Below are 57,671 nucleotides of genomic sequence, written 5' to 3' on the forward strand. Positions count from 1 at the left end.
TGCCAACCACAACTGCAGTTAAACCTGTACGTCCACCCTCTGCTACACCCGCTGTACTCTCTACATAAGAAGTCGTGTTTGAAGTACCCAGTAGAGCACCAATAGATGTTGCTGTTGAGTCTGCTAGCAATGCTTTGTTCAAGCGAGGGATCTTGCCATCTTTACCGATAAGATTTGCTTTAGTCGCAACGCCCACCAATGTACCTGCTGTATCAAACAGATCAACGAATAGGAAGGCAAAAATCACTGAAATCATGCCGATTTCAAATACACCAGAGAAATCTAATTGTAGGAAAGTAGGTGCAATACTTGGTGGAGCAGACATAACGCCATGCCATTGAACATCACCAAAAATCAAACCTAAACCTGTAGTAAGTAGAATTGCAATCATTACCGCGCCTTTTACGCCACGGTTAACCAGACCAATTGTCAGGAAGAAGCTTACTGCTGCTAATACTGGAGAAAGACTAGTGAAATCGCCAACAGAGACAAGGGTCGCTGGGTTGTCTACTACGATTTTTGCATTTTGCAGTGCAATAAAAGCAAGAAACAAACCGATACCAGCAGAGATGCCTGTTCTCAGTGCCATTGGGATTGAGTTGATGATCCACTCACGAATCTTAAATAGGCTCAATAGAATGAAAAGCACACCAGAGCAGAATACTGCTGCTAGAGCAACTTGCCATGTGTAACCCATACCGAGAACAACGGAATAGGTAAAGAAAGCGTTCAAACCCATACCAGGAGCTTGCGCGATTGGGTAGTTAGCAACTAAGCCCATAATGAAACAGCCAATAGCCGCAGCTAAACAGGTCGCCACAAATACAGCGCCCTTATCCATACCTGTCGAAGATAAAATGGCAGGGTTCACAAAAATAATGTAAGCCATTGTCAGGAACGTAGTTACCCCTGCAATGATCTCAGTACGCACGTTTGTGCGGTTTTCACTGAGTTTAAATAGCCTTTCCAGCATGATCGAGTCCTAATAAAGGTAAAAAGTAAACGGTTGCGTAAACGATTGGGCGCAAATTATAAAGACATCAGATCACAAATTCCAGACCGAATTTATTTTGATTTCAAAACAACTGATGAAAGATTATGCAAGGAAAATCATAGGTAGGCGGGCTATTTTACTCATGAACCCCGTTTTCGTTAATATAATGTAGCGTTTTTGCAAATGCTCTACCTATGAATATTCATCTTAGGTAGAGCATGAAAACTTGATTAATGTGGCGTTATCAAGCCATCACTTTATTGGGTAACCAGGTGACAATGTCTGGAAATACCATACAGATGATAAGCACCAACAACTGAACCAATATAAACGGTGTAACTGACTTATACAGGTCCATCATTGTTACGCCTTTTGGTGCTATCCCTTTCAAATAGAACAGCGCAAATCCATAAGGTGGTGTCTGCACAGCAATAACAATATTTAAAATCATCAATACGCCAAACCAAATAGGATCATAGCCAAGAGCAACCGCTACTGGTGTGAATATAGGTGCACACATCAGTACGATGATAAACTCATCGATAATGAACCCCAAAAGCAGCATGATAACTTGAAACATCATGATGATAACGATGGGTGGTAAATCAAGATCACGAGTAAACCCTGACACCATTCCCTGTATTCCCATCAGCAAATGGAAGTTACTGAATACAGAAGCGCCTAATATTATCCACATAGCAACGCTGACTAACATCGCCGTTTGCATACCAGACTTCATTAGAATTTCAGGTTTAAAACGCTTAAACAGAATAGAGAGCAGAATAGCACCAGCCACGCCTAACGCACCGGACTCTGTAGGTGTCGCAATGCCAGCAATAATACTCCCCAGCACCACAACAATCAGAGCAAACGAAGAGGCTCCATCACGAATAGTTTTAAATAATTGGTAGCCTTTTGGAATTTCAATGTCATTGTCAGAATCAAATGGGGCACGTTCCGGCTTAATTTTACAGCTGATAACGACATAAGAGATCAATAAAACAATCGTAATTAATGCAGGCACCATAGCACCAAGAAACATTTTACCCACTGAGTTTTGAGTCGCTGAGGCAAACATGATCATTGGAATACTTGGGGGAATCAATATCCCCAAAGAGCCACCAGCCATAATGACTCCGAGAGCCAGTTTCTTATCATAACCACGGTCAAGCATAGGTTTTAAAGCAATACTGCTCGAAGTCATAATACCCGCACCAATAATACCGACCATAGCGCCAATCATTGAACATACACCGATAACACTAATGGCAAGAGAACCTCTCACACGGCCGATCATCAGTTGACTGGCATTAAACATTGCGTCGCCAATTCCCGAACGGGTAAGAATTTGTCCCATATAGATATAGAGAGGGATAGCAAGAAGTATGAAGTTAAAAAAGGTACTCTCAACAGTAGTCGGGATAATATTAAACAGTGCCTCCCCCCAAACTAAGTAGCCGACCCCCATAGCGATCCCGCCTAGAGCTAGACCGACCTGAGCTCCGAGAGCAAATGAAGCTAAAATACAGCCCAAAAGGACTAGGGTTAACATCTCAATTCCCATTTGTGCTCTCCTTGTCAAAAACGGAATTCAATTGGTCGCTATCAACCTTAAAAGGCTGCTCTTCCAACGCTATATGTTGGTGAACTTCACCATTCAGTTCGCGGCCTTTGATCAAAAAGAACAAGTTAGAAATTAACTCTGTTGAATACTGGAGAATAAAAATCACAGCTGAAACGCTAATCATCAACCAGAAATGATGCATTGCTGGCGCCCATTCACTCTGTGTTTTATAGCCGAATTGCAAACTCTCAAAAAACATCTCAAGACATACTTTTGCCATGACAGTCAGAAAACCTATCGCAATCATTCCGGTAAACAGGTCAAAAATACGACGCGTTTTTTCAGAGACTTTAGCGTAAAGAATATCCACGTTGATATGCGCTTCTTTCTGTTGGGCGTATGCTCCACCTAACGCAGAAATATAGCCAAATAAGAACAATGACGTGTCATAGCTCCAGATTGTCGGTTTACCTAAGATGTAGCGGGCAAAAACTTCGTAAAAAACAATCGCCGCCAACACAGGAAGTAAATAAGAGACCGAGCGTCCAATTAAGCCGACAATGTACTTTATGAACTGACAATACTTCAGTAAAAGGACTTCCATCATACAAATTATCCCTAAAAAAACAGGTGAACCTCTCTCGAAGTCCACCTGATTGAATCCATTACTCTTGCTCTAAAATCTCAACAAGTTGTTTTGAGTATTTATCTTCACTTGCATACTCTTTTGCTAATGTCAGACCTGCATTTTTCCAAGCAGCAACGTCTTCATCTGACGGTTTAGGACTCCATTTCAAACCTTTTGCTTCCATTTCAGCAACCGCTTTAGATTCCCACAGCTTAGATTTCGACATTTGCTCTTGAGCATGTACAGCTGTTGCCGCTTTCACAATCGCTTGTAAATCAGCAGGAAGTTTCTTCCACTCTTTTTGATTGACGACAATAGGCAGAACCTGAGCACCAGCAAGCGGTGTTGGGTACATATATTTCGCTACTTCTACGTGGTTACCATCGCGGTGATCAATCATGTTTGAACCGATAGATCCATCGATAACCCCCGTAGCTAGTGAAGTGTAGATTTCACTCCATGCAAGAGACACAGGCGATGCGCCAAGATTACGCAAGAATTTGCCATAAGCACCCGGCGCACGGATTTTTAAACCCTTAAAATCTTCAAGAGAATTGATAGGTTCTTTAGTAATGATATAGACAGGAGGCTGAATGTAAGGGTCCAACCATGTTAAACCTTGTGAAGCGTATGCTTCTTCCATCACTTTACCGAAGCCTTTATCGTGAAACAGTGTTGTTAGCTCTGCTACATCAGAAGTACCACCTGGTAAGCCAACTTCTACAACACCAGCAGGGAACTCTCCAGCATGCATGGGTTGAAATGGTGCACCCATCGTAATAAGCCCCGACTTCACAGCGCTTAGAATGCCGCTGGTCCCTACTCCCTCTCCAGAATAAAGCACCTGTACCGCTATTCGACCATTTGACATGGTTTCAATGTTTTTAGCCAAGTCTTCATAGACCTCACCAAATGCAGTACCACGGCCATAAAGGTTAGCAAAACGCCAATTATATTCAGCAGCCATGCTAGCTGTTGAGATAACCAAAGCACTGACACCAATAGCTGCAGCCAATACTGCTTTGGTAAATTTGTTTCCTTTCATTCCTAGCATAAGAAATTCCTCTTTCTCACATTGTTACACTTTTGTTAGCGATTTATTTCTTAGCTAAATATGAAGAACGGATTTCGAATGCGACAGTGCCAGAGGTGAAGTTGTTATGGTACCAGCAAGTAAGTCTTAGCTGGTACCACAGTTTTGACACAACTGGTACTTAGATTACGCAGAGTTTTGAGACTAACATGCATACAACAGACTACAAAAGAGACACAAACATGGACCAAATCATTAACAAATCACTCCTTAATGCGACCTGTCCTCAGAGTGACGATGCGATTGCTGTCATTAACCCAGCGACTGATGAAGTTCTTGCTTATATCCCGTCAGTAGATACACAAACCATTCACTCGTTGATACAAGCTTCGAAACAAGCTCAAATCTTCTGGCAGCAAAAAACGGCGGCTGAGCGTTCAGTGATTCTGAAGCGTTGGTACGATTTAATGGTACAGAATGCTGATGATTTGGCTCGTATCATGACTCTTGAACAAGGCAAGCCTCTGGCAGAGGCGAAAGGGGAAGTGATGTATGGCGCTTCATTTATCCAATGGTTTGCTGAAGAAGGTAAACGCGTTTACGGCGAGACGATTCCTTCACCAACTGGTGATAAACGCCTGATGACGATAAAGCAACCTATTGGTATCGCGGCAGCCATTACACCGTGGAATTTCCCAATTGCAATGATTACCCGCAAAGCCGCCCCAGCTTTAGCTGCTGGTTGTAGCTTCATTGTAAAACCAGCAAATCAAACGCCACTTTCTGCCTACGCAACAGCAGAACTCGCTTATCAGGCTGGTTTACCAAAAGACTTGCTGGTCATAGTGAACAACCACTCTTCTGTGGCAGTGGGTGAAATTCTTTGTACTCACGAAGATATCAAAAAACTGTCATTTACAGGCTCAACCGAAGTAGGTCGAAATCTGATAAATCAATGTGCGGATACTATTAAGCGTACGTCAATGGAACTGGGTGGTAATGCGCCATTCATCGTATTTGACGATGCAAATGTTGAGCAGGCGGTAAAAGGGGCAATCGCTTCTAAATTCCGCAACGCAGGACAGACCTGTGTGTGTGCTAATCGCTTCTATGTACAAGATGGCATTTACGATCAGTTCGTCGAGAAATTCACCGCGGCGGTTGCTGAATTAAAAATGGGCAACGGCCTTGAACCGGGCGTTAACATTGGACCGCTAGTGGATATCAAAGCGAAGAAGAGTGTCCTTGGCTATATCGATAATGCAGTTAAACAAGGTGCAAAAATCGCTCTGGGCGGTAAAGCAGAACAAGGGCTGTTTGTTCAGCCAACAATTCTGACTGAAGTGACTCAAGACATGGATATTACCCAAACCGAACTTTTTGGTCCCGTAGCTCCAATCATTCGCTTCTATGACGATCAGGAATTGGTAGAAAAAGCTAATGACACTATCTACGGACTCGCAAGTTATTTTTACACCGAAAACATTAAACGAGCCTTCAACATCGCGGAAAAACTTGAATATGGCATGGTTGGAATCAATGAAGGGTTAATTTCAAATGAAGTAGCTCCTTTTGGCGGCGTAAAACAATCCGGCTTTGGCCGTGAAGGTGCAAAACAAGGCATCGATGAATATCTAAACATTAAGTATCTCTGTTTCGGCGGCTTTTAATCTTCGTTAGCAACTGACCGATAACCACTGAATAAGGACTATCAAACATGACCAATATGGAATGGCAAAGCCGTAAGGAAAAAGTTGTCGCAAAGGGAATGGCAAACCTTGCACCGATTTATGCGGCGAAAGCTGAAAACGCTCTAATTACCGATATCGAAGGTAAAGAGTATATTGACTTCGCGGCTGGTATTGCAGTTAACAACACTGGCCACTCAAATCCACGAATCGTGGCAGCAGTAAAAGAGCAACTAGAGTTGTTCAGTCATACCTGTTCAATGGTTACCCCATACACCAGCTTTGTTGAACTGGCCGAGAAAGTTGTAGAAATCGCACCGGGCGACTTTGATAAAAAAGCGGCATTTCTTACAACGGGAGCTGAAGCTGTTGAAAATGCAATAAAATTCGCTCGTGCGCATACTGGTCGCAGTGGTGTAATTGCATTTAAAGGCGGGTTTCATGGTCGTACCAACTTATGTATGGGGCTGACAGGTAAAGTTGCTCCATATAAAGCGGGCTTTGGTCCTTTCCCCAATGAAATTTACCACCTGCCTTATCCCAACCAATACCACGGTGTTAGCGAAGCACAAAGCTTGTCTGCGTTAGCAGATTTATTTGCCTGTGATATTGAACCGTCTCGTGTTGCTGCGATCATTTTTGAGCCAATTCAGGGCGAAGGTGGCTTCTATCAAGCACCAAACGCATGGGTAAGCGAATTGCGTAACATCTGTGACAAGCACGGAATAGTGCTTATCTGTGATGAAATTCAAACCGGCTTTGCGCGTACAGGTAAACTTTTTGCGTGTGAATATTTCGATGCAAAACCAGATTTAATCACTATGGCAAAAGGCATTGCTGGCGGCTTTCCTCTATCTGGGGTTGTTGGTAAAGCTGAAATTATGGACTCAGCAAATCCTGGTGGTATCGGCGGAACTTACGCAGGCTCGCCGTTGGCGTGTCGCGCCGCACTTGAAGTTATCAACATTATTAAAGAAGATAACTTATGCGGACGAGCTCAGCATGTGGGTCAGCAATTCAAAGAGATACTGACTGTACTGCAAAAAGAAATTCCTCATATCGGAGATATTCGTCAGGTTGGCGCAATGATCGCGATTGAGCTTAATGATCCAACCACAGGACAACCGCTTGCAGATCTGACTAAACAACTGGTATTAAAGAGTAACCAGCAAGGCCTCATTCTTCTTTCTTGTGGTGTAAAAGGTAACGTTATTCGCTTCCTTCCACCGTTAACAATTGAGCCAGAATTAGTCTCAAGAGGGCTGGAAATAGTTAAAACGCAACTACAGTCGCTTATATAAAATGTGTATAGAGAAAGTGAGCCTCATTTCACTTTCTCTGCTTTTTGGACTTTAGATGCGGCGGTTACATAAGCGGGGAAGCTATGCTGTATCAATTTATTCATATCGACTCGCAAGATTCGAGAACACTGCAAGATCAAATCAAAAGCGACATCGCTAAAGCCATATTCGCAGGTTTTGTTCCAAAGCAAACCAGCATCACTTCCTCACGCCAATTAGCCGAAAAACTCAAAGTTTCCCGCAATACGATTTTACGTGTTTACGAACAATTAGCCGAAGAAGGGGTACTTATACCCATTGAAAGAAAAGGCTACTACGTTAATCCTCAGCTTGAACTGAATAATGCATCGCCCGATCAGCAAAGCGCACAACCAGTCTCAACTCTCAATTGGGACGATTACCTAAACAGTGAACAATCGCTTTCAGATGCCTCAGTAAAAGATCTTTCCAACTACCCTTATTTGTTCGTCAATGGCATGGTCGATGAAGATCTCTTTCCTGTTAGTGAGTGGCGTAAGTGCAGTATTCAATCTTTAAATAAAAGTAATCATCGTAGTTGGACATCAAACCATAATGACTATGAAGAGTTAATTGAACAGATACGTACTCGTGTTCTGACTAAACGTGGAATATTCGTTAACAAAGAAAATATCGCCATTACACTGGGTTGCCAAAATAGCCTTTACTACCTCACTCGGTTACTGGTTTCTAAACAAACGTCAGTAGGAATGGAAAACCCTGGTTACCCAGAAGCACTTGTTCAGTTTCAAGCTCGTCGAGCAAATGTAGTCCCCATTGATGTCGATGCAAAAGGGTTAGTCATCGATTCTCGTCTCAACAATTGCAATTTGGTTTATACAACCCCCAGTAATCAGTTCCCAACCACCGTTCGTATGTCACCAGAAAGGCGCAAGGCACTCATTGACTCAGCGAATGAACATGACTTTTTGATTATCGAAGATGATTTTGAACACGATGTTAACTTCATTGAAGATAGCTGCCCTCCGCTGAGGTGTGAGTATCCAACAGAGCGAATCATCTACATATCGAGCTTCACCTCTACAATTGCACCCGGGTTACGTATTGGATTTATCGTTGCGGCATCGCCGTTAATCGATCAAATCAAAGCACTGCAAGTACGTACGCACAGTCTGCCACCCAAAAGTAACTGTCAGACCTTAGCTCTGTTTCTCAGTCTAGGCTACTACGACATGCTGACTCAGAAGCTACTTAAGCGCTATAGAGAAAAATGGTTAACGATGGAAAAAGCAATGAACTATTACTTTCCGCAATCTGGAGTTACTCCATCGCTAGCCGGAACCGCTTTTTGGGTTGATTATAAGGAAAGTTTTGATGCCACTCGTTTTGAGCGACTTGCAGAAGAGAATGGTATTTTGATTAATAACGGGCAGAAGTATTACTGCTGCAACCACAAGAACAATAGCTTTAGACTGAGTTTCCAATCGATTCGCACAGAGAATATACGTGAAGGTATTGCTCAACTGGCGCGCATAGCTAAAGAAGTATTACCCAATATTAGCTTGGCCGAATGCTCCGAACCGCCATTAACAGGGCAACAGATTAGAGCTATGGTGACCAACAAAACGCTACTATCTAAAGATTGCTTCAATATCCCCTACCGGATCACTCTTCAAGCAGATGGTAAAATGATCGGAATTTCCGATCGCCCGAATGATATTGATGAGGGCTACTGGTGGGTAGAAAATGACAAATTTGTTTACCAATGGCGTAACTGGCAATTTTCAGATATTCGACACATTACTATCGTTTATGAAAACAATGAGCTGAAACGCTTTGATGAAGAAGGCTACTTCATTGGAGAAGTCAGTATTATTGAAGAGTAATACGAAACAGCAGGCAAAAAAAAACGCCATCTGAGATACAGATGGCGGTGAATCATATTAACCACTCTTGGTTCACCAAGCTGTGGCTAAAAGCAAATTCCAATATATAGGGGTGAACATTACTGTTCAAATCACATGCATTTGGTCTCACTCACCAAAGCGTGTGGGGTGTAACATCGCTGATCGACATAACATCTTTCATCAATATTACGTGGGTAAACTAGCTTCGAAGTCATTACTTTCGAATTGGTTATTAATATACCACAAAGAAAATATATTACAAATATATAGTGAGTCAAATCACACATTTTCAATAAAACCTACAATCATCTCGGAATTATTGGTAATAAAATTACACAATCCGCGTTTTATTTTTGAAGTGGATTGCAAAATAAATGCAACTTATTGAGTAGTTCAATGATAACTTACGAGTTACTACTCATTTATGAATCTACTCTCACTGAAAAATCCCCTTCCGTGCTACTACTCGATTCAACGACTCAATGGTATGCTGTCACACAAATATTGCCCCGTAGACAGGTTATTTCTCTACATTATTAACCTTTATTCGCGATTTAATCGGGGTATAGATAAATAAAGGAGTCATCTATGTCTGAGTTCCATTCTGAAATTAGCACCCTATCACCAGCTCCAGTTTGGCAGTTTTTCGATAAAATCTGCTCAATTCCACATCCTTCAAAACATGAAGAAGCGCTCGCTCAAGCCATTATTGGTTGGGTAACAGAGCTTGGCTTGGACGTTCGCCGTGATGCAACGGGCAACGTGTTTATCAAAAAGCCAGCGACACCGGGAATGGAGAATAAAAAAGGTGTGGTGCTTCAGGCTCATATCGATATGGTTCCTCAGAAGAATGAAGATACCGACCATGACTTCACCAAAGATCCAATCCAACCTTATATTGATGGTGAATGGGTAACCGCAAAAGGCACCACATTAGGTGCTGATAACGGTATGGGCATGGCGGCATGTTTAGCTGTATTGGCTTCAACAGACATCAAACACGGTCCACTAGAAGTCTTGCTGACGATTGACGAAGAAGCGGGAATGACTGGCGCATTCGGTCTTGAAGCTGGTTGGTTAGAAGGTGAAATTCTTCTAAACACCGATTCAGAACAAGAAGGCGAAGTTTACATGGGCTGTGCTGGCGGCGTTGATGCTTCAATGAAGTTCAACATCAAGCGTGAAGCAATCCCAACCAATTTTGTCATTCGTCAACTTGTACTTAAAGGTCTGAAAGGCGGTCACTCAGGATGTGATATCCATACGGGTCGTGGCAACGCAAACAAGTTACTTGCTCGTTTCTTAGCGGGGCACGCAAATGAGTTGGATCTGCGCTTAGTCGAATTCCGTGGTGGTAGCTTACGTAACGCCATTCCACGTGAAGCATTTGTGACTGTGGCTCTTCCTGCGGAAAATGAAGCGAAGTTAGCGGAGCTATACAGCTTCTATACCAATCTAATAAAAGAAGAACTTGGTAAAGTTGAAACTAACATTGTCACATTCAACGAAGCTCAGCCAACCGCTGTTGATATGTTTACAGCTGAAACACAAAAACCTTTCATCGCTGCATTGAACGCTTGTCCTAATGGCGTTATCCGTATGAGTGATGACATTGAAGGTGTGGTAGAAACGTCATTAAACGTAGGCGTGATTAAAACGGAAGAGAACCAAGTCACCGTACTTTGCCTAATCCGCTCGTTGATCGATTCAGGTCGCAGTCAGGTTGAAGGAATGCTAGCGTCAGTCGCTGAACTTGCAGGTGCATCAATTCAATTTTCAGGCGCGTACCCCGGCTGGAAACCAGACGCAGATTCAGAAATCATGCATATCTTCCGCGACATGTATGAAGGCATCTATGGTAACAAACCAAACATAATGGTCATTCACGCAGGTCTTGAGTGTGGTCTGTTTAAGAAACCTTACCCAAATATGGACATGGTTTCTTTTGGTCCAACGATTAAATTCCCACACTCTCCAGATGAAAAAGTGAAAATCGATACTGTTGGATTATTCTGGGAACAAATGGTTACACTGCTGGAAAATATCCCAGCTAAATCTTAAGCTTTTTTAACAAAAAAGCCTGACACCGAGCCGAAGCTGACAGCTTCGGCTTTTTTGCTTATGAACAAATATTTTTGTCGATACGACCATTTTTTTTCATTAGCGAGAGAATAATCACTACTGTTAGAGTGCGCGTCCTTGAAGTTCCCAGAGAAGTTCACCACACTCTATTCAAGGTATTACCTCTTTTGTGGGCTGTACTTCATTTCAGCCTTAAGTAAATTCCAAACAAAACACTAAGATACTGCGATGAAAGAAAAAATGACTGTCGGATGGCGAGAGAGACTTAGCCTTCCAGGGTTAGGTATTGAAAAAATTAAAGCGAAAATCGATACCGGAGCCCGCACATCTTGCTTACACGCATTTAAGTTAGAGAGCTTTACTAAAGAAGATAAACTTTGGGTTCGCTTCTGGATCCACCCAAATCAACATGATGTGGATACTGTGGTAGTTTGTGAGGCTGAAGTAATAGAAGAGAGAACTGTACGAGACTCAGGTGGTCATGAAGAATCTCGTTACGTTATTAAGTCCGACATCAGTTTAGGCGGACAAACGTGGCCTGCGGAAATTACATTAACCAATAGAGAAAATATGGCATTCCGCATGCTTTTAGGTCGCACCGCGATGCACCATAGGATTGTTGTTGATCCAACAGCATCGTTTTTAATTCCTTTTGAGGCACCCAAGTTATGAAAATTGGTATTCTGTCACGCAACTCTTCGCTATATTCAACCAAGCGATTAATCGAAGCTTGTAAGCAACGAGGGCACGAAGTAAAAGTGATTGATGCTTTACGTTGTTACATGAATATCAATTCAGACAAACCTGAAATCCATTTTAAAGGTGAAGAGCTGGCAGGATTTGATGCGGTTATTCCTCGAATTGGCGCATCAGTTACCTTTTATGGTACAGCGGTATTACGTCAGTTCGAAATGATGGGTGTCTACCCAGCCAACGAATCTGTCGCGATCAGTCGCTCAAGAGATAAGTTACGCTCAATGCAACTGCTATCTCGTAAAGGCATTGGTATGCCAATTACAGGTTTCGCAAGCAAGCCAGATGATGTTAAAGACCTACTAGACATGGTTGGCGGCGCACCTGTGGTGATTAAACTACTTGAAGGGACTCAAGGGATCGGTGTTGTTCTTGCCGAAACTCGTAAAGCAGCAGAAAGTGTTATCGAAGCCTTTATGGGTCTGAAAGCGAACATCATGGTTCAAGAATATATTAAAGAAGCTGGCGGTGCGGATATTCGCTGTTTCGTCATTGGTGATAAAGTTATCGCAGCAATGAAGCGACAAGGGGCTGAAGGCGAGTTCCGTTCTAACCTTCACCGTGGTGGTTCAGCATCACTGATTAAGATCACACCACAAGAACGTAAAACAGCTATTGAAGCCGCTAAAATCATGGGACTCAATGTCGCTGGTGTTGATTTACTTCGTTCTGCAAGAGGACCTTTGGTCATGGAAGTAAACTCTTCGCCAGGCTTAGAAGGCATTGAAGCTGCAACCGGAAAAGATATCGCCGGTATGATTGTCGAATTTCTAGAAAAAAATGCGGCAAGTAAAAGGACAAGAACACGTGGTAAAGGCTAGAAAATATAAGAATACAGCATACGAATTTCTGGGGGAGAAAATTCCCCCAGCAACCAAACAAGTCATCGAACTGGAAGGTGCGAAACTCTATACTCATTCGCCCCTTTCCATTCCTATCGAAATCATTCATGGCGCTTCACCGGGCCCGGTGCTTATGGTTAACGCCGCCATCCATGGTGACGAACTCAATGGTGTTGAGATCGTAAGACAACTTATCAACTCCATCGATCCTACTAAGCTCAAAGGTACTCTTATTACCGTACCTATCGTGAACGTCTTCGGCTTTATTCATAAGTCACGTTACTTACCAGACAGACGCGACTTAAACCGCTGCTTCCCCGGCAGTGACAGCGGATCGCTGGCTTCAAGAATGGCACACATCTTCTTTTCTCAAGTCGCGTTGAAATGTGATTACATCATAGACCTGCATACTGGTGCGATTCACAGAACAAACCTCCCTCAGATTCGAGCAGACTTAAGCAATCCAGAAACACTGCGTATTGCACAAGCTTTCGCGACACCAGTAATTCTAGATTCCCCGCTCAGAATGGGCTCTCTACGTAGTGAAGCAGAAAAATCCGGTATCACAGTACTGACTTATGAAGCTGGTGAAGCGCTTCGTTTTGAGCCTATTGCGATCAGTGCTGGTGTCGTTGGTGTAAAACGCGTGATGCAAACTATTGGTATGCTGCGCGCCAGCCGCAAAAAACTGCCAAGCTCAGTGATCGCAAAATCGACCAGTTGGTTACGAGCCGAAGCAGACGGTATCTTACGTACCGTAGTGTCACTCGGCGATCGTGTAGAAAAAGGCCAAGTATTGGCTTACATCAACTCACCTTTGGGCAACGTCGAAGTTGAAGTCAAAGCCAACAAAGGCGGTATTGTAATCGGTCAGCAGACACTACCTTTAGTGAATGAAGGTGATGCAGTATTCCACCTCGCTTACTTCACTCAAAATGACGACATGGTTGAACAACTGGTTGGTGATTTCATTGAAGAGTTTATCGAAGTGGATTTAGAGCCACTCACCACGGGGCAAATAATGCCACCATCACCCTCGGAATAACGAGAAAATATAGACTCTCATTTTCATGCATAAAAAAACCTTGGTATCATTACCAAGGTTTTTTGTTTCGGCTTGGACTAACCAAACGACGCCCAGATAACTGTTGCCACTAAAATTGGGCAGACAAACTTCACATACCAAGGCCAGATTTTTCCAAACGTGCTTTGACGGAATTCCGGGAAGCCTTGCTCCAATTCTTTGAGCTTAGCATTACGATTCCATACCCAGCCACCAAACAAACAGAACATCAATGCGGCGGTCGGTTGCAAGTATTGCGTAGCCGTAGTGGCCACTAAGCCAAACAGTTGACCAAAGTTGTAAACAATCACCACACTAAACAGAGCAATCAGTCCACCTAATACCCAACTGGTTGGCGTACGTTTAGTGTTAAAGCGTTCTGAAACCAGAGCGACAGGACATTCCAACATAGAGATCGAAGAAGTTAGCGCAGCAATCGTCAATAACAAGAAGAACACGATTGCAAATAGCTGCCCTAATAAGCCTAGGCTATCAAACATTAATGGTAGAACCGTAAAGACTAAAGTATCTGAACTCAGTAGCGAACCATCTTCTGCGTATATCTGAACACCTTTGTTCATTGCAACAAACATGGCAGGAAGAACGACAAGACCAGCAATAAAAGCAACACCGGTATCCACTAACGTCACGTTCATCGCCATTTTCGGCAGATTCTCTTTCTTACTTAAGTAAGAGCCGTAAATTAGCATTGAGCAGCCACCAATGGTCAAAGAGAAGAATCCCTGCCCCATCGCCGCCAAGATCATTTTGCGATCAAAAACCTTGTCAAAATCCGGAACCAGATAATGTTGCAGGCCTTGCATAGCGCCTGGTTGTATCATGATGTAAATGAACAGAACACCAAATAAAACAAACAATGCAGGCATTAAACGAGTTGACCACTTTTCGATACCTTGTTTCACACCACCTTGAACAATCAAGATAGTAAGAACATAGAAAACCAAAGTGCCAAATAAGTTACGTTCAACACTAAAACCTTTAAACCAAGCAGTCGCACTTTCCATACCCAGCACATCGGTGATAGCGCCGAGCATAAAGCAAATTATCCACCCACCAACAATGCTATAAAACGCTAATACTGCGCTTGGAACGCTAAGACCTAACCAACCCACTAAGGCACCAGCTTTTTTAGCCGTAGGATTAGGCGTAAGTGAACGCATACTATCAACAGGGTTTGCTTGACCTGAACGTCCAATCGCCATTTCGACCACCAGCATAGGAAACGCAACCACTAAAATAAGAACCAAATAGACTAACAGGAATGCGCCACCGCCATTGCTGGCTGCCTGAGTGGGGAAACCCCAAATATTTCCAAGGCCAACTGCAGCACCTGCTGCGGCCAAAACAAACCCAAGGCGTGAGCCAAAAGTTTCGCGGGTATTACTCGATGCCATTACTACTCACAAATATCACCAAACTAGTTAGCTAGTACATTAAATGAAATTGACTAGTGACACAATAAACACCAGTACAGTTTGCTGCTTTAATAGACAAATATTTAGTATTTATTACGTAATAATTAATTTACACCGACTAAACGAACGGAATGTTTGTTAAATTGTTGTACAACGTACTGATCTCTACCTTTTCTCTTTGCTGAATACAGTTCTTGATCAGCCTGATGAAACATTTCTTGAAAATAAGCCATGCTAGGTTTATCTATTTGTACTCCACCAATGCTAATAGATAAGTATTCGCGCCCCGCTATAGGGATAAACGGATGAGGTATCTTCAAATTGGAAACCGCGTCTTTTAGCTTCTGTGCATGCTCACTTAGGTTAATTGGCCCATCACCGGCCAATACCACGCAAAACTCTTCACCACCAAAGCGAGCAACGATCTTGTCTCCGTTGTACTCAAGAGCATCCAGCGCCTTAGCAACAGCCTTCAAGGCATTGTCACCATCCATATGGCTAAGGTTATCGTTGTACAATTTGAAGTAATCGACATCCACCAAATAGAGCGAAATATGACTAAAGTGATAATCATTTATAAAAGCAGTCAGACGGCTGTTTAAATGGCGGCGGTTCGAAAGCTCAGTAAGAGGGTCGTGCTCAGACTGCCAGCGTAGCTCTCGCCGGCTTGCCTCTAAATCATTCATGATTTTATTGATAGTTCGAGCAAACCCTTTCATCTCTTTTGAAATGAAATAAGACTCATCGGGAATGAAACCACCTTGTGCTTGAAACTTCTCTAACACCAGATTGGCGTTTGTGATTGGCTTCACTAACGACTTAGCCAGCAAAAGATTAATGAAATAGAACATGATAGAGAATGCCAGCAAGGCAAACACTTCCTGCCAAACAATAAAGCTTGGAATTTTCACATGGTGAAACACCTTAATAACTACACTGGAGCCAGCGTCGTAATCTAACTTAGTGATGTAGGATATATTTTCAGAAGGCTCAAACGTCTGAGTATTACTCTCGTTAACTAGGATTTTGATCTGAATACCAGTGGCTTTATTTATCTGCTGAGAGAAGTGATCAGAGAGTTTTTTGAAAAAGATAATGTAACCTTTATCACAACCGGACGCGTCACTATTACAAACGCGGGAGGCGGCGGCAAAGTAAGGTTCATTATCAATCACAATGAAGTGCACAATCGCTTTTACAAAATTGGTATCAAGCAGCTCCGCCTGATGAAGAATTGTTGGGAAATACTGAGTATAACGCTCATCATCGACGAGATGGTTCGTCTCGATATCAAGTGTTTTTCCCCATACGAAGGTTTTATCTGCTGCAAAGACAAAAAAACCATTAATAAGTTGTGATGTATATGAGTGCGCACCAATGCCGCTTTCGACAAATTCTTCATTTGGAGAACGGATAAACTCAACCATATCGTCCCAAGCCGCATAATCCACTATCGAATCACCAAGTTTAATCTTAGTAATATCAATAACGGTTTCGACTCGTTCAATCTCTTCTCTCTGTAGTTCCTCAGCTTGTGTGACTTGACGATCATAAGTCCACAAATACTTAAACGCTAAGTAGCAGGCAACGAAGCAAACAACCACAGATACCGCGGTTAAGACACTTATCCAACGAACACTCACATTGTTAAAAATCATCTCACCTTCAAATAGAACAAAGTAAAAAAAAGAGCGCTTGATGCGCTCTCTTAGTTTAGATCGTAAAGACTTGGTAATTCTTTAGTTCAGGTATCTTTTTGTGCAATTCTTGCTCCTGCTCAACAATATCATCAAGAGATTCACACAGTTCTTTGCCTTCTTTTTCTACCGTAGCCTCATGCTCTCTCAAGCGGGCTTCGAACTTAGCAGTCAGTTCACTCATGGTGTTGCCCAGTTCGGTCAGGTTTATCCCACCATCCTGTTTCATCTTTTCAGATACGGCATCAAACGCACTCGAGAAAAACTCCTGACTAAACATCGCTTTTGCTTTTTCAAAATCTTGTTGCCATTGCTGAGTCATAGATTCAAAGGTATTAGCAGGTAAAACGAAATCTCCACCTTGGTAATAACGGCTTTCTACGTCAGCAAAAAAATCTTTCATAGACTGTTTAACACCTTCAAATGCATTAGGTGCATCAAGGCTTGCTGCTACATCGTCTAGTAGGTCACTGGCGACATCCATTCCTTTCTGAGCCAGCTCTTTCGCACGGGGAACAGCTGAACTGACACTTTCTCGATAAGATTGGATCGCTTGTTGTTGAGAACCGTCCAACTCAATTTGTTCGCCATGAAGATAGAGACGATTACTCTCGTCCATCACAGCAGTATCACCACGGGTTGTATGTATTTCAACACTGGAACCACTTAGATGAACTTCATTTTGCACGTCGATTTTACACTGAGCAGCCCAAACAGAAGAGCTACACAATAAAGAAGCGATTAAAATTGTCTTTTTCATACCTGTCTCTCAGGCCAGTTGACCTTTAAAAATTAAATTTTGCTTAACAATATCGGAGGTTGATTAGTGATACGTTAGTGCCGTGTCAGTTATTGTGCTCAAAGCGCTTAGAGTTGAGGATATAGAGTAAATGGAACGCTTAAATACTCGGGTATCTTAAGCTAAATCAGACTATAGAAAAAAGCTTAAAAGAAACTGAGCTGCTTAGATTGTTCTTCTGGTTTTAACATCACTGACAGTCCTAGCAAGCGGATCTCTCGCCCCTTTTGACGTTTGAGAACATCACTGAGCAACTGCCTGAAATCATCCAGCTCTAATTGTGGGTGGATATGTTCTATGGTCGTAAGCTGAAAGTCTGCAAATTTCACCTTAATACCCTGCTTAATGATCGCTTTATCCGGACTCGCTTTTGCTAAGCGGATATCCAGCTCAGGAAACAGTTTACCCTCGATGATTTGCCAACACTCTTCATAAGTCGAAATATTCTGGCTGAAAGTACGTTCTACACCGACAGACTTGCGCTCTCGTTCTACAATAACTTCGCGATTATCAATCCCGTGGCTCTTTTTCCATAACGACGCACCTAAACGGCCAAACTTTCTCAGTAACTCGCGGTAGTCACTATGCTTGATGTCTTCGCAAAGATAAAACCCAGCTTGATGTAGCTTTTCTAAACTCACCTTCCCGACTCCGGGAATTTTCTCTAGCGGCAGCTTATCAACGGTAGATTGTACCTCTTCCGGCGTAACCACAAACTGACCGTTAGGCTTATTGATATCAGAAGCGACTTTTGCCAAGAATTTTATCGGTGCGACTCCCGCTGATGCCGTCAACTCAAGCTCATTCCAAATGTCTCTGCGAATTGCCTGAGCGATCAACGTGGCACTTCCATGGCAGAGTTCGACATCGGTAACATCCAGAAAAGCTTCATCTAAGGATAGCGGTTCAATGATTGAGGTATAGCGCTGGAAAATAGCGTGAATTTTACGTGATACATCTTTATATACCGACATTCTACCGGGCACCACTAAGAGCTGAGGACACAACTTCAAAGCTTGAGCCGTTGGCATAGCAGAACGGACGCCAAATTTGCGCGCCTCATAATTACAGGTACTCAGCACCCCTCTTTGTTTCTCATGCCCACCGACAGCTAACGGCCTGCCGCGATATTGCGGGTTATCACGCATCTCTACTGCGGCATAAAAACAATCCATATCAATATGAATGATTTTTCTCGTCGATTCTTGTTCCACACGCCACCAAACAACTGTACATAAACACAGTTATTGTAAAACCAATTTAAGCAAAACGAAAACAACTTTCTTACCCTGACAAAATACCGACACAGTCTGTCGATTAATCATCTTATTCCTACATATGCCAATTCTGTTCTCATGTATAAAAGGCACCCTGTTAAAAAACCATCAATCGGCATCGATTTCAATCAAGGCAAAGCTATCGTGAATCGTTCAAGCAACTCTGTACTCGTTATAGATGGAAGTCGCATTTTTCGTAACTACCTTAGCACTCATCTTTCAGAGCTAGGGTTCGAGGTCACTGTGTGTGAGGATCTCGTACAAACCAAGCAAGTGCTTGAGCAGCGAACTGACTTCGCCTTTGTCGTGTCGTGTTACCACCTTATTGATGCTGAAGATGGAGTGATCATCGATCTCTTATTGAGCAGAAATCTAAAAGTCGTCGTACTTACCGCTAAATTCGAGCAAGAAACTCGACAAGAATTTCTGAAGAAAGGCGTCCTCGATTACATTCTTAAAGACAGCCTAAGCTCGGTGCAATACGTCATCCCGTTTGCTAAACGAATTAAGAACAACCAGTTTCATCATGCACTGGTCGTTGATTACAGCACCATGATTCGCCGTACCATTTGTCAGCTACTAGAATCGCAATACATTCGCACGACTCAAGCAGGCAATGGTGAGGAAGCACTGCAAAAACTGGCTGAAAATCCTGACATCAGCCTCATCATCAGTGACAACTATATGCCTGAAATGACTGGGCTTGAGATGATTCGCGAAATTCGCCGTCACTCTGCTCACGATGGCATTTCGATTCTTGGGTTATCTGGTTCAGACGATAAAACCATCACTGCTCAGTATTTGAAAGCAGGTGCTAATGACTTCTTGCATAAGCCGTTTAATCAGGAAGAACTGTTTTGTCGCGTAAACCAACTGCTTAACATGCAGGAAGCGACGAAGGAACTGTTTAAACTTGCCAACCAGGACGCGCTAACAGGCCTGTGGAATCGCCGTTACTTATTCGACACTGTTGGTAAAAATGAAGCCGAACGCTGCATTGCGATGCTTGATATCGACTTCTTTAAAAAGGTCAATGATAACTACGGTCACGATGGTGGCGACGCCGCTTTGACTCACATCTCAGGTATTCTCAAAGCCTTTTTCGGTGATCAAACCGTTGCTCGATTTGGTGGCGAAGAGTTCTGCATTCACTATGACGGTGAGTTCGAAAAATTCTGTAAGCAGCTTGAGCGAATGCGTCGATGTATTGAAGCAGATCAGGTTGAACATCAAGGCCAAGTAATCAAATACACCATCAGCATTGGTGCCACATCCATGAAAGGTACCCTTGACCAACAGATAAAAGTCGCGGATATGCGACTGTACAATGCCAAAGAAGGTGGACGAAACCAACTGGTTAACGCCTAGAATCTAACGCCTTAAATCTAGTTCCTTAAAGCCATACTCAAACAAAAAGGGTTCTATCTAACGATAGAACCCTTTTTAATCAAAACTGCTGACACGTGTTTACGCGATGCGGTCTTTTTCCCAAGCAGCCAATTTCTCAGCTCTTGCCGCTTCACGAGCTTCTCGCTTTTTGCGTGCGTCACATGGCTCAGGACAATTACACACTTTCTCAATGCCAACTGCACCTAATCCGCCACAACTGCCTTTGACGACTTTTTTCTGGAAAATATAGCCGACAGCCATTGCTGCGATAACAGCCAGAAAGACGCCGAAAGTAATCAGAAACGTACTCATAATGACAAACTCACTTCTGCTATTTGCGGTTTAAGAATGGTTTGAATGCGCTTGAGAAGACTTCTTCAAAACCGTCATTCGTTTTCACAATCATAAACACAGGAATGTTATTTTGCTCTGCGATGTCAATGCCTTTGACTTCGCCTAGCACCATTAACCCCGTTGCAAGACCATCCGCTGTCATACAGGATTTATCTAATACAGTTACCGAGACAACACGGTTGTTAATTGGGCGCCCTGTTTGGGGATTGATAATATGCGAGTAACGCACACCATCACGCTCAAAGTAGTTACGGTAATCACCAGAGGTAGCAATTGCATAGTCACCCGGTTCAATGACTTCTTGAATCGTGCGTTCATCCACTGTCGGTTTTTCTACCGCGATACGCCAGCCGACACCTTCACGATTGACTCCTTTCAAACGGATTTCACCACCCACTTCCACCATGTAGTTAGCAACGCCCTGAGATTCAATATAGTCAGCAACCACATCTACACCCCAACCTTTGGCAATCGTCGAAAGGTCTACGTACAAATGAGGAAGGTCTTTACTCAGCTTGTTGCCTTCAACACTCAAATGCTCAATACCTATGTTCGCTTTACGCTCTGCCAGCTCTTCGTCGGTAGGAACCACTTCTGGACGCGCTTCTGGGCCAAATCCCCACAAGTTAACCAAGGGGCCTACAGTGACATCAAGAGCTCCTAACGTCACTCCGTTAAGACGAATCGCTTCACGCACCACTGTTGCCGTCTGAGGTGAAACTTCAAATGGAGTGGTCTCTTGAAACTGGTTAAAACGGCTCAGCTCTGACGTTTTACGGTACGTTGACATCTGGTCGTTTACTTCTTCAAGTAAGCGATCGATCTCTTTGTGCAGATCTTCAGAAGACGGAATACCATCTTGTTTAAGATACTTAATGTTGTATGTGGTACCCATCGTTGGGCCGCTTAAATGAACTTGCTCGACTGGTTTTTCACAACCAGCTAAAAGCAATAAAGAAGCTAATGCAACAAGCCAAGTTTTCACTTGTTTACTCCTATAGAGATAAGTAGATATAGAGAATCCATGTGTTATTCAGCACATAAACCTTACGAGATTCTCTATACAAACTTCAAAAAATTATGGCTGACTCAAATGAGTCAGCCATTAAATCAGACGCTTAGCGGAGATTAACCACCGAAGTCATCCAACAAGATGTTTTCATCTTCTACACCAAGATCTTTCAGCATGCCGATAACAGCAGCGTTCATCATTGGTGGACCACACATGTAGTATTCACAATCTTCAGGAGCTTCGTGATCCTTCAGATAGTTTTCATACAATACGTTGTGGATGAAGCCTGTGTAACCATCCCAGTTATCTTCTGGTTGCGGGTCAGACAGCGCACAGTGCCATACGAAGTTGTCATTCTCAGCCGCTAGGCCGTCGAAGTCTTCCACGTAGAACATTTCACGCTTAGAACGAGCACCGTACCAGTAAGACATCTTACGCTTAGATTTCAGACGTTTTAGCTGATCGAAGATGTGTGAACGCATTGGAGCCATACCAGCACCACCACCCACAAATACCATTTCAGCATCTGTATCTTTCGCGAAGAACTCACCAAATGGACCTGAAATCGTACATTTATCACCAGCTTTTAGAGACCAAATGTACGAAGACATTTGACCCGGAGGTACGTTTGGATTGTTTGGCGGCGGAGTCGCGATACGTACGTTTAGCATAATAATACCGAACTCTTCAGGGTAGTTCGCCATAGAGTATGCACGAATGATATCTTCATCTACCTTAGACTCGTAGCGGAACAGGTTAAACTTGTCCCAGTCGCCACGATACTCTTCAGGTACATCGTAATCCGCGTATTTAACGTGGTGAGCAGGAGCTTCAATCTGGATGTAACCACCAGCACGGAAAGGTACTGATTCGCCATCTGGAATTTGTAGCTTAAGCTCTTTGATGAATGTCGCTTTGTTATCGTTAGAGATAACGGTACATTCCCACTTCTTAACACCGAAGATCTCTTCTGGAAGTTCGATCTCCATGTCAGCTTTCACTGCAACCTGACACGCTAGACGTTCACCTTCACGAGCTTCACCTTTAGTAATGTGGTCAAGCTCGGTCGGTAGAATATCACCACCGCCAGATTTAATTTTTACGCGACACTGACCACAAGAGCCACCGCCACCACATGCCGATGACACGAATACGCCAGAATTCGCCAATGCGCCAAGAAGCTTGCCGCCTGGAGAAGTAACGATCGATTTGTCTGCATCGCCATTGATTGAGATTGTAATGTCACCTGTTGGTACTAGCTTAGATTTAGCGAATAGAATCACTAGAACTAGCGCTAGAACAATCAGAGTAAACATCACTACACCAAGAATAATGTCCATTGACTATTCCTTAATTGTTGCGGTTTACCCGTCTTACAGTTGAACACCAGAGAATGACATAAAGCCAAGCGCCATTAGACCAGCAGTGATAAAGGTAATACCTAGACCACGTAGACCCGGAGGCACGTCTGAATACTTCATTTTCTCACGGATACCTGCAAGAGCGACGATAGCTAGCATCCAGCCCAAACCTGAACCGAAACCATAAACTACAGACTCTGCGAAATTGTAATCACGCTGAACCATGAAAGATACACCACCAAAGATTGCACAGTTAACTGTGATCAATGGAAGGAAGATACCTAACGCGTTGTACAGAGGCGGGAAGAAACGGTCTAAGATCATTTCTAGAATCTGTACTAATGCAGCGATTACACCGATAAAGGTAATGAAGTTAAGGAAACTTAAATCCACACCTTCAGCAAGCGCATCTGGTTTAAGAACTAGGTTGTAAACTAGGTTGTTCACAGGAACAGAGATGGTTAATACCACTGTTACCGCAATACCTAGACCAAATGATGTCTTAACTTTCTTCGATACCGCCAAGAAGGTACACATACCTAAGAAGAAAGACAGTGCCATGTTCTCGATGAAAATCGATTTCACCATCAAACTAATATAATGTTCCATGACAACCTTACTCCTTCGCTTCTACTTGTTCAGGCTTGAAGGTACGAATCGCCCAAATCATAAATCCGATCAGGAAGAAAGCCGAAGGTGCTAATAGCATTAAACCATTTGGCTGGTACCAACCACCATCTCTAACTAACGGTAGAACTTCCATACCAAACAACTTGCCAGAGCCAAACAACTCGCGGAAGAAGCCAACAGTGATAAGAACGAAACCATAACCCAAACCGTTACCAATACCATCAATTAAAGAAGGAATCGGAGCAGACTTCATAGCGAACGCTTCAGCACGACCCATTACGATACAGTTGGTAATGATAAGACCAACGAAAACTGAAAGCTGTTTAGAGATATCGTATAGATACGCCTTCAAGATTTGGTCTACCACAATTACTAACGATGCAATGATCGCCATCTGTACGATGATACGTACACTACTAGGAATGTGGTTGCGAATAAGAGAAACGAAAAAGTTAGACAAAGCCGTTACAAACATTACCGCTAGAGTCATAACAAAAGCCGTTTCAAGCTTGGTCGTTACTGCAAGAGCAGAACAAACACCAAGAACTTGTAGCGCGATTGGGTTGTTATCCAATACAGGCGCTAACACACTCTTTTTAATATCTTTTGCGCTAGACATTAGTTCAGACCTCCGTCACGAACTTTTGCTAGGAATGGACCAAAGCCCATATCACCTAACCAGAAGTCGAATGTGTGTTGAACACCGTTACTGGTTAATGTTGCACCTGATAAGGCATCAACACCATGCTCAGAACCTTGTGGTGCGCCACCTTTTACAACTTTAATTGCAGGTTTGTGGTTCTCATCGAACAGTTTCTTACCTACGAATTGAGCACGCCAGTTAGGGTTTTCAACTTCACCACCCAATCCAGGAGTTTCGCCTTGTTCGTAGTATGTAATACCAGCAACTGTGTTACCGTCGGTTTCCACAGCTACAAATGCATACATCATAGACCATAGGCCGTTACCATGAACGGGTAAAATTACTTTAGATACTTTGTCACCATCTTTCACAAGGTAAACAACACTTGTGTTTGAGCGGCGAAGGATTTTTGCAACATCTTCCTCAGGAGACAGTTTTACTGATTCACTAGGAGTTTTTGCAGCTTTACGCTGATCAAAAGTTGTTGCATCACCTTTAACAAAGTCGCCACTGTCAAGGTCAATAAGACGAGGTTCAATGTACTTAGAGTACAACTCTGGAATCTTACCTTGTTCAGTGATACCTGCTACTTGAACGATTTTGCTTTGCTTATCAAGCAGAGCATTCGCTTTTTGCTTGTCTCGCAGGCCAACAGCCGCTGTCGATACAATGATTGAGCACACTAGGCTCAATGCGATAACAACAAACAGCGTTTTCTTAATGCTATCGTTATTACTTGCCATAGCGCGATAATCTCCGCTTGATGTTTTTCTCTACCACAATATGGTCGAACAGAGGAGCAAACAGGTTAGCGAATAGAATCGCTAGCATCATGCCTTCTGGGTATGCAGGGTTAACCACACGGATTAGTACACACATAGCACCAATCAAAATACCGTATGCCCACTTACCTTTATCTGTAAACGACGCAGATACTGGGTCCGTTGCCATGAAGAACATACCGAATGCGAAGCCACCTAGAACTAGGTGCCAATGCCAAGGCATGTTGAACATCATGTTGGTGTCAGAACCAATCACGTTGAACAACGTAGAAAGAGCAATCATACCGATCATCACACCAGCGATAATGCGCCATGAAGCAATACCCATGTAAACAATGAATGCCGCACCGATTGCTAGAGCAAGCGTAGACACTTCACCAATTGAACCTGGAATATTACCAATGAATGCATCCATCCAAGTGATTGCTTGACCTGTTGCAGCATTCATCAGAGCACCGCTACCACCTTGAGTCCATTGACTAAGAGCAGTTGCGCCTGAGAAACCGTCCGCAGCGGTCCAAACTAAATCACCAGAGATTTGCGCTGGGTATGCAAAGAATAAGAATGCACGACCTGCTAGAGCTGGGTTTAGGAAGTTACGACCAGTACCACCAAAGATTTCTTTCGCCACAACAACACCGAAGGTGATACCTAGCGCTGCTTGCCATAGAGGAAGCGTTGGTGGAACGATCAATGCGAAAAGAATCGAAGTTACAAAGAAACCTTCGTTTACTTCGTGCTTACGCACCATACAGAACAATACTTCCCAGAAACCACCAACAATAAATACTGTTGCATAAATTGGAAGGAAGTAAGTTGCACCTAACAAAATTTTACTGCCCCAACCTGCATCAGACGACATAGTGCCGCCTAGCATTTCAGTCAGCCAGTAATGCCAGTTGCCATCAACGATGGTTGCAAGTTGATCACTTGCGTACAAGTGATGAAGTGCAGAGATAGCCTGGCCACCTGCGTTATACATACCCCAGAACATTGCTGGGAACACAGCTAACCAAACCATGATCATGATACGTTTTAAATCAACGCTATCACGGACATGAGCGCCTCGCTTTGTCACAAGACCTGGCGTGTAAAACAGAGTCGCAGCAGCTTCATACAAAGCAAACCATTTCTCGTGTTTACCACCTGGTTCAAAGTGATGCTCGATGTCTTCAAGAAACTTTTTAAGGCCCATGAAAATTACCCTTCTTTCTCAATCTTATCGAGGCATTCACGAAGTAACGGACCGTACTCGTATTTACCAGGACATACAAAGGTACACAATGCTAGATCTTCTTCATCAAGTTCCAATGCGCCAAGGCGTACTGCACTATCAGTGTCACCAGCACACAGATCACGAAGCAACAGAGTTGGCTCCATATCTAGCGGCATAACTTTTTCATAGTTACCAATTGGCACCATTGCGCGATCACTACCGTTAGTCGTCGTTGTCATGTTGAACAACTGACCTTTGAATAAGTGACCTAAGAATGAGCGAGTAACAGAGAACTTGTTCTTACCAGGCATTGCCCAACCAAACAGTTCTTTCTCACGACCTTCGCGAAGAACAGAAACCTGTAAGTGGTAACGACCTAAGTAAGCGTGTGGACCTGAAGCTTTAGTACCTGTTAGTACTGAACCAGAGATCACGCGAACTTCGCCAGGCATCATTTCGCTATCCGTCAATTGCTCTAGGCTTGCACCTATTACAGTACGGATTAATCGAGGATTATTTACGACAGGGCCAGCAAGAGAAATAACACGCTCGCTGTATAACTCACCAGTAAGGAACAATTTACCGACAGCGATAACGTCCTGGTAGTTAATGTACCATGCCACATTTTCTGCATTTACAGGATGCAGGAAATGCATGTGTGTACCAGCTAAACCTGCTGGGTGAGGGCCGTCAAAGACATGTTCTTCAACATTAGACTGAGTTGAGCGTGGTAAGCTGGTACCTTTTTTACAAACGTACACCTTACCTTCAGTCAAAGCTGAAAGTACATCAAGACCAGCAACGAAGGCTTCCGAATTGTCGTTGATGATAACCGTCGGCTCTGCTGCTAATGGATTAGTATCCATGGCAGAAACAAAAATAGCCTTAGTCGTCGAATCAACTGCAGGAACCTTGCTGAACGGACGAGTACGCAGCGATGTCCAAAGACCAGAATCGACCAGTTGAGTTTTCACCGCTTCGCGGTCAAGACTTCCTAATTGATTCGCTTCAAACTTGTCGAACGTCACTTGGTCATCACCTGCAACTTCAATCACTACAGACTGAAGTACACGTTTTGCACCACGATTAATTTCAACAACTTTACCGCTGACCGGTGAAGTAAATTTCACTCCCGGATTCTTCTTATCTTCAAAAAGAACTTGAGCTTTCTTTACTTCATCACCTACGCGAACATGCATAGTAGGACGCATGCCGACGTACTCTTCGCCAAGCAAGGCGACTTTGTTGATGGCTTTGCCATCATTAATCACCTGGGAAGGAGTTCCTGCGATAGGAAGGTCCAAACCCTTTTTTATTGTAATCATACGCACTTGCACTACTTTATCGGGAAAAAGATTCATTCATTGCGCAAATTGGAGGCGGTGGTCATCCGTACTTCTACTGGAAGTGTGTAATGACAAAACTAAACCGTCTCTAGACACGACATTATTATATCTGCCCGCCTTGGTTATTTAATCACCAAAAGCGCAACATACTTTTAAAAATCACATTACAGATTTGAGATGAGATTTATCAAGGGCGGTAGTTTAGCACCTTTTACGAATACGATGCCATTCAAGATCTCTAGATTCGTGATTTTATTTGGGCACAAATTCGTTTAAAAGGCGCATTAATAATCATTATTTTGATATGTCGCACAATTATTTTCACCACCTCAATATCAGGGTTATTTTTTGCGTTTTTTTTTGAAAAAAATGGTTTTACGCCACTTTACAGAATGGTAGCTGTATTAAAATTGTTAAACAATCACCCAAAAAAGAGCAAAAAATGATCACCCAGCTCATCACTATCCACCCAAACACATCGGGCTATCTGGCGCTTTTTTCTTCAATTCATTCCACTCTTGTGGTGTGTAAGTATGTATAGCCAGAGCATGAATATGGTTGCTTAACTCTTCCGACAAAGTCTGATTCACTTGGCGGTGACGCATAATCAAACGTTGCCCCTCAAAGCTCGAAGTAACAATCACAACTTTAAAGTGACTCTCTGAGCCGGGTGCCACATTATGCATATAGCTTTCATTCACAACCTGCAGATATTCGGGTTGAAATTTATCTTGCAGCTTAGTCTCAATGACTTGTTGAATCATAATGCTCCCTTCTTTTACACACTGATATAACAAAACCAACAAACAGTTTACTTTGGCGAGCTTTGCTTTGACAAACACAAACCATAGGTTCGACCAACAAATTGCCAGCGAAAGGTTTATGTTTCTTGATCATCGAGCATCTGAGACAATAATAGTGTCTTTAAAACTATCAATTAAACCGAATATGAAAACTGAGCTTTCGCTATTTGAACGCACGCTAACACTTCATCGCTTCCCGATTCGTAACAATGAGCTTCTGCAAGCTTGGGATGCGGGTGATGAGTATCTGATTTCGCATATTGAAGAGCTAGCGCTAACCTCATCAAAACGCATTTTGATTTTAAACGATTCATTCGGCGCACTCAGTTGCTGGTTTTCAGCGCAACACCAAGTGTTCATGATGAGTGATTCGTTCATTGCTCACAAAGCAACACTGGAAAACTTAAAACGTAACTCTTGCAATGACGTGACACTTCTCAACACCATGGATGAGATACCTAACGACATCGATCTGGTGTTGATGCAAATCCCTCGAAATAACCGTCATTTGGTATGGGTTCTGAGTAAACTTCGTCAATCCCTAGACGAAAAGTGCCCCATTATTTCAGTCAACAAAGCAAAAGAAATTCATTCTTCAACACTGCAGTTGTTTGAGAAGTATTTGGGTGACACTAAGACATCTCTGGCATGGAAAAAACACCGTTTAGTGTTTTCTTTTGCCAATTGCACACCAGTACCAAATGTGGATGAAGAAGTTCGATGGGAAGTCGAAAACGAGCAAATGAGTTTAGTGAATCTTCCCAACGTGTATTCTGGAGAGAGCCTTGACCAAGGCGCGCGCTTGCTGCTTGAACATTTGCCGAGTGAAGATCTCACAGACTTTATCGACCTAGGCTGTGGAAATGGCGTGCTATCGATAAAACTGGCGCGGTTAAATCCTAATGCCTCGATTACCTGTGTTGACGAGAGCTTTATGGCGGTGGAAGCAGCCAGACGTAACCTGAATAACAATTTGCTCACGCAACCCGAGATAACCTGTACCGCGAACAATTGCTTAGATGATTTTGAAACTGAGAGCGCTTCGTTTATCGTATGCAATCCCCCTTTCCACCAACAACAAGCGATCACAGACCATATCGCATGGCAGATGTTCTGTGATTCAAAGCAAGTTCTTAAAAAAGGGGGCAAATTATTGGTTATCGGCAATCGCCACCTCGGATACGATATAAAACTTGCTCGCCTTTTCGGTCACACACAAGTAAAGACTGTCGCTAGCAACAATAAATTTGTTATCTTACAAGCTACTAAGTATTAGGGTCTGGTGACCTTAAGCATGTTCCTGACATGCCAAAACAAACGAAAGGAATTGACCATGAAAAAACTGGTTCTCGCAGCTTCTATTGCTTTATTGGCCGCTTGCTCTGCACCTCAACAACAGCAGATAAGCTTAAACCCTACAGCTGTTTTAAGTAACAGTGATATTGTGACAAACAGCAAGTTCACTTTGGTTAGTAAAGACGTTCGCTCTGCGCAATATGTTGCTTTAGTCGATAGCGGCCGCAACAACATCGAACCTGTTCATGCACGCCAAAACGTTCGTATCGCTTTGGAGAATGCACTTTCAAGCCAATTTGATTCTCAAGGCTTCACTATCACAGTTAACAGCGAAAACATGCTGACGCTTGAAATCCAAGAAGCCTTGGTGACTGTGACTCATACCATCATGGAAAATGAGATGAACGGTAAAGTTCTGCTACAACTGACCGCAGAAACACCAAAAGGTAAATTAGTGAAGAGCTATACAGGTACAGCAAAACGCACAGGTGCTCTAAGCGCTTCAAATGAAGATATTGAACAAGTTCTGAACGATGTTGTGAATCTCGTCCTAAAAGAAATCGCTGCGGACACAGAACTGCAAAACTACATGAAGGAGCGTTTCAATGGTTAAACCCCTATCCATGGTGAAAGGCTCTTTGGCAGCGCTCGCTATCACTGCGAGCAGCTATGTTTGGGCAGGGCCTCAAGTTGAAGTTGAAACTACTTTAGGCACTTTCACCATTGAACTAAACGAAGAACAGGCACCAATCAGTGTTGCCAACTTCCTTCGCTACGTTGAAGACGGCAGTTATGTCGGTACTATCTTCCACCGCATAATCCCAGGCTTTATGGCACAAGGTGGCGGTTTTGATACCGATATGAAGCAAGTCAGCACCTATGCGCCAATTCAAAATGAAGCGAGCAACGGTTTACGCAATGACACCGCGACAATTGCTATGGCTCGTACCAACGACCCAAATTCAGCCACGCGTCAGTTCTATATCAACCTCGTTGATAACGATTTTCTGAACTACGGTCAACGCCCACCGGGCTACGCTGTGTTTGGTCAAGTCACTAAAGGTTTTGAAGTCGTTCAAAAGATGGCTCAACAACCTACTCGATCAATTGGCTACATGAAGGATGTTCCTGTAACACCTATCATCATCACCAACGCCACTCTGATTAAATAACACCTAAAGCTCCGATTTATTCGGAGCTCTTTTTCCGACAAGGAAAGGTCCATGCAACAAGAAAATCAATCTCTCACTTGGATTGAGACTATCCGTAGCTACTTCGATAAACGTCTGCTTTGGGTATTGATGCTCGGATGCTCCAGCGGTTTCCCTTGGGTGTTGATTGGCTCAAACATGTCTGGCTGGTTAAAAGATGCAGGACTGACTCGAAGTGCCATTGGCTATTTCGGTAGTGTGTTTGCGGTTTACGCGATTAACTTTCTATGGGCACCCGCGGTTGACCGAGTCCGCTTACCAGTTCTGCACTCTCTGCTTGGGCAGCGTCGAAGCTGGATACTCCTTTGTCAGGTTCTGATTTTAATTTGTACTCTGTTTATTGCTGGCGTAAACCCAGCGACAAACCTGATGCTGACATCCATGCTCGCCCTAGGTATTGCGATTGCTTCTGCAACTCAGGATATTGCCGTTGATGCGTTTCGTATCGATACTTTTCCGAAATCGGAATCCAGTAAACTGCCACAAGCTTCTGCTATGGCAGTGATTGGTTGGTGGACAGGCTATTCGGTTCCCGGCTATCTGGCATTTATCAATGCTGATTCAATGGGCTGGAATGGTGTGTACTACGGTATGGCTGCAATCGTGGGCGTGTTGATTCTATTTACCCTGCTGGTTGGCGAACCTAACACCAACCGTGAAGCGCTACAGAAACAGGCTGAGCAACGACACAACAAAGTGGTCAATTCAAAGATATTGGCCTGGTTGAGTGTAACAGTACTGGAACCATTCATTGATTTCTTCCGCCGCAACGGCACTTCGGTAGCTATCACACTGCTGTTGTTCGTTTTCCTATTTAAGATTGGTGAAGCGTTCCTCGGCCGAATGTCTATCGCGTTTTACAAAGAAATCGGCTTCAGCAACGAGCAGATTGGTTACTACTCCAAACTGATTGGCTGGGGTATTACTATGCTGTTTACCCTGCTTGGCAGCATGGTAAACGTGCGCTTTGGTATTGTCCGCGGGTTGATGATTGGTGGTATCGCCATGTCAGCAAGTAACTTAATGTTCTCTTGGATTGCTCAGGTTGGTCCAAATGAACATCTTTTCCTTGCCACTATTATTGTCGATAACTTCACCACGGCATTTTCTACAGTCGCCTTCGTCTCCTTCTTAACAGTGATGACGGGGCAAGCCTTCTCTGCAACTCAATATGCTTTGCTAGCCTCATTAGGCAACTTCGGCCGCACTACACTGGCCTCCTTCAGTGGCGAGCTGGCAGACTACTTAAATGACTGGTCGCTGTTCTTTATTCTGACCGCTTTGATGGTTATTCCAAGTTTGATCATGCTGTATACGCTGCGTCATTACTTTACTGACCTGTTAAATAAAGCAAGAGATCACAAAGAAGAACTGGTAGAAGAAAAAATAGTGAAGTAAAAACAAGAGGGAACCTAAGGTTCCCTCTTGTTTACTCACTGAGTTATTCGTAGTCATCTAAATGAATGCGCGGTGCTCTTGCGGCATTCACCGCGCAGATAAGAGCAAGAGTCCCTGCGAGCAAAAAACCCGTCTGGAAAGCATTAGAAATCACAGGCTGCGGTGTATTGAGTAACTCACTGAGTGAGCCTTCTGCACTGAAATTCGGAATCAGTGAGTAAATTAATGTACCAAACACCGCTGTCCCTACAGAAGCACCGACAGAACGGCTTAGCGATCCCATTGATGTGATTCGGCCTAAATTTTCTTTTCCAGCAATGGTCTGAATTTGCAGTTGAGTCGACGGCATAACCGTTCCGAATCCCAATCCACATAAGCAACCAAATAAACTCACAACATAAGGCCCGAAATCAAACATCGCCAATGAGAAAAATGCCAGACAGCTTAACGACATGCCCATCACCGGCATCCATTTAGGGATAGCCGTTTTGGCGATAACCTTACCTGTAATATAAGAACCACTAATCATTCCCGCAGACAACGGCATCAACAGTAGTCCAGCAGTCGCAGCCGAAGTGTTAAGGCCCACCTGAAGATAAATTGGTAAGAAGAACACTAATGAAAACAAGCACGCTGCAAATAAGAAGGTGGAAGTCAGTGGAATATAGATTTCTTTTTGCACTAATAGCCGCAAAGGAAGAAACGAGTGAGAAACCCTTTTCTGCTGCACGACAAACACAACTAGCAAGACAGCGAAAGTGGCCAACAACGTTATGCTGGTTGAGGAACTCCACGAAAAGTAATGCCCACCAGCAGACAACCAATAAATAATTGCAGTCATCATGCTTGGAAATAGTATTAATCCAAAGAAATCTATTGGCTTTTTCTCGGCTTTACGGCTGACTTGCTCCAGTTTTGCTAAACGATACAGTGCAAATCCAATTAGGGGTAAGTTAAACCAAAACAACCAATGCCAAGTTAAATAGGTCACCACAACGCCGCCAAGCACGGGGCCACAGATACTGGATAAAGCAAACAAAGAGGCAAAATAACCTTGGAACTTTGCTCTTTGTCTGGGCGGAACATATTCACTAATCAAAGCTTGAGACAGGCTCATTAAGCCGCCACTCCCTAGCCCCTGAACAATTCGGCCAAACACTAAACCGTGCATACTCACTGCTAACGCGCAAACAACAGAACCAACGGCAAAAATGCAGAGCGCAATCATCAGCATCTTTTTACGACCATACTGATCACCAAGCCAACCATACACAGGTACGGAAGCCGCACCCGCAAGCATATAACCAATTGCAATCCAAGATGAAAGCTGAATATTACCCAGATCTCTGACCATAACGGGTGTTGCTGTTGCTAGCAGTGTTTGATCGATAGCCGCCAAAAACATCGGCAAAAAGACTGTGGTAAAGATGGTAAGAAAGGTTTTCTTATCTATCGGCTCCGCCATGGTATTCCTTCATTGATAACCAGTGCCAACATCATACACTGAAATAGCGTTTTATTAATCTGATAGCACGCAATGAGTTCATTTCGAACTTTGACATAAGCCACTGTATAAAAAGATTAAACCAACAAATTTAATAAAAATAACTTGCGAAAATTAATTTTAAATGAACAAAGAAACTCTTTCATTTCCTTCCTAGATTGATCACAAAAAATGCTTAATAAACTCGGTCAAAAAGACAAACGAAAAACGCCAACACTCATATAAAACAAGGCTTACAAAACAAGTTTAATACCAACCATAAACCAACTGAATATTTAGCAACACATCATCTTTCAAGCTTTATTAACAAAACATGTTGGTTAATCGATCTGCTTCAAAAACAACAATTGAAAAATTTAAGTGATAAAAATCACATTAAAAATGCAACAAAATGAAATACAAATTTAGTTCATTTTTTATTTAAATTAATTAGATCTAACTCACAATGTTTATCCACTTTTGCAACTTTTCTCACTTTCAATTGAGATTTAAATCGCTATTATGCACCCAAATTGGACAGGCGGTAATCAAGCCGCTCCTGAATTGATACAAAACATAGAGAGTTACCCTTATGCGTAAATCACTTCTTACTCTTGGCCTATTAGCAGCAACTTCTGCTCCAGTTATGGCTGCTGATTACTCAGATGGCGACATCCACAAAAACGATTACAAGTTCCTACAGTTCAACTTAATGGGTGCTTTTAACGAATTACCTCGCTCTTCTGATACAGGTCATGACTACTTAGAAATGGAGTTTGGTGGTCGTTCAGGAATCTTCGATCTTTACGGTTATGTTGATGTTTTCAACCTTACAAGTAACCCAGGTAGCGACAAAGACGGCGCTGATAAAATCTTTATGAAGTTCGCGCCTCGTATGTCTCTAGACGCAGTAACAGGAACAGACCTATCTTTTGGTCCAGTTCAAGAGCTATACCTAGCAACGCTAATGGAATGGGGCGGTGGCGGTGCGACAAACTGCAACGACGATAAAAGTGTTTGTCTAGAAGGTGAGACGACAAACTCTCAGAAAGTTGGTCTAGGTTCTGATGTTATGGTTCCTTGGTTCGGTAAAATGGGCTTGAACCTGTACGGTACTTACGACTCTAACAAGAAAGACTGGAACGGTTACCAAATCTCTGTGAACTGGTTTAAGCCTTTCTTCTTCTTTGAAAACGGTTCATTTATTTCTTACCAAGGTTACATTGATTACCAATTTGGTATGAATGACGATATTAAAGAACTTAACACGACAAATGGTGGTGCTATGTTCAACGGTATCTACTGGCACTCAGACCGCTTCGCTCTAGGTTACGGTCTTAAAGGCTACAAAGATGTCTACGGCCTAAAAGACGGCGGTTGGGCTGGTAAAACAACTGGCTTTGGTCACTACATCTCAGCAACTTACAAATTCTAATATTTGAAGTCTAAATTGCTCGAAAGGCGCCGATTGGCGCCTTTTTTATTGCTTTCCCAGTCCTGCTCATTATCCTTAGCCGCAGAGATTATCTAGCGGTGGTTTAGGGAAATATGAATATCGTCATTGTTGGTCCGGGTGCAATTGGCAGCCTATGGGCGTACAAGCTGCATCAGGCTGGACACAAGGTTTCCTTGTGGGGCACTAAACAAAACCAACAATGGATGTTGGCGGCGGATGATTCCCCTGAAATTCTATTTAGCTATAACCAACCACAGACTCTTATCAATGCGGATCTTTTACTGATCACAGTAAAAGCATGGCAGGTTGAAACCGCCATAACTCCACTCCTACCCCATGTGAACAAAGATGCCATTTTGCTTTTTATACACAATGGTATGGGTGCTGTAGATAACATCGTAGAGCTGATATTCGAATATCCGGTTGTCATCGCCACCACGACCCACGGCGCACTTAAAGTCGACGCTCATCATGTAAAACACACGGGAATTGGCCAAACTCAGCTTGGCGCTTTCAACGAAAAGGGCAGCCAGTGTACCTTTCTGGTTGATGTGTTGAACCACGCTTTACCGACAGTATCGTGGAACCCGAACATACAGTTTGCTCTGTGGAATAAATTAGCCATCAACTGCGCAATCAATCCCCTGACAGCCATTCACCAATGTCTGAATGGTGCACTAGAAGAAGACAGATTTCGACCGACACTGGACGCTGTCATTGACGAGTTAGTGTCTGTGATGCAAGCAGAAGAGATTCCCGTCGACAGGAACCAACTGACAACCAACATTGACAATGTCATTCGCGCCACAGCAGCGAATAAATCATCAATGCATCAAGATATTTTCTATCGTCGTCAAACCGAGATAGACTTCATTACAGGCTACCTTGTACGTAAAGCTCAACAACATGGCATAGAAGTGCCAGCCAATAGTGAGTTGTACAAGCAAATCCAATTATTAGAAAAAAACGGAAAACATCATGACTAAACGCATACTTGTTCCTATCGCTCCGGGTACGGAGGAAATGGAAGCGGTAACCATCATTGATATTCTGGTACGTGCTGGCTATCAGGTCGTGGTTGCGAGTGCCGATTTTGAAGGCAAACTCACCATGAAGGCGTCTCGTGGCGTGACTTTAACAGCCGATTGTAAGTTGGTTGATATCGCAGATGAAGAGTTCGACGCTGTTGTTCTACCGGGCGGCGTGCAAGGCTCCGAGAACTTCCGCGACAGCACCGTTTTGGTTGAAATCATCAAGCAACAAAAATACGACGGACGCCTAGTTGCTGCTATCTGCGCTGCGCCGGCAGTCGTTCTAATTCATCATGATCTTTTCCCTAGTGCGTTAATGACAGGCCACCCGAATTTTAAAGACCATATTCCTGAAGATTTATGGCGCAACCGTCGCGTCACTTACGATGTGAACAACAACCTTCTCACCAGCCAAGGTCCAGGTTCAGCGTTAGAGTTTTCTATTGAAATTATTGCCCTGCTTTCTGGCAAAGCGTTAGCTCGTGAAATTGCTCTTCCAATGGTTCCAGTGCCACAGCTGAACTATGAAAAATACGGTGAGGCATAAATGCTGGATATCAACGGCATTCGTGCGCAATTTCCAGCCCTGTCTCAGAACGTCAATAATGAACCCTTGGTGTATCTCGATAGCGCAGCAACCACTCAGAAACCTCAAGTCGTCATTGATGCGATTACTCATTACTACAGCGCGCAGAATGCCAATGTGCATCGTGGTAGTCACAGCTTAACTGCGCACGCCACCAGCCAATTTGAAGCAGCAAGAGATAATGTCGCTCAATTTATTGGGGCGAAGAGCAGTAAGAGTATTATCTGGACTCGCGGCGCGACTGAAGCGCTGAATCTCATCGCTCAAACCTACGCAAGAAATACGCTCAAGGTCGGTGATGAAATACTGATTAGTGAGATGGAACATCACGCGAACATCGTGCCTTGGCAAATCGTCGCCCAACAAACAGGTGCGACGATTGTAAAAGTACCAATGACGCAAGATGGCGAATTCGATTTGGCGGCGTTTCATCAGTTGCTGACCACTAACACCAAAATCGTCGCATTAGCTCATATCACTAATGTGACTGGCTGCCGTCAACCGATTGAGGAAGTGATTCAAGCGTCTCACGATAAAGGGGCGGTTGTCGTTGTCGATGGCGCTCAAGGCATAGTGCATGAAAAAGTGGACGTCTCTGCATTAGACGCGGATTTCTACGTATTCTCTGGTCACAAACTTTATGCTCCAGCGGGTATTGGAGTTCTTTACGGAAAATTAGCTCTGCTAGAGGCGATGCCACCTTGGCACGGTGGTGGAAAAATGGTCGAGAAAGTATCATTCTCTGGCACCACTTTCTCAGGCTTACCTGGCAAATTTGAAGCGGGTACTCCAAACGTAGCCGGAGCGATTGCTTTGAGCTGTGCAATTGACTGGTATGAGAGCTTTGATAGAAATGCCATCGAAGATCATATTCATCAGCTCCAACACAAAACTTATCAGGCGTTAAGTGCGATTGATGACATTCGTGTATTGGGCTACCAAAGTAACGCCAGCGTCTTAAGTATTGTTATGGATGGTGTTCATCATCAGGACTTAGCGACTTTGCTTGACCAACAAGGTATTGCGGTTCGCGCAGGACATCATTGCGCCCATCCTTTGATGGAAGCGTTTGGTGTAAAAGGAACCGTGAGAATTTCGTTTGGTATCTACAATACGGATGAGGATGTCGAACGCTTAATTGCAGCTATCGAAAAAGCTGTAGACATACTGTAAGTCCGCCGCTTTTAGCTGTTTCTTTGCCTTATTCCTCCATTCAATTGGAACTATGTTCAGCTATTGCCAGACAGGACGTCTGGCAAAGTGTTGACGGACACAGGATGTGGCCTTCAACACGGTAGCTCGAAACAGAGTGGAAATTGGATGAAAGAGAGGAATATCGGCAAACGGGCTTTTTGGTGACTTTTTTGCCTGTAGAAAAAAGTCACATAGCCACGACAGTGGCTATCAATAAATGAAACCTAAACAGCGATCTCTTTTACTTTATCGATGATAGCCTTCAACCCATTCCCTCTGGAAGGACTCAAATGCGTGATGAGCCCGAGCTGTTCGAAGTATCCATCCACATCGAAATCTTGGATCTGTTGTGACGTTTTGCCTTCAAAAGCAGCCATCACTAGGGCAATCAGTCCACGTACGATACGAGCATCGGAATCAGCGCAGAAATGCCAGATACCCTCTTCTTGCTGGCTAACCAACCAGACTAAGCTTTCACATCCCGAAACCGTTACTTGTTCACTTTTCAGTTCTTCTGGCATCACAGGTAGCTTTTTGCCCCACTGAATCACCTGACGGTAGCGGTCTTCCCAGCCGTTAAACTGTTGCATGGTCTGCACTATATCTTCGCTGGTGATTTTGCTACCAAATGGAGTGGTGGGAAAAGTCTGCATAATAAGCTCCGGTGTTACTTCAGTTACTTTTACGTAAGCTACTTACTGTGTTTCTGAATGATTTTTTCTACGATACGCGCAACGGCTACAAAGCCGAATGTTGCGGTAACGACGGTAGCAGCACCAAAACCAGACGCACAATCCATACGTTTAGGACCTTCTGCGGTCGATTTGGTCGCACATACTGAACCATCCGCTTGTGGATACTTGAGATGTTCTGTCGAGAAAACACAGTCGATACCAAACTTACGCGCCGGATTGGTCGGGAAATTATGGTGCTGACGCAGACGATCTTTAATCTTCTTCGCCAAAGGATCTTGAATGGTTTTGGTCAGATCAGCCACTTTGATTTGTGTAGGGTCGGTTTGACCACCCGCGCCGCCAATCGTAATGACTTTGATCTTGTTGCTACGACAATAAGCAAGCAAAGAGGCTTTTGCCTTCACACTGTCAATCGCATCCAACACATAGTCATAATCTTTGGTCAGATACTCATGCTGGTTGTCAGGCGTGATGAAATCATCAATCAAATTAACTTTGCACTCAGGGTTAATTAGCTTAACCCGTTCTGCCATCACTTCAATTTTGCTCTGACCAACAGTACCAGACATAGCATGAATTTGACGGTTAATGTTGGTCACACAAACATCATCCATATCAATCAGCGTCAGTTCACCAATACCTGTTCTTGCCAACGCTTCAACAGCCCATGAACCCACACCGCCAATACCAATAACACATACGTGCGCTGCACGCAGGATATCGACTTCGCTATTGCCATACAGTCGACGAGTACCGCCGAATCGTTGGTTAAAGCTATCTGAGGCTGGAGTATCGAGTTCACGCATGACAACAATCCAAATTAAAGAGGGTTCAAAAAGAAAGAGTGCGATTTATACGCACTCTTAATATAAATGTCCAGACCATCACATCCAAACTCCGCCAAACTTATTGGCGTTGCAGGGCAGACGATAAGTTGCTGGCTGAAAAGTTATTCCAATTTTTCGGGTGGTAATGCCCAAGGCGCCTGCAGTGGCGAGTTCTCAAGACCTAACTTCCAAACACGGCCAAAGTGTTTGTAGTGCCCTGCTTCAGTACCCGCTCTCGGTCCCATACCATGATAAAGGTCGAGATGGTTCTGTTTTACCGCGCCACCTGTGTCTAACACAATCAGCAAACGTAATTGGTGAGCGCCAGACCAAGTGCCATCTGCATTCAACAAAGGCACTTCCGCCAAAATAGGTGTTCCCATCGGAAACAGAGTGCGATCGCCCGCTACCGAAGCCATTGGTAATAAAGGAATACCTGCCGTCCCCGTTACAGGTGCAGCCGCTCTTGGTTGGAAAAAGACATAAGAAGGGTTCTGTTCCAGAAGCTCTTTCACTGTTGCTTCATCATTCGAGTGCGCCCACTCATTGATGGCTTTAAGCGACATCTTTTCCCGTTCAACCAATCCTCGCTCAATCAGCACTTTGCCAATGCTGATGTAAGCCTTGTTATTTTTACCTGCATAAGCGAAGTATTCTAAAGTGTCATCGTCACCAAAGTGCACAAAGCCACTGCCCTGCACTTCCATAATAAAAGGATCAATTCGGTTTGCCGCATATCCTAGCTCAAGCCCTTGTCCATCAAGTGCGCCATCGTAAATTTGCGCTCGTGTCGGACACTCAATCTCACACTTAGGCATGCTGTGAACAGGATACTTAAATGTTTCGTCTGGAGTATGACGCAGCTCTATCACCGGAGAAAAATACCCTGTGAACAACACATTACCTTTACTATCACCGCCGCCTAACTGAGCAGACTGGATACCAAACTGAGAGAGCTGAGTGGTATCGCCACTTTCTATTACCCACTCGTTGAGCTTTTCATAGAGAGGGCCAAAGGTTTTAGCCATAGAAGGAGAGTTAACAACCACTTGCTCACTTTGCTTGGCAAATTCAGTAAAGTCGCGCGGTTTATTGGATTCCACCACATCCACTTTATTCAGTGTTCTGGCAAAAGGTTCGTCTAAGTATTGTTGCGCTCGGTCGGTCGGTTGAGCACAACCAAACAGAAGCGCCAAGCTGGCAAGAGAAAGAAGGCGTTTGTTCACTGAAGGCATCCCATATTGAATTCGACCGAAAGGATGACAAACTAACTACCGAAGCGCAATTGCGAAATTGTTAAATTAGTTTTTTCCTGACATTCGGAAAATGGGTTTGTAATGAGCGCTGGTTACTTGCTTCATTTCCGTATTCTCAGGGTTCGTCATTTGAAACTTGTATTCCTGCCCCGCCACCTTGAAGGTTAAATAATGTCCGTCGAAATCATACCGCGTGGTATAAACACGCCCTTCCATCGTAATACCGTCAGGACCAATTTCCAGCCTACGAGTTGAGTAATAAGCCACATCTTGCTCCACCCAGACTCCGTAAATCTCTTGTTTCGGCGCAAGGGTGCTTTTTATTCGATCAATCACATTTCCGTAAAGAATTGCCGCTACAATACTTCCCAAAACCAAGAGTAAGATTAGGAAGAGTTCCAACCGTTTTCTGTTTTTCACACCACTACCATTCGCGGCAGCGTCTGCTTGTGAATTATTAAACATTTGGTCTCGATTTAATTTTGCTGCTTTAGGCATCGTATCTCTTACTTAGAACTTATTTAAATCAACACTGCCAATACAGCGTTACAAAAAATAGTCGCGTTAACCTACTAAAAACCGCTTGCTCACGGGTGAATAAAAAGTCATTATTCAGACATATTTAAACAACCATAAACATAAAGAGTGCCATCAGTGAAAATTCGTAGTACCGCTCTTGTTAAAGGCTTTAGACAGTCAGCTCCCTATGTTAACGCTCACCGTGGAAAAACCATGGTTGTTATGGTGGGCGGTGAAGCGATTGCCGATAAAAATTTCGCGAATATTATTAGTGATCTAGCACTGCTACATAGTCTTGGTGTCAAAGTAGTGCTTGTTCACGGCGCGCGCCCACAGATAAATCAGATTTTAGAGACAAATAATCACACCACTCCGTATCACAAAGGCATTCGAATCACTGATGAAGAAGCTTTAGGCTTGGTTATGCAAGCAGCTGGTCAACTTCAACACGCGATTACAGCCCGTCTTTCTATGAGCTTAAACAACACGCCAATGGCCGGTACTCAGCTCAATGTGGTCAGCGGAAATTTTGTGATCTCTCAACCACTAGGTATAGATGATGGTGTCGATTATTGCCACAGCGGGAAAATTCGTCGAATTGATATCGATGGCATTAACCGTATGCTCGACCAAGGATCTATTGTCCTGCTAGGCCCAATTGCTAGTTCAGTCACTGGCGAATGTTTTAACTTGCTCTCAGAAGAAGTTGCGACACAAGTTGCGATAAGATTAAAAGCTGAAAAGCTGATCGGCTTCTGTTCTGAACAAGGCATCATGGACAGCGAAGGTAATTCAATTGCAGAACTGTACCCTGCTGAAGTGAATAACCTGATTGAAAAAATGGAAGCTGGAGACGATTCCAACGGCGAGGAAAGATCGGGCGCACTGCGTTTCTTAAAAGCAGCCGTGGCTGCTTGCCGAGCAGGTGTTCCTCGTAGCCATCTGGTCAGTTACAAAGAAGACGGAGCGTTAATCCAAGAACTGTTTTCTTTTGATGGTATCGGTACGCAAATTGTAAAAGCGAGTACCGAGCAGCTTCGCCAGGCACAGATCGATGATATCGGCGGTATTTTTGATCTGATTCGCCCACTGGAAGAACAAGGCATATTGGTGCGTCGTTCACGTGAGCAATTAGAGCAAGAGGTTCACAAATTCACCATCATTGAAAAAGATGGTTTGATCATTGGTTGCGCGGCTCTTTACCCTTACCCGGAAGAGGATATGGCAGAGATGGCGTGTGTGGCTATTCACACCGAATACCGCGATGGTGACCGTGGTGCTTTACTGCTTCGCCATATGAAACAACAAGCTAAACTGATGAATATAAATAAGTTATTTGTATTAACCACCCACAGCTTGCACTGGTTCAGAGAACAGGGGTTCATTGAGTACGGTGTCGATGCACTGCCTATGTCAAAACGTCAACTTTACAACTATCAGCGCCGCTCCAAAATTCTAATCCTCAAACTTTAATTGCATATACATAGTCAATTGATCGCAGATGCAGTATTTACATCTGCTATTGATTGAGTAGTTAGTATTTTACTTCGTTTTAATATGCTCATTAATTAATCACTTTTCATACGGTGGCGAGCTGTGTAAAATCTCGCCACTCGTGACATAGATCACTTAATTGGATTGAGCTGGACTTCTACCTAAGGGCTTAACTTAGGAAGAGCATGGATTGCATCAATGAGACCCCAATCTATCAATGAGCGCAGTTAGACAAAGGTAAAAAAGCCCAGTCAACGCCAGTGCAACGTTAGATAGCAAGGGGAAAATAACTTTATTGAAGAGCAAACTATATTATATGAAAACCGTAATTTGTAATTCGCTACAAAGCTTCTGGGATATGGCAGACCATAACTTCCTTGAAGGTCTAGACGTACATTGCGTGTTTCCCGTCAGTGACTACCTAAAAAGCTTTATCTTAGGCTCACAAACACGCTATAAGATCCGCAATATCACTTTTTCAAAAGCTGTTTGCTAACACCTTTTGTCGATTCGCTAGGCAGCCAAGGAAGGTTGCCAGAATCTCTGCCTACGTACTTATTAACTAAACATTAGTAACGACTCATTGTCTCAACCAGAACCGTGAAGTTACCCTTTTAAGCGTTCAACCAATCCACTCGCTCGTTCAGTCTTAAACTGAATACCTCGTTTCAGCACACCGATATCACAATACAAAGCCAGACGCTCTTTCGCTCTAGTAATACCTGTATAGATCAGTTCACGCGTCACTATCGGACTGTACTCTGGCGGTAAAATCATCGCGGTGAATTCAAACTCACTACCCTGTGATTTATGAATCGTCATGGCAAACGCGGTTTCATGTTGAGGAACTCGGCTTGGCAATACAGCTTTTACGCTACCATCAGGAAGCTCGAAATAGACCTTCAATCTTTGCTCGGCATCCTCTTCATCTCGCATACATATGCCTATGTCACCGTTATACAAACCAAGGGCGTGATCGTTCAGTGTCACCATTACAGGGCGACCGTGATACCAAAGCTCCTGTTGAGTCTTGATCAAATTACGAGCCGCCAAAGCACGCTCAATACGATGATTCAGCCCCACCACACCAAAGTCGCCTTCTCGCACAGCACATAGCAAGCGGCTTTGACTGAACGCTTTTAACACCGATTTTGCCTTATTCGCCATAGATTCCGACTCACTACTTTCAGCTTCTTGCTGTTCAATAGTACGTTTACCTGCGCGATGCAGATAGACGGAATAAGCATCCACCAAAGATTTGATCATCTGGTTATAGTTGTCGCTGCTTAACGGGTAGTGGTTAATATCCGAGAAATCTTGATTCCAGATTTCATCCACCTTCGCGGCTCTGCCGCTGTTTATCGCTTTCGCCAATTGTCCAATACCGGATCGGGCATCAAAACGGTAGCTCTTTTGCAGCATACATAAGCTATCTGCAACGCTGCTGTGCGAAGTCTTGGTGTGAGTAGATGAAACTGGATTGCCCAAGGAGTGGAAACCAGTCAGTTCAGAGAGCAACTTGCCTTGCGCGGCGCTGTATCCGTTATCAATAAATGAGCAGATATCACCCAACACCGCCCCCGCTTCAACGGAAGCAAGCTGGTCTTTGTCACCAAGTAAAATCAAACGTGCATGGCTAGGCAGTGCATCAACCAGTTTGACCATCATGGACAGATCCACCATGGAAGCTTCATCCACCACCAGCACATCTAAGTGCAGCAGGTTTTTGCTGTGATGACGAAACTCAGCACTGCCCGGAATAGCGCCAAGCAAGCGATGAATGGTGCTGGATGTGGTTGGAATAGCGGACTTTAATTCCGGCTCTACAGCTAAACTTTCTACCGCTTTACCAATAGATTCGGTTAAGCGTGCTGCCGCCTTACCTGTTGGTGCGACCAACTTAATATTCGGTGTATGACCTTGCTGCTGCGATTGGCGAATTAAAGCCGCGAGCAATTTGGTGACCGTCGTAGTTTTACCGGTTCCCGGTCCTCCGGAAATGACCGCAAAGCGACGAGTCAAAGCCACTGCTGCTGCTACTTTCTGCCAGTTTAAACAGCAGCTCGCTGGAACAAGCGTATCCAGCGGTTGAAGATCTTCCATTCGCTGAACGCTGGTGAGCACGGCATCAATTGCAGTCCAGTCCAGTTGACCATCGTCGACCACATCAAGGAAATCACACACCATTCGCTGACGACTGACCTGAGAAGTCTCAATGCTTTTCAAAGCTTTAAAAAGAAAGCGGTAGTCGCGTTCAAATAACACATCGAGCAGCTCCCTGAGTTTTTGAGCTTGAATAGGCTTTTGTACATCAGTAGGCTTTAAGATCATCGGTGACCCAAAGCTCTGTAATCTGTGAGCAAGAGTGACTTCATAATGCCAGTAACGATGCAAATAGAGCCTCTGCCCATCAAACATCAGCGGAACCGCTTCCCCTTGCAAGCCAACCAGCTTTGAGTTTGGCAGAATTCGATTCCAATCCGCATTTACCCAAAGAGGATTCACCGCTAAAGCCGCTTCGCCATACAAACCCAGTTTGGCAGACAGATCAACGCTGCTGCCGTAACTGTCCCACAGAGCTAGACAAATATTGCCATTGCCCAGTTCCGCGCTGACGGCTGCCACCAATAAAAGAAAGGCACTTTTTTCCTCTGCACTCAACTCGTCGCTAGACAAAAGCGAAGCGACAAAACGAGCAAACTGGTAATCAAGCTGGCGAATACTGCCCTGCTTAGCCAAACGCGCTAACACTTCCAAAGCTTGTGTGCTCATAATCCTAGCTCCATTTGCCCAGCAGAGTTTGTGCGTTCATCCGGCTCTTTACCTTGTATTAATAAATCCAGTTCTTCTAACATTGCTTGGCTTGGTTTTGCATTGAAAATACCGTGCTGCGCTTTGCCATCCATACCGCGCAGGAACAGATAGTAAACACCACCGAAGTGTTTGTTGTAGTCATAGTCCGCTAAGCGACTTTGTAAAAAGCGGTGCAACGCTAATGCATACAACTGATATTGCAGATCGTATCTGTGTTCTGCCATTGCTGAAGCCAAGTGTTCACCGTGGTAAGCCTCGACTTCATTGCCTAAATGATTCGATTTCCAGTCCAGAACATAGTATTTGCCTTCATGCTCAAACACTAAGTCGATAAAGCCTTTCAGCATCCCCTGAACGGTGTAGAACCCCAGATCACCAGCTTTGGCAGAAAGAGGATCATGGCGTTGAACCACACGGTTTAAGGCCGGTGCGGTGAGCACTTCAATCGGCAACAAAAATTCCATCTCAACCAATCTCTGATGAGGCTGTTTTTGGTTAAGCAGTAACTTTTTACCATCTAGCGGAGTCGCCAACACATCGTTCACCAGCTTTTGGATCACAGGTAACCATTCCATCTCTAACTGTTCTAGTTCCAGCAGATGACTGATGATTTGCGTGTTGTGTTCGCTGGTTGCAGATTCAGTGAACTCAACCTCTTCAAACACGGTGTGCAAGAAAGTACCGGGGCGCGCGCCTCGCGGAAAAGTGAAAATGGTTCGTTCTATTTCCGTCTCTGTCAGGTCATCGTGTTCGTCCGCAGAATCCACATCGAAACCCGCAATCTCAATTGTTGCGTCATGTTCTTTTTGATGACTGCCCTGCTTCACCAAACCCGAGTAACTGGTAATACGCCAAAAACGGTCAATCTCACTTTGCAGCTCCTTGGCCTTAAGAGCTGGTAGTGTTTGTTCTGACGGCGTAAATACGGTGTCATGTGCTTCTGGAGGCGAAGTAACAGAGACAGAAGATAAGTGTTTTGCATGGTTTTGAACGGACTGGGTCAGGAGATCAATCCCCCCTTCCTGCCCGTTTTGCAGCAGATAGCCGATAGCGCTGTGATGAACACCTGTTGGCTCTTTGGTTGAGCGCCCATTACGTAGAGGGGCAACACCGATAAAACAGCCATAAACCGAGCGGGTTAATGCCACATAAATCAAACGCAAATCTTCCGCTAAACGTTCTTTGTCTGCCTGTTGCAGAGCCTGTTTATCACCAGTGATATCCAGCAGAGTTTCACCGCTGGCAGTGTCGTAAAACTTACCTTCGCTCGCTTCTCGATAGCTGACCACAAACGGCAAAAACACCAACTCATATTCCAAACCTTTGGATTTGTGGATGGTAACGATCTGCACCAGATTTCTTTCTGACTCCAAACGTTGAATCGCTTCGTCATTGCCCCCCATGCCTTGCTCGGCATCGGTGATCGTTTGAGCCAACCAACGTAACAAGCCGTGGTCACTATCGATATCTTGAGTGGCTTGTTGCAACAGTTCGCTGATGTGCATGAAATCGGTAAGATTTCGCTCTCCATCTGGCTCTTCCAGCCAACGTTCTGCAATATGACGAAGGCTTAAAACAGATCGAAGCATTGGCAGCACGCCACGCTCAAGCCAAAGCTGTCGATACTGCTTAAACTCGTTAACGGCTTTTTCCCACTCGTTTTCATCGTTATTGAGTGCATCAAGCTGCTTCGAATTCAGCGCAAACAATGGCGATGCTAAAGCCGCGCGTAGCGCTCTGTCATTTTCAGGAGTAAGCACGGCTTGAAGTAAACGTTGAATATCTTGAGCAATAGAACTGGTAAACACGCTATCACGGTTAGACAGATACACACTGGCAATACCTTGTTTCGCCAGTGCTTCTTTAATCATTCGCCCTTCATTACCCGTGCGAACCAGTACGGCAATGTCACCTGCTTGAATCGCTTTGTCTTTGCCACTACTAAAGTGGGCCTGACCTTGCTGCGCCGCCGTTAAAATGGTTTGAATCTGACTCGCTGTGGCCTGCGCCATAACATCCAAATAACTGCCTTTGGTTACTGGCGAACCTTCCGTTTCTTGCAACCAATAAGTCAATGCGGGTTGTTTTTCGCCGTTTAATAGCCACTCTTTTTTAGCGGCGTACGGGTTTGGTTTAACAGGCAAGAAAGGAATATCAGCATCATAAATAAACGGGCTGTCAGCCAGCTCAAATACTTGGTTAACCGCCTCTACCATATCGGCGCTTGAACGCCAGTTGGTTCCCAAGGTGTAATGGGCTGCAACCTGATTACGCGCTTTAATGTAGGTAAAAATGTCAGCGCCGCGGAAGGCGTAAATCGCCTGCTTAGGGTCACCGATCATAAACAAGCCACACTCAGGATTGTTCAGATAAATGCGGCTAAAAATGCTGTATTGCAGCGGATCGGTATCTTGGAATTCATCGATCATTGCCACCGGATAAAGATGGCGAATGCGCTCAGCTAATAACCCTTGCTCATCGCCGTCGATAGACGCAGACAGTTGACTCAACAGATCATCAAACGACAGCCACTGTTTGCTCGCTTTGGCTTTCGCCAACATAGCGCGGCAATGATGAATAGCGTGAGCAACTAAAGGCGCTTCAATCGTTATTGGCTCTGCTAAGAACTGTTCAATAACGTTAAAAATCTCAAGTTGAGGCGGATTACCTTTCTTAGATTTCTCTGCCAGTTTGCTTTGAGCAAACTCAGATAACGCTTCAGGCACCAGCAAATCATGAGTGGCTGAACTCGCCCACTGAGTGAGACTTTCGATACGTCTCAATAATGCATTTTGAGAGTTCTTATGCAGATCGGAGCCAGTAATACTTGGCTCAATATCCTCAAGCGCAACAAGCCATTGCTTCTTAATAGCATCAATTTTCAGCAGATTGTTTTTATGCAGTTCCGCCAGATCGCCGTCCATCATAGGTGTGGTCAGTGACAATGGAATACCCGATAAATAGCCACCAATTTTTTCTAACAGTGCAGCGGGAGACGACCACAAGCGTCGAACTTCGGCCGCCAAATTTAATGGCAAAGGATAGAACTGACGACGCCAGTAGTCGGCGACGACTTGTGCTTTCAGATGACTTTCATCGGTGACAAATTCATTGTTAAAGCGGCTGCCTGATTCAAAAGCATTTTGCGTCAGCATTCGTTGACAGAAACCATGAATGGTATAAACCGCCGCTTCATCCATCTGACGTTCAGCATCCAGCAGAAGCTTGGCTGCGTATGCGTGATCAGCAAAATCGTTGAGTAAAGGTTCAATCACGGGGTCGTCGCTGTGACCACGAGAGAAGGCTAATCGGGCATCATGAATACGCGCTCGGATACGGTCACGTAGTTCAGCGGTCGCAGCTTCAGTAAAGGTCACCACTAAGATTTGCTCAACGGTTAAAGGTACTTGATGGCGACTTTCTTCACTTCCATGTCCCAGCAACAGGCGCAAATAGAGCCCAGCAATGGTGAAGGTTTTACCTGTACCCGCAGAAGCTTCTATCAAACGCGCGCCATGCAGTGGAAACGTCATGGTCTCTAGTGGCGTTGCTACGATACTGGAAGGAAGATTCATTCGTTATTATGCCTTTCGTTAAACCAATAATTGTGTCGCAAAATTTATGTGATCTTGTTTAAGAATTTATATGTTGGTGAATGCAAGCGTCAGCGCTCAGATGGTTATGCGAGTAGCTTCACAGAACGCACCAACATGGAACATTACACTGCACCCACTTAATGCAAACTTAGTTTATAAAATAACCACTTATAGGTTATACAAACTATCCGTTTTAAAACGCTGCCTGCATTAACACCGAATTATGGTCCCTCTGACCTGTGGCCGTACAGCGAACGCCCTACACCAATAATGATTTTCTGGCGGCCACTTATTCCTGTACTTCTGTTACTCATTTGCACTACCCACCGCATCAGCACTATCCACTAACTGCAACCTAGGTGCTTGTAGCACTAAGCAGGAAAGTAGCCGTGCCTGCTGAGCAAGTTCGTCATTCCAAGTTGGCCAGATTCGTGCGATATACGCGTTGTTACCTTCACCCGTTGTGGCGTATCCGTCGTTAAAACATTCGGACATTTTTTTCAAAGATTTTTCTTCATCTTCTACCCATTTGCCACGGCTGAATCCGGCTTCAATACAGGCTAATGCCGTTTTCGGGAAATAGGCGATGGGTGATGTCATTCCCTGATAAAACAGGCGGATAAGCTCATCCAGCAACTGTTTGGCCAGCTCGCTGCTTTCAACCGGAGGCAGAATCTGGTGCACAACACCTTCTTTGCGATCATAACCAACCAAATGAGTTTTGCTGACAACGCCCATGGCAGCATGGCACAGGTGATCTATCCAAGCTGCCAGCAAATCTTGTGACCGAACGGAACCGCTACGATAACGAACTAAACCGGATTGGAAGCGCTTGGTTAACCATCCGGTCAACTGAACTGACTTAGACTCTCCCAGAACCTGACTGGTAATATTGACTTCAAAATCATCCAGAGGTGACTGACATAAGAAGTGGATTTTCTCTAACACCTCTTCGGTTTGAACGCGGTTTGCTTCAAACTCCAGTTCACCAAAAGCACCGACAGGCAATTTGCCCTGAGCACGTTGCTGTTGAATAAACTGCTGTAACCTTGCTTCTTTATCTGCCTGAACATCAACATTGAGCAACACATCAAGCAAACTATCGCGCAGCTGGTAGCTGTTCAAACCATCCAGCGCAAAAGGTTCATCATCTTCCATCACCGCTAGTGGCGGTTCAAAAACCACTTTTAAGCGACGATTGAAAAAATACTGCACCGGAAGTCGCCAAAAGCGTTGTAACTCAACCAAATCAAGTTCTAACGGATAACTCACATCCAGCAAATAATCATCCAGCGGTAAATTAAATTCACCACTTGGCGTGCCCTGACGCAACGCTGCTGGCAGCCATTCTTTGGCGTAACTACCCGCTTCACTTAAGAAAGTTTGTGGACTAAACGGCACCATAGTGTGAACAGTGGATATCTTATCCACCAGCTTTTTGCCTGAATCGTCACTTGGCAGCGCTTCATCACCCGTTAAACAATAGTTTTGCTGGCAGTATTCCAATAACTCACTCACCAGCACTGACGGTACGCGCTCAGTGTTATCTTGAATTGAGCGACCAACATAGCTGATATACAGACTTTGCTGCGCAGAGAGCATGGCTTCCAGAAACAGGTATCTGTCGTCGTCTCGGCGTGAACGGTCGCCTCGTCGAGTCCGGCCATTCATCAAATCGAAACCTTCTGGCGGCATAGAACGCGGATATACGCCGTCATTCATTCCCAACAAGCACACTGCTTTGAAAGGAATCGAACGCATTGGCATCAGGGTACAGAAGTTCACTTGTCCGGCGAGGAAGCGCTGACTCACGCGTGTACCCGACAGCTTGTTGGTGAGGTATTCACTGATGATTGCTGGCGCGATGTCTTCGTGATAACCGGCATCGGCCAATTGCTCTTTAAGGGAAACCAAAGTATCGCGAATGGATTTCAGCGCCATTTCACCATCCAGATCGACCGCGAAGAAATCATCAAGCAGGTTGCTGAGCACTTCTCGCCACTCATCAATCGCTTGGGTTTGAGCCAGCAACGTTCGGTAACGACTGACCGTTTCAACAAAGTGCGCCAGTTTACCTGCCAGCTCAGCGTTCATCCCTTGCACCTCGTTATAAGGAGCGTAAGCATGCTCGCCATGTTCAAACAGTGCTGTCGAAGCGGGCATCGCATAGCCCAATAGCATGCGAGAAAGACCAAATTGCCAAGTGTTCTGCTCTGTCTCTGGCAGTTCAAATTCTTGAGCGGTAGTGCCATTCAGACCCCAGCGAATACCAGACTCTTCCACCCAGCGTTTCGCCAGTTCAAACTCGCTGTCATCCAGCTCAAATCGGCTCATCATGGCAGGCGTTTCCAGTAGCTCTAGCAGCTCAGACGCCAAACAGCGTGAGTGCGGCAAATTCACCAACTGGATAAATGCATTTAAGATTGGACTCTCTTGATTCGCGGTTCGGTCAGAAATCGAATACGGGATAAAACGTTCACCGGGCGCATTACCAAACACAGCTTGAATATAGGGGCTGTAAGCGTTGATGTCCGCCACCATTACAATGACATCACGTGGTTTAAGCGTTGGATCGCGGTCAAACATGGCCAATAGCTCATCATGCAATACTTCCACTTCACGCATTGGGCTATGGCAAGCATGAATGGTTAGAGAGCGATCTTGGCTGTTGATGGTCGGTTTGTGAGTGCTGCTGTCAAGAATGTGATCATCTTGATGCTCTTCCAGATGCAGAATATCGGCTTGCAGCTGTTGCAACAACGTCTCGCGTGGAATATCGATAAACAGCTCATGCTCTTCATTATCATCTTGAGCCAACAAATAAAGGTTATCGCGCCCCAATTTTCCCATTGAAGCCAGCAAGCTATTGCCTACTGCGCTGCTGATATGCAGTTCATCTTCGGCAACATTGCTTTCAATATCGCCTTTGAGTGGCGATATTTCGCCCGTCACTGAAAGTGTATGTTCGTTCAGCGCTAACTGTTTGCGACGCTGGTTTTCGATTCGAGCCAGATATTTACGGTCTCGAATATCTCCCCAGTAATGCTGACAAGGGTTGGTAAACATAAGGTGCACATCGATGTGCTCGCCTAATGCTTTTAATGCATCCATATAACGTGGAGGCAAAGAGGAGATACCAAAGATAAACAGCCGCTTGGGCAATTTCTCTAACGGGACATGACCGTTCGCAAGAGCTTCAATAAAGCGTTGATATAAGTTTGCGCGGTGGTAATGCGATTGCTGCTGATGAATGACGGTGTAGTCGTAAAGCTTTTTCCACAATATCGGTTGCCACGGGTGCTCTTCACCAATCTCGTCAACCGTTTCGCCTTTCTCCCAAGCTTCAATCCAATCTGGTCGGTACACCAGATAGCCATCAAAAATATCAGCGATTTTTTCAGCCAGCTGATAGAGCTTAGACTGGTCTGCATCATCTTTGAGATAACTTTTCAGTGGTGAGAAAGCGTCCAACTCCAACTGAGTCGGTAACAACTCCATCAGTTTCCAGGTCATTGCCTCTTTGTTAAAGGCACTGCGCTTGGGAACATCCGGTAAAACATGGGTGAACATTTCCCAAATAAAGGTCGCTGGCAGCGGAAAATCGATGTTTGCCGCAACCCCGAGTTCCTGTGCCAAAGCCATTTTCAGCCACTGCGACATACCCGGACTTTGAACCAAGATTTGTTCTTTCTCAAATGGGTTTTCCAGAGGTGCAGCTTTGATTAAATGCACCAACAAGATTTTTAACGTATCGACTTTATTGGAATGGTAAACAGTAAACACAATTCACTCATGCAGTTCTCACCTAATAGCCGTTGAGATTAGCACAACTACCTGAACATTTATCTAAGCCAATATTCAAAAGGTTAACTATTCCTCACTCTCGCTTTTTACTTCATCAATAAGGTTTTTACTTCATCAGTGTTTAGCAGTAAGTTAAGTTTATTCAGCAGCGTTCAGTTTAGTTAAACAAAATCATGAGCAATATTTCTCTCAAGCAACTCAAAGTGTTTACCACTATTACTCAGCACAAAACCTTAACCACGGCGGCTGAAGCACTGTTTTTATCCAAGGCAGCGGTGAGTATGGCGCTGTCGGAACTGGAGAAACATATTGGCCATGCGCTGTTTGATCGAGTGAATAACCGACTGGTTCTCAATCAAGAAGGACAAAAGCTTTTACCGCTCGCCGATGAGTTGCTCAGCCGATCCAATGCCATCGACCAGCTTTTCGATGGTGATAATTCTTTATCTGGGCAATTGCGTATTGGTGCTAGTGACACCATAGGCAACCAAGTCGCGCCCTACCTGCTCAGCCACTTTCGCCAAAAGTATCAACACCAGCAACAGAGTCTTTTTATTTCTAACTCTGCGCTGATTTGCGAAAAACTGGTCGACTACGAACTGGATATCGCTCTGATCGAAGGAAAAACATTGCACCCGCAACTGATTTCCACTCAGTTCAGCCAAGATGAAATGTGCATTGTCTGCTCACCTAATCACCCATTAGCACTGCAAGAAAAAGTCACCTTACGAGATTTTGAACAGAGTGAATGGATGTTGCGCGAAGCAGGTTCGGGCTCAAGAGAGTTCTTTTTAAGGGCCGTTGCACCACGTATTGAACATTGGCAGGAAGCCTTTCAGCTAAACACTACCGAAGCGATTATCAACTGTGTTTCGGCGGGATTAGGCTTTGGTTGTTTATCTAAACTGGCGGCGCAAACTGCGATCAATGATGGTCGAATAAAGATACTGAATGTACCTCTGGATATGAAGCGACGTTTCTGGCTACTGGTGCACAAAGAGAAATACCAAAGCCCACTGCTCAAACATTTCATTGAGTTCTGTCATCAGTGGCATAAGAGTTCGGACACAGAAAATAACAACAGAAAACCGCTTGATTGATGTATCAGCTTTGTTGTCCTCGTCTGGACATTTCATTATTAAAACTGTATAAACAGACAGTAATTCAAACACCAATTTAGAGGAAGGACCATGGCTGTCATCGTTAAGTACGTGGTGGAACGCAACGGAGAAGAGAAAATGACTTTTACCTCGAAAGCCGAAGCTGACGCTTATGACAAAATGCTGGATATGGCGGACGAGCTGTTCGAACTAATCGGTAAAAGTGAACTGATTGAAGATGAAGCGAAAACCGAAGAACTGGCTATGTTCTTAGCTCAGAACAAAGAAGACGTTTTGATCGCTTTAGGTGCAAAACGCAAACCAACGCCACCGGCAAAGAAACCAAAAGCAGTGAAAACGGAAGATGCCGTTGACGACGCTGCCTAAGCTTCCCTTGTAAGCTCGGTTGTTTAAGTTTGGTTTGAGAACCGCTGCCTAGTCAGCGGTTTTTTATTCCATTTAGAGAGATGTATCTCCCAAAAGACAAAAGGTATCGTTCTACGGACTTATTGCTTTTTTACTCTTTTATCACTGAAAAACTCTCTTTATGATGACCATCAACAGATTATTAATGCAGCGACTTAGCTCAACAGGTTGTCTGCTATACCTCATTGGAAATAATACGGAGAGCAAACATGGCGTATTTTGCACTTGGCTTTGGTACGGCAACGAAAAACCGTGATGGAAAAATTATCGAAGCATACTTCCCTGCACCGATTCTAAACCCTAGCGATGCATTAGTGGCTGGCGTAGCAGCTATCGCAGGTTACACAGACGGTAACCAAGCAATTGAAATTTCTGCTGAGCAAAGCGCGCAGCTAGCAAAAGCATTTGCTGACAACGACCAAGCAGTTAACGCTTCATTTGCAGAAAAAGCGGCTAACTCAGCACAACCACTTGTACTAGTAGTACTCGCCGCAGATGAAAAACCTCAATCTGTATCTGAAGGTTTTCTGAAACTGCAACTTATTTCAAACCGCCTAGTGAAACCACATGGCACTGTGCTTGATGGTATTTTCGGTCTGCTGCACAACATCGCATGGACCAACGAAGGTCCGATTGACCTGCCAGAACTGACTGAGCGCCAAATCGAAGCTCGCCTGGCAGGCCGAGCTCTTACTGTCGATTGTGTAGATAAGTTCCCTAAAATGGTCGACTACGTGGTTCCAGCGGGTATCCGTATTGCTGATACTTCTCGTGTACGTCTTGGCGCTCACGTGGGTGAAGGTACAACGGTTATGCACGAAGGCTTCATCAACTTCAACGCGGGTACTACTGGCGTAAGCATGGTTGAAGGCCGTATCTCTGCGGGTGTGCTAGTCGGTAACGGTTCTGACATCGGTGGCGGTGCATCTATCATGGGTACATTGTCTGGTGGCGGTACTGTGGTTGTTTCTATCGGTGAAAACTCACTACTAGGTGCAAACTCAGGTCTTGGTTTCCCTCTAGGCGACCGTTGTACTGTTGAGTCAGGTCTTTACGTAACAGCGGGTACCAAAGTACGTATGCTGGATAAAGATGGCAACGAAGTAGAAATCGTAAAAGCGCGTGATCTTGCTGGCGTATCGGATCTTCTATTCCGTCGTAACTCTCAAACTGGTCAAGTTGAGTGTCTAGCTAACAAGTCAGCGGTTGAACTGAACAGCGAACTTCACAGCAACAACTAATCTGTTGCTGAGAGATCGAAAAAGGCGCATTTAGCGCCTTTTTTAATACCCAAACTACTTGAAGTTGCAGGTAGGCGGCAAGTGAATGAATCCCCATGAGCATAGATAACTATGTGATTGGGGTGAACGAACGTAGCCAACACCGCTGCAGCTTTAAGTAGGAAGGGGATCGTTATTTAAACCGAAAACGGATACTGAATTGGGTCATGGAATTCGTAACCCGTCACTTCGAAGTCATCCAAAGTTACCCACGTTTCCAAATCTTCCAGTGATTTAATCTCTGGATTGATATGGAATTTTGGTGCAGCAAGAGGCTCACGCTTTAACTGAACGTCTCGCATCAAGGCTAATTGGTCTTCATAGATGTGAGCATTCACAATCTTATGGAACGCCTGCCCCGGTTTCTTACCGGTAATTTGTGCCATCACAGCGAGGAAGACATAAACCTGAACCATGTTGAAGTTCAGACCAAGCGGGACATCGCATGAACGTTGTGTACTATTCAGATACAGTGTGTCACCTAGCAAAGAGAAGTGATGACTGTACATACAAGGGCGCAAGCAGCCCATATGGAACTCACCAGGGTTGTAGAAATTCAAAATTTCACCGCGATCATCCACACCACGAGTTAAGTCATCCACGATTTTCTTAAGCTGGTCAATATGACCGCCATCCGGCTTTGCCCACGCACGACCTTGGACGCCATAGACTCGTCCCATGTCATCTTCACCTTTACGGTAAGGATTGTTGAGCCAAGCTTCGTTCAGGTTTGCATTGGCATCCCAAGTTTTAGTGCCTAACTTGCGGAAATCTTCTGCGTTATCATAACCACGGATATAGCCAAGCAGTTCAGCAACAGCGGCTTTCCAGAAACTCTTACGCGTAGTGACCAGCGGGAACTGATTGTTGGCAACGTCATAAGTTAAGTCAGCATTAATAACGGTAAGACAACGTTTACCAGTGCGTTCATTTTCAATCCAAACGCCTTCATCAACGATTCTCTGGCAGAGATCCAAATACTGTTTCACAAAATACCCTTACTTTGATTTTTTAACTTACTTATTCGCAACGCTGTCTTTGTATAGGCCACGCTTGTATGCCCACACCATCATCAGTACACCCAGAATCACCATCGGAAGTGATAGCAACTGACCCATTGAGATAACACCACCTAGCAGAAGGCCAAGCTGTGCATCGGGTTCACGAACATACTCAACGAGGAAACGGAATGTACCATATCCAGCTAAGAATAACCCTGAAACAGAGCCAAGAGGACGAGGTTTCTTGATAAACCAGTTAAGGATAAAGAACAGAACCACACCTTCAAGAGCCATCTCATAAAGCTGCGAAGGATGACGAGGTAATGGACCACCATTCGGGAAGACAAATGCCCAAGGCACATCAGTTACTCGACCCCAAAGTTCGCTGTTCATAAAGTTACCTAAACGTCCCATACCCAAACCAAAAGGTACAAGTGGGGCAACAAAGTCAGCGACGCCAAAGAAGGTACGCCCATTCTTTCGCGCATACCAAATCATGGCTGAGATAACACCGAGCAAGCCGCCATGGAAAGACATACCTCCAGTCCAAACTTTAAATAGGTAAAGTGGATCGGCTAAGAACATGTCGAAGTTGTAGAACACAACGTAGCCCACACGGCCACCG

General features: G+C 44.3%; 48 protein-coding genes (2 of these 48 running past the window's edge). 21 read left to right on the top strand and 27 right to left on the bottom strand.

Translation table 11 applies throughout. The features are described 5' to 3' along the window. The 4 genes from AAGA51_RS11980 to AAGA51_RS11995 all read right to left on the bottom strand — a co-directional run. Nucleotides 1-973, bottom strand: the 5' portion of a protein-coding gene (locus AAGA51_RS11980) for an NCS2 family permease (protein WP_042480177.1). It extends 317 nt beyond the left edge of the window; only the first 973 of its 1,290 coding nucleotides appear in the window; it begins with the start codon at nucleotides 971-973; its stop codon lies off the left edge, out of view. Between the two features lie 265 nt (nucleotides 974-1,238). Further along, nucleotides 1,239-2,558 (bottom strand): TRAP transporter large permease, encoded by a 1,320-nt coding sequence (locus AAGA51_RS11985; protein ID WP_042480179.1) that lies wholly within the window; start codon nucleotides 2,556-2,558, stop codon nucleotides 1,239-1,241. Then, entirely contained in the window at nucleotides 2,548-3,165 is a 618-nt protein-coding gene (locus tag AAGA51_RS11990; protein ID WP_042480181.1) for a TRAP transporter small permease subunit, read from the bottom strand. Before AAGA51_RS11990 ends, AAGA51_RS11985 begins: the two co-directional genes overlap by 11 nt. Nucleotides 3,166-3,223: 58 nt before the next feature. Beyond that, nucleotides 3,224-4,240: a TRAP transporter substrate-binding protein gene (locus tag AAGA51_RS11995; RefSeq protein ID WP_042480184.1), complete on the bottom strand. Its 1,017-nt coding sequence runs from the start codon at nucleotides 4,238-4,240 to the stop codon at nucleotides 3,224-3,226. 221 nt (nucleotides 4,241-4,461) lie between these two features. Between AAGA51_RS11995 and AAGA51_RS12000 the strand changes: the two genes are divergently transcribed. The 7 genes from AAGA51_RS12000 (at nucleotide 4,462) to AAGA51_RS12030 (ending at nucleotide 13,816) form a co-directional block, all read left to right on the top strand. Further along, nucleotides 4,462-5,889 (top strand): NAD-dependent succinate-semialdehyde dehydrogenase, encoded by a 1,428-nt coding sequence (locus AAGA51_RS12000; RefSeq protein ID WP_042480187.1) that lies wholly within the window; start codon nucleotides 4,462-4,464, stop codon nucleotides 5,887-5,889. A gap of 47 nt (nucleotides 5,890-5,936) precedes the next feature. Then, complete coding sequence (gene gabT / locus AAGA51_RS12005) at nucleotides 5,937-7,208, top strand: 4-aminobutyrate--2-oxoglutarate transaminase (RefSeq protein WP_042480189.1); 1,272 nt, start codon at nucleotides 5,937-5,939, stop codon at nucleotides 7,206-7,208. A gap of 83 nt (nucleotides 7,209-7,291) precedes the next feature. Then, nucleotides 7,292-9,073 carry a PLP-dependent aminotransferase family protein gene (locus AAGA51_RS12010; RefSeq protein WP_102986768.1) on the top strand — a complete coding sequence of 594 codons (1,782 nt, stop codon included), beginning with the start codon at nucleotides 7,292-7,294 and terminating at the stop codon, nucleotides 9,071-9,073. Nucleotides 9,074-9,682: 609 nt separating this feature from the next. Beyond that, nucleotides 9,683-11,155 carry an aminoacyl-histidine dipeptidase gene (locus AAGA51_RS12015; protein ID WP_042480194.1) on the top strand — a complete coding sequence of 491 codons (1,473 nt, stop codon included), beginning with the start codon at nucleotides 9,683-9,685 and terminating at the stop codon, nucleotides 11,153-11,155. A 249-nt stretch (nucleotides 11,156-11,404) separates the two neighbouring features. Further along, entirely contained in the window at nucleotides 11,405-11,848 is a 444-nt protein-coding gene (locus AAGA51_RS12020; RefSeq protein ID WP_042480196.1) for an ATP-dependent zinc protease family protein, read from the top strand. After that, nucleotides 11,845-12,750 (top strand): 30S ribosomal protein S6--L-glutamate ligase, encoded by a 906-nt coding sequence (gene rimK, locus AAGA51_RS12025; protein ID WP_042480199.1) that lies wholly within the window; start codon nucleotides 11,845-11,847, stop codon nucleotides 12,748-12,750. The genes AAGA51_RS12020 and rimK overlap by 4 nt, the downstream gene beginning before the upstream one ends. Continuing rightward, nucleotides 12,710-13,816 (top strand): succinylglutamate desuccinylase/aspartoacylase family protein, encoded by a 1,107-nt coding sequence (locus AAGA51_RS12030; protein WP_102954352.1) that lies wholly within the window; start codon nucleotides 12,710-12,712, stop codon nucleotides 13,814-13,816. The genes rimK and AAGA51_RS12030 overlap by 41 nt, the downstream gene beginning before the upstream one ends. Before the next feature lie 77 nt (nucleotides 13,817-13,893). On the opposite strand, the gene AAGA51_RS12035 is transcribed toward AAGA51_RS12030, so the two are convergent. The 4 genes from AAGA51_RS12035 to dinB form a co-directional block, all read right to left on the bottom strand. Then, nucleotides 13,894-15,249, bottom strand: a complete 1,356-nt coding sequence (locus AAGA51_RS12035; RefSeq protein ID WP_042480201.1) for a sodium-dependent transporter — start codon at nucleotides 15,247-15,249, stop codon at nucleotides 13,894-13,896. Nucleotides 15,250-15,374: 125 nt separating this feature from the next. Next, nucleotides 15,375-16,928 carry a sensor domain-containing diguanylate cyclase gene (locus tag AAGA51_RS12040; protein WP_042480202.1) on the bottom strand — a complete coding sequence of 518 codons (1,554 nt, stop codon included), beginning with the start codon at nucleotides 16,926-16,928 and terminating at the stop codon, nucleotides 15,375-15,377. A gap of 55 nt (nucleotides 16,929-16,983) precedes the next feature. Further along, on the bottom strand, nucleotides 16,984-17,727 hold the full coding sequence (locus tag AAGA51_RS12045; protein ID WP_042480205.1) for a YggN family protein: 744 nt from the start codon (nucleotides 17,725-17,727) through the stop codon (nucleotides 16,984-16,986). 185 nt (nucleotides 17,728-17,912) lie between these two features. Beyond that, nucleotides 17,913-18,941: a DNA polymerase IV gene (gene dinB / locus AAGA51_RS12050; RefSeq protein ID WP_042480762.1), complete on the bottom strand. Its 1,029-nt coding sequence runs from the start codon at nucleotides 18,939-18,941 to the stop codon at nucleotides 17,913-17,915. A 246-nt stretch (nucleotides 18,942-19,187) separates the two neighbouring features. Between dinB and AAGA51_RS12055 the strand changes: the two genes are divergently transcribed. Then, a complete protein-coding gene (locus AAGA51_RS12055; protein ID WP_042480765.1) occupies nucleotides 19,188-20,411 on the top strand; it encodes a GGDEF domain-containing response regulator in 1,224 nt (407 codons plus the stop codon). Between the two features lie 99 nt (nucleotides 20,412-20,510). Here the strand turns inward: AAGA51_RS12055 and nqrM are convergent, their stop codons facing one another. The 9 genes from nqrM to AAGA51_RS12100 all read right to left on the bottom strand — a co-directional run bounded on the left by nqrM (nucleotide 20,511) and on the right by AAGA51_RS12100 (nucleotide 28,540). After that, nucleotides 20,511-20,744: a (Na+)-NQR maturation NqrM gene (gene nqrM / locus AAGA51_RS12060; protein ID WP_042480206.1), complete on the bottom strand. Its 234-nt coding sequence runs from the start codon at nucleotides 20,742-20,744 to the stop codon at nucleotides 20,511-20,513. 19 nt (nucleotides 20,745-20,763) lie between these two features. Beyond that, complete coding sequence (locus AAGA51_RS12065; protein WP_042480209.1) at nucleotides 20,764-21,771, bottom strand: FAD:protein FMN transferase; 1,008 nt, start codon at nucleotides 21,769-21,771, stop codon at nucleotides 20,764-20,766. 143 nt (nucleotides 21,772-21,914) lie between these two features. Continuing rightward, nucleotides 21,915-23,138, bottom strand: a complete 1,224-nt coding sequence (nqrF, locus tag AAGA51_RS12070; protein WP_042480211.1) for an NADH:ubiquinone reductase (Na(+)-transporting) subunit F — start codon at nucleotides 23,136-23,138, stop codon at nucleotides 21,915-21,917. 33 nt (nucleotides 23,139-23,171) lie between these two features. Further along, on the bottom strand, nucleotides 23,172-23,768 hold the full coding sequence (gene nqrE, locus AAGA51_RS12075) for an NADH:ubiquinone reductase (Na(+)-transporting) subunit E (RefSeq protein WP_042480213.1): 597 nt from the start codon (nucleotides 23,766-23,768) through the stop codon (nucleotides 23,172-23,174). Nucleotides 23,769-23,775: 7 nt separating this feature from the next. Next, nucleotides 23,776-24,408 carry an NADH:ubiquinone reductase (Na(+)-transporting) subunit D gene (locus AAGA51_RS12080; RefSeq protein WP_042480215.1) on the bottom strand — a complete coding sequence of 211 codons (633 nt, stop codon included), beginning with the start codon at nucleotides 24,406-24,408 and terminating at the stop codon, nucleotides 23,776-23,778. Beyond that, on the bottom strand, nucleotides 24,408-25,175 hold the full coding sequence (locus tag AAGA51_RS12085; protein ID WP_042480217.1) for a Na(+)-translocating NADH-quinone reductase subunit C: 768 nt from the start codon (nucleotides 25,173-25,175) through the stop codon (nucleotides 24,408-24,410). Before AAGA51_RS12085 ends, AAGA51_RS12080 begins: the two co-directional genes overlap by 1 nt. Next, entirely contained in the window at nucleotides 25,165-26,409 is a 1,245-nt protein-coding gene (locus AAGA51_RS12090; RefSeq protein ID WP_042480219.1) for an NADH:ubiquinone reductase (Na(+)-transporting) subunit B, read from the bottom strand. The genes AAGA51_RS12085 and AAGA51_RS12090 overlap by 11 nt, the downstream gene beginning before the upstream one ends. A gap of 5 nt (nucleotides 26,410-26,414) precedes the next feature. Continuing rightward, entirely contained in the window at nucleotides 26,415-27,755 is a 1,341-nt protein-coding gene (locus tag AAGA51_RS12095; RefSeq protein ID WP_042480768.1) for a Na(+)-translocating NADH-quinone reductase subunit A, read from the bottom strand. 482 nt (nucleotides 27,756-28,237) lie between these two features. After that, nucleotides 28,238-28,540, bottom strand: a complete 303-nt coding sequence (locus AAGA51_RS12100; protein WP_042480221.1) for a BolA/IbaG family iron-sulfur metabolism protein — start codon at nucleotides 28,538-28,540, stop codon at nucleotides 28,238-28,240. A 184-nt stretch (nucleotides 28,541-28,724) separates the two neighbouring features. Here AAGA51_RS12100 and AAGA51_RS12105 point away from each other — a divergent pair, with 184 nt between their 5' ends. From AAGA51_RS12105 to AAGA51_RS12120, 4 genes are read left to right on the top strand one after another with little or no spacing between them, the layout of a single operon-like run. Continuing rightward, nucleotides 28,725-29,855: a methyltransferase gene (locus tag AAGA51_RS12105; protein ID WP_042480770.1), complete on the top strand. Its 1,131-nt coding sequence runs from the start codon at nucleotides 28,725-28,727 to the stop codon at nucleotides 29,853-29,855. 57 nt (nucleotides 29,856-29,912) lie between these two features. Continuing rightward, nucleotides 29,913-30,488 carry a YajG family lipoprotein gene (locus AAGA51_RS12110; protein ID WP_042480223.1) on the top strand — a complete coding sequence of 192 codons (576 nt, stop codon included), beginning with the start codon at nucleotides 29,913-29,915 and terminating at the stop codon, nucleotides 30,486-30,488. A gap of 10 nt (nucleotides 30,489-30,498) precedes the next feature. Further along, nucleotides 30,499-31,047 (top strand): peptidylprolyl isomerase, encoded by a 549-nt coding sequence (locus AAGA51_RS12115; RefSeq protein ID WP_081878640.1) that lies wholly within the window; start codon nucleotides 30,499-30,501, stop codon nucleotides 31,045-31,047. A gap of 51 nt (nucleotides 31,048-31,098) precedes the next feature. Continuing rightward, nucleotides 31,099-32,484 (top strand): AmpG family muropeptide MFS transporter, encoded by a 1,386-nt coding sequence (locus tag AAGA51_RS12120; protein ID WP_042480228.1) that lies wholly within the window; start codon nucleotides 31,099-31,101, stop codon nucleotides 32,482-32,484. Between the two features lie 43 nt (nucleotides 32,485-32,527). On the opposite strand, the gene AAGA51_RS12125 is transcribed toward AAGA51_RS12120, so the two are convergent. Further along, nucleotides 32,528-33,949, bottom strand: a complete 1,422-nt coding sequence (locus tag AAGA51_RS12125) for an MDR family MFS transporter (RefSeq protein ID WP_042480230.1) — start codon at nucleotides 33,947-33,949, stop codon at nucleotides 32,528-32,530. A gap of 610 nt (nucleotides 33,950-34,559) precedes the next feature. Between AAGA51_RS12125 and AAGA51_RS12130 the strand changes: the two genes are divergently transcribed. From AAGA51_RS12130 to csdA, 4 genes are all read left to right on the top strand, one after another. Beyond that, a complete protein-coding gene (locus AAGA51_RS12130; protein WP_042480233.1) occupies nucleotides 34,560-35,402 on the top strand; it encodes an outer membrane protein OmpK in 843 nt (280 codons plus the stop codon). Between the two features lie 113 nt (nucleotides 35,403-35,515). Then, nucleotides 35,516-36,409 (top strand): 2-dehydropantoate 2-reductase, encoded by an 894-nt coding sequence (gene panE / locus AAGA51_RS12135; protein ID WP_042480236.1) that lies wholly within the window; start codon nucleotides 35,516-35,518, stop codon nucleotides 36,407-36,409. Beyond that, nucleotides 36,402-37,001 carry a DJ-1 family glyoxalase III gene (locus AAGA51_RS12140; protein WP_042480239.1) on the top strand — a complete coding sequence of 200 codons (600 nt, stop codon included), beginning with the start codon at nucleotides 36,402-36,404 and terminating at the stop codon, nucleotides 36,999-37,001. Before panE ends, AAGA51_RS12140 begins: the two co-directional genes overlap by 8 nt. Continuing rightward, nucleotides 37,002-38,213: a cysteine desulfurase CsdA gene (gene csdA / locus AAGA51_RS12145; RefSeq protein ID WP_042480242.1), complete on the top strand. Its 1,212-nt coding sequence runs from the start codon at nucleotides 37,002-37,004 to the stop codon at nucleotides 38,211-38,213. Between the two features lie 245 nt (nucleotides 38,214-38,458). Here the strand turns inward: csdA and csdE are convergent, their stop codons facing one another. The 4 genes from csdE to AAGA51_RS12165 form a co-directional block, all read right to left on the bottom strand. Beyond that, nucleotides 38,459-38,887: a cysteine desulfurase sulfur acceptor subunit CsdE gene (gene csdE / locus AAGA51_RS12150; RefSeq protein WP_042480245.1), complete on the bottom strand. Its 429-nt coding sequence runs from the start codon at nucleotides 38,885-38,887 to the stop codon at nucleotides 38,459-38,461. Nucleotides 38,888-38,925: 38 nt separating this feature from the next. Then, a complete protein-coding gene (gene tcdA, locus AAGA51_RS12155) occupies nucleotides 38,926-39,735 on the bottom strand; it encodes a tRNA cyclic N6-threonylcarbamoyladenosine(37) synthase TcdA (protein WP_042480247.1) in 810 nt (269 codons plus the stop codon). A gap of 143 nt (nucleotides 39,736-39,878) precedes the next feature. Further along, nucleotides 39,879-40,982: a murein transglycosylase A gene (gene mltA / locus AAGA51_RS12160; protein ID WP_042480250.1), complete on the bottom strand. Its 1,104-nt coding sequence runs from the start codon at nucleotides 40,980-40,982 to the stop codon at nucleotides 39,879-39,881. 75 nt (nucleotides 40,983-41,057) lie between these two features. Then, nucleotides 41,058-41,510 carry a DUF2850 domain-containing protein gene (locus tag AAGA51_RS12165; RefSeq protein ID WP_042480252.1) on the bottom strand — a complete coding sequence of 151 codons (453 nt, stop codon included), beginning with the start codon at nucleotides 41,508-41,510 and terminating at the stop codon, nucleotides 41,058-41,060. A gap of 156 nt (nucleotides 41,511-41,666) precedes the next feature. Here AAGA51_RS12165 and argA point away from each other — a divergent pair, with 156 nt between their 5' ends. Both argA and AAGA51_RS12175 read left to right on the top strand, forming a co-directional pair. Further along, nucleotides 41,667-43,004 (top strand): amino-acid N-acetyltransferase, encoded by a 1,338-nt coding sequence (gene argA, locus AAGA51_RS12170; RefSeq protein WP_042480258.1) that lies wholly within the window; start codon nucleotides 41,667-41,669, stop codon nucleotides 43,002-43,004. 337 nt (nucleotides 43,005-43,341) lie between these two features. Further along, a complete protein-coding gene (locus tag AAGA51_RS12175; protein ID WP_081878637.1) occupies nucleotides 43,342-43,521 on the top strand; it encodes a hypothetical protein in 180 nt (59 codons plus the stop codon). A 110-nt stretch (nucleotides 43,522-43,631) separates the two neighbouring features. Here AAGA51_RS12175 and recD read toward each other — a convergent pair whose 3' ends face one another. From recD to recC, 3 genes are all read right to left on the bottom strand, one after another. Further along, nucleotides 43,632-45,797 (bottom strand): exodeoxyribonuclease V subunit alpha, encoded by a 2,166-nt coding sequence (gene recD, locus AAGA51_RS12180; protein WP_042480260.1) that lies wholly within the window; start codon nucleotides 45,795-45,797, stop codon nucleotides 43,632-43,634. After that, nucleotides 45,794-49,414, bottom strand: coding sequence for an exodeoxyribonuclease V subunit beta (recB, locus tag AAGA51_RS12185; RefSeq protein WP_042480262.1), 3,621 nt, complete (start codon nucleotides 49,412-49,414; stop codon nucleotides 45,794-45,796). Before recB ends, recD begins: the two co-directional genes overlap by 4 nt. Before the next feature lie 327 nt (nucleotides 49,415-49,741). Next, the gene (recC, locus tag AAGA51_RS12190) at nucleotides 49,742-53,218 is read right to left on the bottom strand and encodes an exodeoxyribonuclease V subunit gamma (protein ID WP_042480264.1); all 3,477 of its coding nucleotides are present in this window, start codon (nucleotides 53,216-53,218) and stop codon (nucleotides 49,742-49,744) included. Nucleotides 53,219-53,409: 191 nt separating this feature from the next. On the opposite strand from recC, the gene AAGA51_RS12195 reads away from it, so the two are divergent. The 3 genes from AAGA51_RS12195 (at nucleotide 53,410) to dapD (ending at nucleotide 56,006) form a co-directional block, all read left to right on the top strand. Continuing rightward, complete coding sequence (locus AAGA51_RS12195) at nucleotides 53,410-54,339, top strand: LysR family transcriptional regulator (protein ID WP_042480268.1); 930 nt, start codon at nucleotides 53,410-53,412, stop codon at nucleotides 54,337-54,339. Nucleotides 54,340-54,429: 90 nt separating this feature from the next. Next, a complete protein-coding gene (locus AAGA51_RS12200; RefSeq protein ID WP_042480270.1) occupies nucleotides 54,430-54,726 on the top strand; it encodes a YebG family protein in 297 nt (98 codons plus the stop codon). Between the two features lie 248 nt (nucleotides 54,727-54,974). After that, nucleotides 54,975-56,006, top strand: a complete 1,032-nt coding sequence (dapD, locus tag AAGA51_RS12205) for a 2,3,4,5-tetrahydropyridine-2,6-dicarboxylate N-succinyltransferase (RefSeq protein WP_042480273.1) — start codon at nucleotides 54,975-54,977, stop codon at nucleotides 56,004-56,006. 176 nt (nucleotides 56,007-56,182) lie between these two features. Here dapD and AAGA51_RS12210 read toward each other — a convergent pair whose 3' ends face one another. Further along, on the bottom strand, nucleotides 56,183-57,034 hold the full coding sequence (locus AAGA51_RS12210) for a thymidylate synthase (protein WP_042480275.1): 852 nt from the start codon (nucleotides 57,032-57,034) through the stop codon (nucleotides 56,183-56,185). Nucleotides 57,035-57,061: 27 nt separating this feature from the next. Beyond that, a protein-coding gene (lgt, locus tag AAGA51_RS12215; protein ID WP_042480278.1) for a prolipoprotein diacylglyceryl transferase crosses the window boundary here: on the bottom strand, nucleotides 57,062-57,671 show its 3' portion. It continues 209 nt past the right edge of the window; the window shows 610 of its 819 coding nt (coding positions 210-819); its start codon lies off the right edge, out of view; it ends in the stop codon at nucleotides 57,062-57,064.

Source organism: Vibrio diazotrophicus, assembly GCF_038452265.1.
Taxonomy (GTDB): Bacteria; Pseudomonadota; Gammaproteobacteria; order Enterobacterales; family Vibrionaceae; genus Vibrio; species Vibrio diazotrophicus.

What these genes read in the sequence shown, in the direction of transcription:
- AAGA51_RS11985 (WP_042480179.1), bottom strand. Translation starts at nt 2,558, where the DNA reads ATGGGAATTGAGATGTTAACCCTAGTCCTTTTGGGCTGTATTTTAGCT.
- AAGA51_RS11990 (WP_042480181.1), bottom strand. Translation starts at nt 3,165, where the DNA reads ATGATGGAAGTCCTTTTACTGAAGTATTGTCAGTTCATAAAGTACATT.
- AAGA51_RS11995 (WP_042480184.1), bottom strand. Translation starts at nt 4,240, where the DNA reads ATGCTAGGAATGAAAGGAAACAAATTTACCAAAGCAGTATTGGCTGCA.
- AAGA51_RS12000 (WP_042480187.1), top strand. Translation starts at nt 4,462, where the DNA reads ATGGACCAAATCATTAACAAATCACTCCTTAATGCGACCTGTCCTCAG.
- gabT (WP_042480189.1), top strand. Translation starts at nt 5,937, where the DNA reads ATGACCAATATGGAATGGCAAAGCCGTAAGGAAAAAGTTGTCGCAAAG.
- AAGA51_RS12010 (WP_102986768.1), top strand. Translation starts at nt 7,292, where the DNA reads ATGCTGTATCAATTTATTCATATCGACTCGCAAGATTCGAGAACACTG.
- AAGA51_RS12015 (WP_042480194.1), top strand. Translation starts at nt 9,683, where the DNA reads ATGTCTGAGTTCCATTCTGAAATTAGCACCCTATCACCAGCTCCAGTT.
- AAGA51_RS12020 (WP_042480196.1), top strand. Translation starts at nt 11,405, where the DNA reads ATGAAAGAAAAAATGACTGTCGGATGGCGAGAGAGACTTAGCCTTCCA.
- rimK (WP_042480199.1), top strand. Translation starts at nt 11,845, where the DNA reads ATGAAAATTGGTATTCTGTCACGCAACTCTTCGCTATATTCAACCAAG.
- AAGA51_RS12030 (WP_102954352.1), top strand. Translation starts at nt 12,710, where the DNA reads ATGCGGCAAGTAAAAGGACAAGAACACGTGGTAAAGGCTAGAAAATAT.
- AAGA51_RS12035 (WP_042480201.1), bottom strand. Translation starts at nt 15,249, where the DNA reads ATGGCATCGAGTAATACCCGCGAAACTTTTGGCTCACGCCTTGGGTTT.
- AAGA51_RS12040 (WP_042480202.1), bottom strand. Translation starts at nt 16,928, where the DNA reads ATGATTTTTAACAATGTGAGTGTTCGTTGGATAAGTGTCTTAACCGCG.
- AAGA51_RS12045 (WP_042480205.1), bottom strand. Translation starts at nt 17,727, where the DNA reads ATGAAAAAGACAATTTTAATCGCTTCTTTATTGTGTAGCTCTTCTGTT.
- dinB (WP_042480762.1), bottom strand. Translation starts at nt 18,941, where the DNA reads ATGGATTGTTTTTATGCCGCAGTAGAGATGCGTGATAACCCGCAATAT.
- nqrM (WP_042480206.1), bottom strand. Translation starts at nt 20,744, where the DNA reads ATGAGTACGTTTCTGATTACTTTCGGCGTCTTTCTGGCTGTTATCGCA.
- nqrF (WP_042480211.1), bottom strand. Translation starts at nt 23,138, where the DNA reads ATGGACATTATTCTTGGTGTAGTGATGTTTACTCTGATTGTTCTAGCG.
- nqrE (WP_042480213.1), bottom strand. Translation starts at nt 23,768, where the DNA reads ATGGAACATTATATTAGTTTGATGGTGAAATCGATTTTCATCGAGAAC.
- AAGA51_RS12080 (WP_042480215.1), bottom strand. Translation starts at nt 24,408, where the DNA reads ATGTCTAGCGCAAAAGATATTAAAAAGAGTGTGTTAGCGCCTGTATTG.
- AAGA51_RS12085 (WP_042480217.1), bottom strand. Translation starts at nt 25,175, where the DNA reads ATGGCAAGTAATAACGATAGCATTAAGAAAACGCTGTTTGTTGTTATC.
- AAGA51_RS12090 (WP_042480219.1), bottom strand. Translation starts at nt 26,409, where the DNA reads ATGGGCCTTAAAAAGTTTCTTGAAGACATCGAGCATCACTTTGAACCA.
- AAGA51_RS12095 (WP_042480768.1), bottom strand. Translation starts at nt 27,755, where the DNA reads ATGATTACAATAAAAAAGGGTTTGGACCTTCCTATCGCAGGAACTCCT.
- AAGA51_RS12100 (WP_042480221.1), bottom strand. Translation starts at nt 28,540, where the DNA reads ATGATTCAACAAGTCATTGAGACTAAGCTGCAAGATAAATTTCAACCC.
- AAGA51_RS12105 (WP_042480770.1), top strand. Translation starts at nt 28,725, where the DNA reads ATGAAAACTGAGCTTTCGCTATTTGAACGCACGCTAACACTTCATCGC.
- AAGA51_RS12110 (WP_042480223.1), top strand. Translation starts at nt 29,913, where the DNA reads ATGAAAAAACTGGTTCTCGCAGCTTCTATTGCTTTATTGGCCGCTTGC.
- AAGA51_RS12115 (WP_081878640.1), top strand. Translation starts at nt 30,499, where the DNA reads ATGGTGAAAGGCTCTTTGGCAGCGCTCGCTATCACTGCGAGCAGCTAT.
- AAGA51_RS12120 (WP_042480228.1), top strand. Translation starts at nt 31,099, where the DNA reads ATGCAACAAGAAAATCAATCTCTCACTTGGATTGAGACTATCCGTAGC.
- AAGA51_RS12125 (WP_042480230.1), bottom strand. Translation starts at nt 33,949, where the DNA reads ATGGCGGAGCCGATAGATAAGAAAACCTTTCTTACCATCTTTACCACA.
- AAGA51_RS12130 (WP_042480233.1), top strand. Translation starts at nt 34,560, where the DNA reads ATGCGTAAATCACTTCTTACTCTTGGCCTATTAGCAGCAACTTCTGCT.
- panE (WP_042480236.1), top strand. Translation starts at nt 35,516, where the DNA reads ATGAATATCGTCATTGTTGGTCCGGGTGCAATTGGCAGCCTATGGGCG.
- AAGA51_RS12140 (WP_042480239.1), top strand. Translation starts at nt 36,402, where the DNA reads ATGACTAAACGCATACTTGTTCCTATCGCTCCGGGTACGGAGGAAATG.
- csdA (WP_042480242.1), top strand. Translation starts at nt 37,002, where the DNA reads ATGCTGGATATCAACGGCATTCGTGCGCAATTTCCAGCCCTGTCTCAG.
- csdE (WP_042480245.1), bottom strand. Translation starts at nt 38,887, where the DNA reads ATGCAGACTTTTCCCACCACTCCATTTGGTAGCAAAATCACCAGCGAA.
- tcdA (WP_042480247.1), bottom strand. Translation starts at nt 39,735, where the DNA reads ATGCGTGAACTCGATACTCCAGCCTCAGATAGCTTTAACCAACGATTC.
- AAGA51_RS12165 (WP_042480252.1), bottom strand. Translation starts at nt 41,510, where the DNA reads ATGCCTAAAGCAGCAAAATTAAATCGAGACCAAATGTTTAATAATTCA.
- AAGA51_RS12175 (WP_081878637.1), top strand. Translation starts at nt 43,342, where the DNA reads ATGAAAACCGTAATTTGTAATTCGCTACAAAGCTTCTGGGATATGGCA.
- recD (WP_042480260.1), bottom strand. Translation starts at nt 45,797, where the DNA reads ATGAGCACACAAGCTTTGGAAGTGTTAGCGCGTTTGGCTAAGCAGGGC.
- recB (WP_042480262.1), bottom strand. Translation starts at nt 49,414, where the DNA reads ATGAATCTTCCTTCCAGTATCGTAGCAACGCCACTAGAGACCATGACG.
- AAGA51_RS12200 (WP_042480270.1), top strand. Translation starts at nt 54,430, where the DNA reads ATGGCTGTCATCGTTAAGTACGTGGTGGAACGCAACGGAGAAGAGAAA.
- dapD (WP_042480273.1), top strand. Translation starts at nt 54,975, where the DNA reads ATGGCGTATTTTGCACTTGGCTTTGGTACGGCAACGAAAAACCGTGAT.